Source organism: Pseudomonas sp. Marseille-Q5117 (assembly GCF_946901175.1).
Lineage (GTDB): Bacteria > Pseudomonadota > Gammaproteobacteria > Pseudomonadales > Pseudomonadaceae > Aquipseudomonas > Aquipseudomonas iranensis.
In genome coordinates this window covers 1-57,671 of record NZ_CAMPPP010000005.1, presented here as the reverse complement: position 1 = coordinate 57,671, position 57,671 = coordinate 1, and the positions used below count along the sequence as shown (strand labels likewise).

General features: G+C 61.4%; 38 protein-coding genes, 1 tRNA gene and 3 pseudogenes (1 of these 42 running past the window's edge). 13 read left to right on the top strand and 29 right to left on the bottom strand.

Features of this window, described 5'->3' with window-relative positions:
• Nucleotides 1–541, top strand: the 3' portion of a protein-coding gene (gene selB / locus OC605_RS10485; RefSeq protein WP_262137232.1) for a selenocysteine-specific translation elongation factor. The gene continues 1,376 nt to the left of window position 1, outside the view; the window shows 541 of its 1,917 coding nt (coding positions 1,377–1,917); the start codon falls outside the window, past its left edge; the stop codon is at nucleotides 539–541.
• Between the two features lie 5 nt (nucleotides 542–546).
• Nucleotides 547–642 (top strand) — tRNA-Sec (locus OC605_RS10480).
• Between the two features lie 99 nt (nucleotides 643–741).
• Here the strand turns inward: OC605_RS10480 and OC605_RS10475 are convergent.
• The 9 genes and pseudogenes from OC605_RS10475 to OC605_RS10435 all read right to left on the bottom strand — a co-directional run bounded on the left by OC605_RS10475 (nucleotide 742) and on the right by OC605_RS10435 (nucleotide 12,202).
• On the bottom strand, nucleotides 742–1,032 hold the full coding sequence (locus tag OC605_RS10475; protein WP_016770737.1) for a type II toxin-antitoxin system RelE/ParE family toxin: 291 nt from the start codon (nucleotides 1,030–1,032) through the stop codon (nucleotides 742–744).
• Nucleotides 1,025–1,270: a type II toxin-antitoxin system ParD family antitoxin gene (locus OC605_RS10470; RefSeq protein WP_016770738.1), complete on the bottom strand. Its 246-nt coding sequence runs from the start codon at nucleotides 1,268–1,270 to the stop codon at nucleotides 1,025–1,027. The genes OC605_RS10475 and OC605_RS10470 overlap by 8 nt, the downstream gene beginning before the upstream one ends.
• A 341-nt stretch (nucleotides 1,271–1,611) precedes the next feature.
• Nucleotides 1,612–1,970 (bottom strand): annotated as a pseudogene (locus OC605_RS10465) (DUF6124 family protein).
• Nucleotides 1,971–2,684: 714 nt separating this feature from the next.
• On the bottom strand, nucleotides 2,685–7,040 hold the full coding sequence (locus tag OC605_RS10460) for a hypothetical protein (RefSeq protein WP_262136936.1): 4,356 nt from the start codon (nucleotides 7,038–7,040) through the stop codon (nucleotides 2,685–2,687).
• 335 nt (nucleotides 7,041–7,375) lie between these two features.
• Complete coding sequence (locus tag OC605_RS10455) at nucleotides 7,376–7,642, bottom strand: short-chain dehydrogenase (protein WP_186569640.1); 267 nt, start codon at nucleotides 7,640–7,642, stop codon at nucleotides 7,376–7,378.
• Nucleotides 7,639–7,914 carry a DUF3077 domain-containing protein gene (locus tag OC605_RS10450; RefSeq protein ID WP_262136933.1) on the bottom strand — a complete coding sequence of 92 codons (276 nt, stop codon included), beginning with the start codon at nucleotides 7,912–7,914 and terminating at the stop codon, nucleotides 7,639–7,641. The genes OC605_RS10455 and OC605_RS10450 overlap by 4 nt, the downstream gene beginning before the upstream one ends.
• Before the next feature lie 260 nt (nucleotides 7,915–8,174).
• Nucleotides 8,175–8,597, bottom strand: coding sequence for a hypothetical protein (locus OC605_RS10445; RefSeq protein WP_262136932.1), 423 nt, complete (start codon nucleotides 8,595–8,597; stop codon nucleotides 8,175–8,177).
• Nucleotides 8,598–8,914: 317 nt separating this feature from the next.
• On the bottom strand, nucleotides 8,915–10,210 hold the full coding sequence (locus OC605_RS10440) for an OprD family porin (protein WP_262136930.1): 1,296 nt from the start codon (nucleotides 10,208–10,210) through the stop codon (nucleotides 8,915–8,917).
• A 288-nt stretch (nucleotides 10,211–10,498) separates the two neighbouring features.
• Complete coding sequence (locus OC605_RS10435) at nucleotides 10,499–12,202, bottom strand: amidase (RefSeq protein ID WP_262136929.1); 1,704 nt, start codon at nucleotides 12,200–12,202, stop codon at nucleotides 10,499–10,501.
• A 444-nt stretch (nucleotides 12,203–12,646) separates the two neighbouring features.
• Here OC605_RS10435 and OC605_RS10430 point away from each other — a divergent pair, with 444 nt between their 5' ends.
• Nucleotides 12,647–13,762 (top strand): AI-2E family transporter, encoded by a 1,116-nt coding sequence (locus OC605_RS10430; RefSeq protein ID WP_262136927.1) that lies wholly within the window; start codon nucleotides 12,647–12,649, stop codon nucleotides 13,760–13,762.
• A gap of 10 nt (nucleotides 13,763–13,772) precedes the next feature.
• Complete coding sequence (locus OC605_RS10425; protein ID WP_262136925.1) at nucleotides 13,773–15,386, top strand: mechanosensitive ion channel family protein; 1,614 nt, start codon at nucleotides 13,773–13,775, stop codon at nucleotides 15,384–15,386.
• 3 nt (nucleotides 15,387–15,389) lie between these two features.
• Here OC605_RS10425 and OC605_RS10420 read toward each other — a convergent pair whose 3' ends face one another.
• The 6 genes from OC605_RS10420 to OC605_RS10395 all read right to left on the bottom strand — a co-directional run bounded on the left by OC605_RS10420 (nucleotide 15,390) and on the right by OC605_RS10395 (nucleotide 24,612).
• Nucleotides 15,390–16,667 carry an OmpP1/FadL family transporter gene (locus OC605_RS10420; RefSeq protein ID WP_410055987.1) on the bottom strand — a complete coding sequence of 426 codons (1,278 nt, stop codon included), beginning with the start codon at nucleotides 16,665–16,667 and terminating at the stop codon, nucleotides 15,390–15,392.
• A gap of 86 nt (nucleotides 16,668–16,753) precedes the next feature.
• Nucleotides 16,754–18,256, bottom strand: coding sequence for a glycine betaine/L-proline transporter ProP (gene proP, locus OC605_RS10415; RefSeq protein ID WP_024013032.1), 1,503 nt, complete (start codon nucleotides 18,254–18,256; stop codon nucleotides 16,754–16,756).
• A 332-nt stretch (nucleotides 18,257–18,588) separates the two neighbouring features.
• Nucleotides 18,589–19,887, bottom strand: a complete 1,299-nt coding sequence (locus tag OC605_RS10410) for a carbohydrate porin (RefSeq protein WP_262136923.1) — start codon at nucleotides 19,885–19,887, stop codon at nucleotides 18,589–18,591.
• Nucleotides 19,888–19,984: 97 nt separating this feature from the next.
• Nucleotides 19,985–22,390 (bottom strand): glucose/quinate/shikimate family membrane-bound PQQ-dependent dehydrogenase, encoded by a 2,406-nt coding sequence (locus tag OC605_RS10405; RefSeq protein ID WP_262136921.1) that lies wholly within the window; start codon nucleotides 22,388–22,390, stop codon nucleotides 19,985–19,987.
• Between the two features lie 361 nt (nucleotides 22,391–22,751).
• Complete coding sequence (locus OC605_RS10400; RefSeq protein WP_262136919.1) at nucleotides 22,752–23,768, bottom strand: NADP-dependent oxidoreductase; 1,017 nt, start codon at nucleotides 23,766–23,768, stop codon at nucleotides 22,752–22,754.
• A 55-nt stretch (nucleotides 23,769–23,823) separates the two neighbouring features.
• Nucleotides 23,824–24,612, bottom strand: coding sequence for an SDR family NAD(P)-dependent oxidoreductase (locus OC605_RS10395; RefSeq protein WP_262136918.1), 789 nt, complete (start codon nucleotides 24,610–24,612; stop codon nucleotides 23,824–23,826).
• A gap of 139 nt (nucleotides 24,613–24,751) precedes the next feature.
• On the opposite strand from OC605_RS10395, the gene OC605_RS10390 reads away from it, so the two are divergent.
• Nucleotides 24,752–25,354: a TetR/AcrR family transcriptional regulator gene (locus OC605_RS10390; protein WP_262136917.1), complete on the top strand. Its 603-nt coding sequence runs from the start codon at nucleotides 24,752–24,754 to the stop codon at nucleotides 25,352–25,354.
• Nucleotides 25,355–25,359: 5 nt separating this feature from the next.
• Here the strand turns inward: OC605_RS10390 and OC605_RS10385 are convergent, their stop codons facing one another.
• Nucleotides 25,360–25,761 carry a response regulator transcription factor gene (locus OC605_RS10385; protein ID WP_262136916.1) on the bottom strand — a complete coding sequence of 134 codons (402 nt, stop codon included), beginning with the start codon at nucleotides 25,759–25,761 and terminating at the stop codon, nucleotides 25,360–25,362.
• Nucleotides 25,758–26,747, bottom strand: coding sequence for a response regulator (locus tag OC605_RS10380; protein ID WP_160769473.1), 990 nt, complete (start codon nucleotides 26,745–26,747; stop codon nucleotides 25,758–25,760). Before OC605_RS10380 ends, OC605_RS10385 begins: the two co-directional genes overlap by 4 nt.
• Before the next feature lie 313 nt (nucleotides 26,748–27,060).
• Between OC605_RS10380 and OC605_RS10375 the strand changes: the two genes are divergently transcribed.
• The gene (locus OC605_RS10375) at nucleotides 27,061–32,259 is read left to right on the top strand and encodes an AAA family ATPase (RefSeq protein WP_410055991.1); all 5,199 of its coding nucleotides are present in this window, start codon (nucleotides 27,061–27,063) and stop codon (nucleotides 32,257–32,259) included.
• 257 nt (nucleotides 32,260–32,516) lie between these two features.
• Here the strand turns inward: OC605_RS10375 and OC605_RS10370 are convergent, their stop codons facing one another.
• From OC605_RS10370 to OC605_RS10350, 5 genes are all read right to left on the bottom strand, one after another.
• Nucleotides 32,517–32,993, bottom strand: coding sequence for a helix-turn-helix domain-containing protein (locus tag OC605_RS10370; protein WP_262136911.1), 477 nt, complete (start codon nucleotides 32,991–32,993; stop codon nucleotides 32,517–32,519).
• A gap of 88 nt (nucleotides 32,994–33,081) precedes the next feature.
• A complete protein-coding gene (locus tag OC605_RS10365; RefSeq protein WP_262136909.1) occupies nucleotides 33,082–34,194 on the bottom strand; it encodes an alkene reductase in 1,113 nt (370 codons plus the stop codon).
• Between the two features lie 171 nt (nucleotides 34,195–34,365).
• On the bottom strand, nucleotides 34,366–36,600 hold the full coding sequence (locus tag OC605_RS10360; RefSeq protein ID WP_262136907.1) for a xanthine dehydrogenase family protein molybdopterin-binding subunit: 2,235 nt from the start codon (nucleotides 36,598–36,600) through the stop codon (nucleotides 34,366–34,368).
• Nucleotides 36,597–37,070 carry a (2Fe-2S)-binding protein gene (locus OC605_RS10355; protein WP_206422136.1) on the bottom strand — a complete coding sequence of 158 codons (474 nt, stop codon included), beginning with the start codon at nucleotides 37,068–37,070 and terminating at the stop codon, nucleotides 36,597–36,599. Before OC605_RS10355 ends, OC605_RS10360 begins: the two co-directional genes overlap by 4 nt.
• Entirely contained in the window at nucleotides 37,067–38,620 is a 1,554-nt protein-coding gene (locus OC605_RS10350; protein ID WP_410055986.1) for a c-type cytochrome, read from the bottom strand. The genes OC605_RS10355 and OC605_RS10350 overlap by 4 nt, the downstream gene beginning before the upstream one ends.
• A 12-nt stretch (nucleotides 38,621–38,632) precedes the next feature.
• On the opposite strand from OC605_RS10350, the gene OC605_RS10345 reads away from it, so the two are divergent.
• The 3 genes from OC605_RS10345 (at nucleotide 38,633) to OC605_RS10335 (ending at nucleotide 42,465) form a co-directional block, all read left to right on the top strand.
• Entirely contained in the window at nucleotides 38,633–39,832 is a 1,200-nt protein-coding gene (locus OC605_RS10345; protein WP_076562840.1) for an MFS transporter, read from the top strand.
• Nucleotides 39,833–39,926: 94 nt separating this feature from the next.
• Nucleotides 39,927–40,832 (top strand): LysR family transcriptional regulator, encoded by a 906-nt coding sequence (locus OC605_RS10340; RefSeq protein WP_262136903.1) that lies wholly within the window; start codon nucleotides 39,927–39,929, stop codon nucleotides 40,830–40,832.
• Nucleotides 40,833–40,962: 130 nt separating this feature from the next.
• Complete coding sequence (locus OC605_RS10335) at nucleotides 40,963–42,465, top strand: sensor domain-containing diguanylate cyclase (RefSeq protein WP_262136902.1); 1,503 nt, start codon at nucleotides 40,963–40,965, stop codon at nucleotides 42,463–42,465.
• A 6-nt stretch (nucleotides 42,466–42,471) separates the two neighbouring features.
• Here the strand turns inward: OC605_RS10335 and OC605_RS10330 are convergent.
• The 3 genes and pseudogenes from OC605_RS10330 to OC605_RS10320 form a co-directional block, all read right to left on the bottom strand.
• Nucleotides 42,472–43,918 (bottom strand): annotated as a pseudogene (locus OC605_RS10330) (cryptochrome/photolyase family protein).
• A 195-nt stretch (nucleotides 43,919–44,113) separates the two neighbouring features.
• Nucleotides 44,114–45,235 carry an alkene reductase gene (locus OC605_RS10325; RefSeq protein ID WP_262136900.1) on the bottom strand — a complete coding sequence of 374 codons (1,122 nt, stop codon included), beginning with the start codon at nucleotides 45,233–45,235 and terminating at the stop codon, nucleotides 44,114–44,116.
• Nucleotides 45,236–45,337: 102 nt separating this feature from the next.
• Nucleotides 45,338–46,015 carry a type 1 glutamine amidotransferase domain-containing protein gene (locus tag OC605_RS10320; protein WP_071172499.1) on the bottom strand — a complete coding sequence of 226 codons (678 nt, stop codon included), beginning with the start codon at nucleotides 46,013–46,015 and terminating at the stop codon, nucleotides 45,338–45,340.
• A gap of 212 nt (nucleotides 46,016–46,227) precedes the next feature.
• On the opposite strand from OC605_RS10320, the gene OC605_RS10315 reads away from it, so the two are divergent.
• On the top strand, nucleotides 46,228–46,812 hold the full coding sequence (locus OC605_RS10315) for a TetR/AcrR family transcriptional regulator (protein ID WP_256809839.1): 585 nt from the start codon (nucleotides 46,228–46,230) through the stop codon (nucleotides 46,810–46,812).
• Between the two features lie 560 nt (nucleotides 46,813–47,372).
• Here the strand turns inward: OC605_RS10315 and OC605_RS10310 are convergent.
• Both OC605_RS10310 and paoC read right to left on the bottom strand, forming a co-directional pair.
• Nucleotides 47,373–47,705 carry a hypothetical protein gene (locus tag OC605_RS10310; protein ID WP_262136896.1) on the bottom strand — a complete coding sequence of 111 codons (333 nt, stop codon included), beginning with the start codon at nucleotides 47,703–47,705 and terminating at the stop codon, nucleotides 47,373–47,375.
• Nucleotides 47,706–47,730: 25 nt separating this feature from the next.
• Nucleotides 47,731–49,939, bottom strand: a pseudogene (gene paoC / locus OC605_RS10305) (aldehyde oxidoreductase molybdenum-binding subunit PaoC).
• A gap of 266 nt (nucleotides 49,940–50,205) precedes the next feature.
• Here paoC and OC605_RS10300 point away from each other — a divergent pair.
• A complete protein-coding gene (locus tag OC605_RS10300; RefSeq protein ID WP_262136895.1) occupies nucleotides 50,206–52,332 on the top strand; it encodes a TonB-dependent siderophore receptor in 2,127 nt (708 codons plus the stop codon).
• A 235-nt stretch (nucleotides 52,333–52,567) separates the two neighbouring features.
• A complete protein-coding gene (gene gabP, locus OC605_RS10295) occupies nucleotides 52,568–53,974 on the top strand; it encodes a GABA permease (protein ID WP_071172494.1) in 1,407 nt (468 codons plus the stop codon).
• On the opposite strand, the gene OC605_RS10290 is transcribed toward gabP, so the two are convergent.
• On the bottom strand, nucleotides 53,971–54,183 hold the full coding sequence (locus OC605_RS10290; protein ID WP_130902660.1) for a hypothetical protein: 213 nt from the start codon (nucleotides 54,181–54,183) through the stop codon (nucleotides 53,971–53,973). The two genes, gabP and OC605_RS10290, sit on opposite strands and share 4 nt — an antisense overlap.
• An 18-nt stretch (nucleotides 54,184–54,201) precedes the next feature.
• Nucleotides 54,202–56,253, bottom strand: a complete 2,052-nt coding sequence (locus tag OC605_RS10285) for a pyridoxamine 5'-phosphate oxidase family protein (protein ID WP_262136892.1) — start codon at nucleotides 56,251–56,253, stop codon at nucleotides 54,202–54,204.
• Nucleotides 56,254–56,538: 285 nt separating this feature from the next.
• On the opposite strand from OC605_RS10285, the gene OC605_RS10280 reads away from it, so the two are divergent.
• Nucleotides 56,539–57,168 (top strand): glutathione S-transferase family protein, encoded by a 630-nt coding sequence (locus OC605_RS10280; RefSeq protein WP_262136890.1) that lies wholly within the window; start codon nucleotides 56,539–56,541, stop codon nucleotides 57,166–57,168.
• Nucleotides 57,169–57,671 lie beyond the last annotated feature (503 nt).

The window sequence follows — 57,671 nt, the reverse complement described above, 5'->3', positions numbered from 1 at the left end:
CCGCGATCGCCTGCGACGCTTCAGCGCTCTGGCACTGGAACGCTCGACCTTCATCAGCCTGCTCGACGAACTGCTCGGCGCCGGCTCGATCCTCGCCAGCGGCCCATGGCTGCACCTGCCCGATCATCAAGTGCGCCTGAGTGCCGACGACGAAATCCTCTGGCAGCAATTACAGCCCTTATTCGAACAGGCCGGTTTCGACCCGCCTTGGGTACGTGATGCCGCGAAGAAGCTTGGCGAAGAAGACGCCAGCGTCCGCCTGCTACTGCGCAAACTCGCGCGACTAGGCCTGATGCACCAAGTGGTGCGCGACCTGTTCATCAGCGACATCGCCCTGCGGCAAATGGCGGCGCTGCTGCTGAAACTCGCCGGAGAAAATCCGGCGATCGAAGTGACAACCTTCCGCGATGCGCTAGGCTTGGGACGCAAACGCTGTATTCAGTATCTGGAATATTTCGACCGACTCGGCCTGACCCGCCGCCTCGGCGAATCCCGCCAGATCCGCCCCGACAACGCGTTGGCCAACGCCGACGCAACCTGAGTTCAGGAAGACAATCGCGCCCGGTGGCGCGGCCGGGCTTCAAACCCGGTTGGGGACGGCATCCGTTCCCGGGCAGGTTCGACTCCGGCTGTCTTCCGCCAGTCTCCCAAAAGCAAAGATCGCAGCCTTCGGCAGGTTCTACATCGATTTGTGGAGCTGCCGAAAGCTGCGATCTTTTGATTTTCGGTGATACGAGAAGGTTAGAGATTACGCTGCGCTTCCATCCGGTCATGCAAGATTCTGATTATCGCGATCCCATAGGCGGTGATTCGAAAATAAATCACGTGACTCTCCACGCTGCAGCGTCGGTATCCGGGGCGGATCGCGTCGCATGCGGGTGCTGTTTTGGGACGATCAGCCAACTGCTCGAAAGACGCAGTCAGGATGTCGATGTAGCGATTGGCCTGATCCAAACCCCATTGTTGAGCTGTATAGGTCCAGATAGCCTCAAGATCCGCTTCGGCGGCGGGGGTAAGTCGGTATTCAGCCATGCGCCCTCAACATTCTCTTTTTGAAAGCATCAGCATCGAATGGCCGGGGGGCACCACTGGATTCTCCTTCTCGAAGGGCTGCGCGGACGGTTTCCAGTTCAGCGTTTCGCTCTTGCTCTCGACGGATCAAATCGCGGATATATTCGCTGTCGTTGGTGTAATGTCCCGCTTCTATTTGAGCTTTGATCCAATGGTCTTGCTGGTCAGTCACGGTTATGGTTTTTCGTACGGTAGCCATGGTCGGGCCTTTTGCGGGTGGGGAACTTTGCGCAAATTATCATACTAATGGTGCGCTAGCGAGTATGAGCCTAGCCGTTACAAGAACGAATCACAGCCTTCGGCAGCTCATGCGTATATCACTCGAACTGCCGCAGGCTGCATTTTCAGACCCGCAACCGAATCTGCTGCCCGAGCACATCCATCGGGTTAAATAATCCGTCCCCTTTGTGATCGCGAGCAGGGTCGCTACCACAGGTTCCTTCAGTGGTCGCAAAGTTTGCGTCCGACCAGGATCAATGTGGGAGCGAGCCTGCTCGCGAAGAGGCCGGCACGGGCATCGCATAACTCAGCCGGCCCGCATTACCCCGGCAACTCCAGATTATCCAGCACCCGATTCACCGCCAATTCTCCGAGCATGATCAACTGCGCAATCCCCATAAGCGTCCGCCGCTGCGATGGCTTTACCAGCCCGGCGAATTCCTGGGCGATGGTTTTGGCGGACGCGAGGGTTTCGCAGGCGTTGGCCAGCAGATCCTCGTTTTTGGTGTCGGCGGTGACGGCGTACATGGCGCGGGGACTGAACGGCGGTGGGGTCGAGCCGGGTGGGCAGAGGTAGTGGTCGAGAGCGCGGTCGGCGGCTTCGTGGAGTTTTTTTGAATCGAGGGATTCGTAGGGGAGGTGGGGTCGGTTTCGGGTGGGTTGGGTGTGGGTTTGATCATGGTAAAGCTCCTTGAGAAGTGGAGCCGTCAGCCTTCGCTGCTAAACGAAGAGGGTGGCGGCTTTACGCGGGTTAGCAGACCAGGCTCAAGGATCCCGGCGCACCGAAGTGCCCCACGCAAGCCGCCATAAAAGAGAGGCGGAGCCAGCGTGCCTTGAAAATTTGTCGGGCTGCTAAACCCGGTCACTGAACATTCAGCGACCGCACCACAATAGAACCCGCCCCCAAGGCGCACAAGCCGGCGGATTCTGGCTTGGCTGTAGGCAATGGCGCAAGGATTTGTAGTCTTGAGACCGTGTCAGCAGGTGTCTTTTAAACAGCTTCGTTTAACTCGAAGGATCGTGCTTCCTGATGGCCTCCTCGCGAGCAGGCTCCCACATTTGACCGCATTCCAAATGTAGTACCGAGCTTGCTAAGAGGATGGTCAATGTGAACAGCGAATAGCTACGACTCTCTGCATCACCGCGGCAAATCCAGATTATCCAGAGCCTGATTTGCTGCTCAGATAAATAAATGCATCCATTTTTCTCAGCGACTGAACCAACAGATGAGAGCGCAAAGTTCACGATTCAACAACCAGAGTGTCATTCAACAACATTTCGGGCTACCGTATATCATGGCGTTCATTGTGCGACATGAAAACGACTTCGATAGGTCTGAGCCTTACCACTTTATAATTAACGGATAAAGTGCGGTCATAATTCTCTCCGATTGTTTAATCAATCCCTGTTACAACCATAACTTGTCGATGCTGAGTTGATTCGGGTACGATAATTTTTATGAAATTATTGTTGCTAAATCGTGTTGCCCACGCTCCACCTGGAGGGAAGGCAATTGTTGGCCCCCACGAGTCGGTCATGGGTTGAGGTATATGTGTTCTGAGTAGATAATAAAGATGGTCTGTGTCAAACGTATATCTGTCTGGTATCGACCTCATCCACGCTTCCGCTGCATCAACATTATAAGCCCCGGCAGGAGAGACAATTAGTTGATAGACGCCGGAGCAAGTTACGTCATATGAGACTGTCGCACCAAGCTTATCGGTAGCCGTTATGGTGGTAGTTTTAACCCTCGTACAGTTCGATTTCGTAATTGGTCCATTGGTTGTGGCAACTCGGGTGTCTGAAGATGAATAAGTGTACGGGGGCATACCCCCTTGAGCTTCTCTTTTGGCGAAACTACCTTGGGCGTCAACGCCATTTTTTGCCCAGCCCGCGTATCTGATATCAAGTCCATTTAGAATCATGGTTTTTTGATCGATCGATAACTCTTGGTTCACTGTAAAAATAAATGGAGGATCTGATACTGGACTGCTGCCATACAGTGCCTTGGCAGTAAAGCTGTGCGCCGCAACACTTAACGCAGAAACGAGCAAGGTCCAGATGCCTGTTACCGGGTCGGCGGTCGGTTGACCTTTTGAAGTAGTGCCATCCAGCACATCGACTTTCTGACCTTTGGCGGCAACACCGCTCAGCGTCACGGCGGTCTCGACGGTGGTGCTGCCGTTGGGAATGTCGGCGCCACTGGGTGAGCCTTTTGCCGAAGTGATAGTGGGCGCAGTGGCAGCCGTCACGGTCAACTTCCAGACCACAGAGGTTTGTCCCGAACCATACAAAGCTTTGGCGGTGAAATTGTGCTCGGCAGCCGTCAGTGCAGAAATGAGCAATGTCCAGATGCCCGTTATCGGGTCGGCGGTCGGCTGACCTTTTGACGTGGTGCCGTCCAGCACATCGACTTTCTGCCCTTTGGCAGCGACACCGCTGAGCGTTATTTCAGTTTCGACGGTGGTGCCGCCGTTGGGAATGTCGGCGCCACTGGGTGAGCCTTTTGCCGAAGCGATCGTGGGTGCAGTAGCAGCCGTCACGGTCAACTTCCAGGCCGTAGAGGTTTGTCCTTGGCCATACAAGGCTTTGGCGGTAAAACTGTGCTCGGCAGCCGTCAGCGCAGATACGCGCAAGGTCCAGATGCCTGTTACCGGGTCGGCGGTCGGTTGACCTTTTGAAGTAGTGCCGTCCAGCACATCGCCTTTCTGCCATTGGGCAGCGACACCGCTGAGCGTTATTTCAGTTTCGACGGTGGTGCCGCCGTTGGGAATGTCGGCGCCACTGGGTGAGCCTTTTGCCGAAGCGATCGTGGGTGCAGTAGCAGCCGTCACGGTCAGCTTCCATGTGGCAGAGTCATGTGCTTGGACGTACCAAGCTTTGGCGGTGAAATTGTGCTCGGCAGCCGTCAGTGCAGAAACGAGCAATGTCCAGATGCCCGTTATCGGGTCGGCGGTCGGCTGACCTTTTGACGTGGTGCCGTCCAGCACATCGACTTTCTGCCCTTTGGCAGCGACACCGCTGAGCGTTACGTCAGTTTCGACGGTGGTGCTGCCGTTGGGAATGTCGGCGCCACTGGGTGAGCCTTTTGCCGAAGCGATCGTGGGTGCAGTAGCAGCCGTCACGGTCAACTTCCAGGCCGTAGAGGTTTGTCCTTGGCCATACAAGGCTTTGGCGGTAAAACTGTGCTCGGCAGCCGTCAGCGCAGATACGCGCAAGGTCCAGATGCCTGTTACCGGGTCGGCGGTCGGTTGACCTTTTGAAGTAGTGCCATCCAGCACATCGACTTTCTGTCCTTTGGCAGCGACACCGCTGAGCTTTATTTCAGTTTCGACGGTGGTGCTGCCGTTGGGAATGTCGGCGCCACTGGGTGAGCCATTCGCCGAAGTGATAGTGGGCGCAGTAGCAGCCGCCACGGTCAACTTCCATGTTGCAGAGGTTTGTCCTTGGCCATACAAAGCTTTGGCGGTGAAATTGTGCTCGGCAGCCGTCAGCGCAGAAACGAGCAATGTCCAGATGCCCGTTACCGGGTCGGCTGTCGGTTGACCTTTTGAAGTGGTGCCGTCCAGCACATCGACTTTCTGCCCTTTGGCAGCGACACCGCTGAGCGTTACGTCAGTTTCGACGGTGGTGCTGCCGTTGGGAATGTCGGCGCCACTGGGTGAGCCTTTTGCCGAAGCGATCGTGGGTGCAGTAGCAGCCGTCACGGTCAACTTCCAGGCCGTAGAGGTTTGTCCTTGGCCATACAAGGCTTTGGCGGTAAAACTGTGCTCGGCAGCCGTCAGCGCAGATACGCGCAAGGTCCAGATGCCTGTTACCGGGTCGGCGGTCGGTTGACCTTTTGAAGTAGTGCCATCCAGCACATCGACTTTCTGTCCTTTGGCAGCGACACCGCTGAGCTTTATTTCAGTTTCGACGGTGGTGCTGCCGTTGGGAATGTCGGCGCCACTGGGTGAGCCTTTCGCGTAAGTGATAGTGGGCGCAGTAGCAGCCGCCACGGTCAACTTCCATGTTGCAGAGGTTTGTCCTTGGCCATACAAAGCTTTGGCGGTGAAATTGTGCTCGGCAGCCGTCAGTGCAGAAATGAGCAATGTCCAGATGCCCGTTATCGGGTCGGCGGTCGGCTGACCTTTTGACGTGGTGCCGTCCAGCACATCGACTTTCTGCCCTTTGGCAGCGACACCGCTGAGCGTTACGTCAGTTTCGACGGTGGTGCTGCCGTTGGGAATGTCGGCGCCACTGGGTGAGCCTTTTGCCGAAGCGATCGTGGGTGCAGTAGCAGCCGTCACGGTCAACTTCCAGGCCGTAGAGGTTTGTCCTTGGCCATACAAGGCTTTGGCGGTAAAACTGTGCTCGGCAGCCGTCAGCGCAGATACGCGCAAGGTCCAGATGCCTGTTACCGGGTCGGCGGTCGGTTGACCTTTTGAAGTAGTGCCATCCAGCACATCGACTTTCTGTCCTTTGGCAGCGATACCGGTGATCGTTACTTCAGTTTCGACGGTGATGCCGCCGTTGGAAATATCGTCGCCACTGGGTGAGCCGGTAATTTTTGAGATGACGGGCTTGTCATCTGCGACGTTCCCGACGACCGTGGCAGAGGCGGCTCTCGATTGTCCAATGACCTCCTCATCCCTAATGAGCACAAAGGAAACTTGCAATCGGCTCCCCGATACAACTCGTGAATTAGGAACCTCGACAATACAAGGGAACAAAGTATTGAACCGCTCCTCAATCGTACCCTCATACTCTTCCTCTGCATCAGGATTAGTAGAGCGATAAGTTACTTTCACTTTATCGCCCTTCTGATAAACAGGGGCGTGCGGGATGATTACTACGAAAAGCGGCCCGCCGTTAAGCTTGTCGCGGTCAACGATTGTAGGATCATCCGTGTCTTCGTCTTGATCTTCGCGCAAGATCGGCATTTCCAGAAACACCCGCTCAAGATCAATATTCGCGTAAATAACCTTCGACCAACGATGGTTATGGGTGAAGTTACCAAGTTGATCGCGAACCCTGTATCTGAACGGGCAGTTGTCCAGGCTGCCGACCCACTCGAACATGGTCCGGTCAATCAGTGCGGAGAATGATGCGCCGACATCGTCGGGGTCTAACTTGACAGTGAATTGCTCGCCGTTGATGTCCAGGGTGATCGTGTCGTAGGCCTTCATGTGCGAATAGGTGTAAGTGGCAAGGACACCGGCCTCGACCTCGTCTTTGCCGATCAGTGCCGGATTACCCAGTTCGGTCGGCAGGCTCAACTGTAGCCCAGGGTGCGCACCGGTGCCCGGCACGTCATTGCCGCCGGGCAGCGTTTTGCTGCACAGGACCCATAGCGCGGTTGACGGCGTCTCGTTGCCACCGGGACGACGGGTTTTGTAGAGAATTTCGTTGGTGACGGTGTCCAGCAGGTCGTCCAGGAATACGTTGAAGAACCACACGTCGTCGCGGTTGGCGGGATTGATTGCCACGCCTTCCATTCGGTTGCCATTGAGCCACCAGGAAACTTCGTCTATGTCATTAGGATGATCGGCATCGGCGGGTATCGAATCGATACGCAGGGTGACCGCGCCAGCGAGCACGCCCTGCCTGTTGGTCACAGGTTTGAAAAGGCTGAGAGGTATGCCTTGCACCGGTACTTCTGGTGGCTTTGGGACCTTCTCGCTGATCACATTTGCGGTTGCCGCGGCGATGCGAGGGGGATAGAACGCACGCGTGCTTTTGGATGGGCGTGGCTTGCGCTGTTTTGCCATGGGACACCTTCCTGATGGGCCGGCCAAGAGGGTGCTGACCGCGTGGAGATATCAGATACCCAGCGAGAGGAACTGCCTACTGTCAGATCTGACAGTTGACGGTGGTTTTACGACGAACGGTAGGGCGCAGTGGGTGACAACTCCAGCGGAGAGCTGCTCGCGACTGCAATCAAGTCGACATCTCGGTGACTGACCCACCGCTTTCGCGAGCAGGCTCGCTCCCACAAGTGTTGTGTTTTTTCTGGCAACTCAAACCAAAAGATCGCAGCCTTCGGCAGCTCCTACAAATCGGGGTAGGAGCTGCGGGAGGCTGCGATCTTTTGATCTTGTGCGCCTCAGACCCGCAAACGAATCTGCCGTCCGAGCACATCCATCACGTCACAACCATCGCGCAGCAGCATCGCGGCGGCGTGGGCCAGTTGTTGTACGTCGGCGCCTTTGGCTGAGGCGATGTCCAGGCTGGCGAGGCTTTCCATCATTTGCGTGACGGCGAGGAAGCGGCTGGCGGCGCTGCTGTGCAGGACGTCCAGTGGCGCTTCGGTGGAGACCAGCATGACGGGGATACTGTGTTCGTTGTGGGTCATGGAAATGTGCGAATTCATGCGTCACCCCTCGCGTTAACGACATGCTGACCGGCGATGGCTGCGTGGATCAGGGCGCGGGCGTTGGCGAGCATTTGCTGGCTGGCCCAGCGCAGTGAGCTGCTGTGTTCCGGGCGGATCGCTGTGGGGGCTTGATGGGCGAGGGACTCGGCGCAGTTGAGGTACACGGCCGCGTGTTCGAGGGCGTCGAGGAGCGGGATGTCGGGGCGGACGGTGAAAGGGTGGTGAGGGGTTTGGTCGGGGGGATTGGGCTTTGTGGTTGGATCGGTCATGACGCAGCTCCTTAGACATTTGAAAAAACAATGCACACCTTGGAGGATTGCCGAGCCGTCAAACCCGGTCACGAATGAGTCGTGACAGGGCGCGAGGATAGGGAGTGAGCGTAGGGCAGTCAACCGCTGCGGTTTAGCCGAGTTTGCCGAGATTTCCTGTAGGTGTTTGCCTGCTTGGGATGGCGATCCGGCAGACTGAATTTCGTTGCCCGGATCAATGCTTTCGCGAGCAGGCTCGCTCCCACAGGGGGCACGACTGGCTAGACGCTGTCGTATACCAGTCTGAGCGCCATTGTGGGCTGCTCGGTCTCTCCTAGGTCGCGGTGCAGTTCATAGCTGATTTCGTACTCGGTGTTTATCTCCAGCAGGTTCTGCGAGATGTAAAACAGGAACTGCTTGTTGCGGTTAGCCTTGGTGATTTTGGTGGAGTCTATTTCCTTGCCATCGATTATCAAGGCGACTTGAACGTAATCGTCGCTGTCTTGCACGATGGGGGGATCGACGCAATAAATGATGGCGATTACCTCGATACCGTCTGCGTTGGTCACCTTTTTGAAATGGCTTGGTAAAACCTTTTGCGTCGCCGGTGCGCTCGGCGACCACAACGGGTCTTTAGGGGTGACGTCGATTGCGCCTTCGATTTTGCCGGGGTAATGCTGCGATGGTGCGATTTTACTGGGCATGGAACACCTTCCTGGTGGGATGGCCAGTGAGGGCTGGCCGGGTAAGGAAGATCAGACACCGGTTGTGGGAGTCTGGCTACTGTCAAACCTGACAGGTCTGGGCAGGTTTGCGACGGACGGTAATGGTTTGTTGTGGAGATTGCCCCGAATCCCTGTGGGAGCTGGCTTGCCAGCGATAAGGTCGGCACATCCACAATCTGCGTTGGCTGACCCGGCGCTATCGCTGGCAAGCCAGCTCCCACAGGGTTATCTGCCGAACCAAAGTGTTTCGGGCCAAGAAACCCATGTGGGAGTGCATCTTTGTTGGCGTGGGTGGTTCAGAAACCCAGCGGGTACTGGATGACCACGTAAATCCGGTCAATATCATCGCCAGCCTGTGCTTCGTTGGCGCGGTGGGTGACGTGCGACAGTTGCACCGACAGATCCTTCGCGGCGCCGGACTGGACGACATATTTCAGGTCGATATCGCGTTCCCAGTGTTTGCCGCCGCTGCCCTGTTGCGGTTGATAGTCGCCGCTGTCGGCGTCGAACGGGTTGTAGGCGCCGCCCCTCGGCGCGTGCGTGCCGTCGATGTGGTTGCCGCTGACGTAGCGGGTCATGAAGTTCAGGCCGGGGATGCCGAAGGCGCCGAGGTCGAGGTCGTAGCGGGCTTGCCAGGAGCGTTCGTTGGCGCCGTTGAAATCGGCGTATTTGATCGAGTTGGCGAGGTAGATCGAGTCGCCGCCGACGAAATCGAACGGTGTGTCGCCATTGATCCGTTGCCAGCCGAGCATCACCGCGTGCGCGCCGAAGTTGTATTTGCCGGACAGGCTGAAGGCGCTGTTGTCAATCTCGCCGGCCAGTGCGCGGCCGGTGTCGCGGGTGTGGTAGAGGTTGGCGTCGAGCAGCACGCCGGACTGTTTGAAGTGCAGGTTGCCGTAGTACTGGTGCCAGGTGTCGCTCAGGTCCGAGGCGTAGAGTGCGCCGCCGATGGGGCTTGAGCTGAACAGGTCGGCACCGACGAAGCTGATGCCACCCGCTTCGGTGTTGGCGCCGTAACCGTAGAAATCGCCTTGGCCGGAGGAGCTGTCCTGGTTCTTGAATGCAGTGAAATGCCCGGCGAGCAGATTGACGTTGTCGAGCTCGGCGCTGTTGAGCAAAAAGTCTGTAGCGTATTCCGGTTGCAGGCGTTTGTCGGAGGTGTCGAAGACCGGGGTTTCTACGGTCATTTCTCCGAAGGCGAGGGTGGTTCGCGAGACCTTGAGCTTGAACGCACCGCCAGCGCTGGAATAGTTGTTTTCACTGCGACCATCGCTGTCGACCGGTAACAGACCGGTGCCGGAATGGCCCTTGCCGCCGTCGAGTTTCAGGCCGGCGAAAGCGTGCGCGTCGATGCCGAAACCGACTGTGCCCTCGGTGAAACCGGATGAGAAGTTGCCGATAAAGCCTTGTGCCCACTCCTGTTTGTAGTTTTTCCCGGAGGGCGTGGGCGAGCGGTAGTCGTTGCTGAGGTAGAAGTTGCGCAGCAAGACATCGCTTTTGGCGTCGTCGAAAAAGCCGCTGGCGTGGGCGGTGCCGGTCAGACCGCAGAGCATGGCGAGCAGGGTGAGGCGGGAGGGGGCGCGGTTGATCATGGTCAGGGCCGGTGGTCATCAGGATGGCGCTGATGATCGGCGGATTGGCCTGGCAAGGATTGGGCCGGTGTGCTGAGTTGGCAGCCTTCACACCAAACCCTGTGGGAGCGAGCCTGCTCGCGAATGCGGAGTGTCAGTTAACAAAAATGCTGACTGACACAGCGCTTTCGCGAGCAGGCTCGCTCCCACAGTTTGAGTCGGGGTAGTCAGGTAGAACTGTGGCGGCTGTCAGGCCGCCATCGCTGGCAAGCCAGCTCCCACAGGGTTTGTGGGAGCTGACACAGTGCATTAAGCCAGCGGCGGTGTACGCGGTGGGATCTGGCGTTTGCTGCCGGTGGATTCGAAGGCGGCGGCGAAGCGCAGCAGGTTCGAGTCGTCGTACGCGCGGCCGGCGAAGGTCAGGCCGACGGGCATGCCGATGTCGGCCATCACGCCCATCGGCACGGTGACGGTTGGCACGCCGAGGTGGCGGATCGCGAGGTTGCCGTTGGCCACCCAGACGCCGTTGCTCCAGGCGATGTCGGCCGAAGCTGGATTGACATCGGCATCCGCCGGGCCGACGTCGGCGACGGTGGGGAACAGCACGGCGTCGAGGCCGAGGCTGTCCATCCAGTCTTCAAGGTCGATGCGTCGGGTCTGCTCCAGACCACGCAAGCCATCAGGCACGGTTGGGATTTCATTCCACGGCGTGATGCCGCGTTCGGCCATGCGCACGTATTCGTCCATGCCGGCGGCCAGATCGCCTTCTCGGTTAGGCAGCGTGCCGGGGTCGTGCGGGAAGATCTTCGGCCCGTCGACGTCAACCAGACGATTAAGCTTCGGATCGCCGTTGGCTTGCAGGAAGTCGTCGAGCGCCCAGGCTGTCAGATCCCACAATTCATGGTGGAGAAATTCTTTCGACACCAGGCCACGGGTGAATACGGTTGGCGCGCCAGGGCGGTCGCCCTCGCAGTTGGAGACCAGCGGGAAATCGGTTTCGACGACTTCAGCGCCAGCGGCTTCCAGGGCCTGACGCGCTTGTTTCCACAAATCGATCACGGACGCGCGGGTGTTGATGCGCTGACCGGTCGGGCCGCCAATGCCGGGAGCTTCGCTGGTGCCGGCGTCAGGGTCGGCGTTGATGTACATGCGCGGGATGGCGAAGCGTCTGCCGGCCAGGGCTTTGGCGTCGGCGGCCAGTTCGCTGTACGCAGCCGGGCGCACTTCGCTGACACGCGGGATCGGCACCCAAGGTTGCAGGCGCCAGAGGTCGCCACGGGTATCGGTATCTTCGGCGACGACCACATCGAGCACTTCGAGCAGGTCGGCCATGGTCCGCGCGAACGGCACGACGACGTCCATGGTCGGGGTCAACGGCCAGTTGCCGCGCACCGAGATTACGCCGCGCGACGGGGTGTAGGCGCACAGGCCGTTGTTCGACGCAGGGCCGCGACCGCTCGACCAGGTTTCCTCGGCCAGGCCGAACGCAGCGAAACTCGCAGCGGTCGCGGTGCCGGCGCCGTTGGACGAGCCGGAGGCGAACGGTGCGGTGAGGTAAGCGGCGTTGTACGGGCTTTCAGCGCGGCCATAGACGCCGCGTTGCATGCCACCATTGGCCATCGGCGGCATGTTGGTCTTGCCCAGGCAGATCGCCCCGGCAGCGCGCAGGCGTTCGATGGTGAAGGCGTCGCGATGGGCGACCAGATCGGCGAACGCCGGACTGCCGGAAGCGGCGGTCAGGCCCTTGACCAGATAGCTGTCCTTGGCGGTGTAGGGGATGCCATCGAGCGGGCCGAGGGTTTCACCGTTGGCGCGGCGGGCATCGGAGGCGCGGGCTTCGTTCAGCGCTTCGGGGTTGCGCACGACGACGGCGTTGAGTGCCGTCGGGGTGTCGGCGCCATCGTAGGCATCAATGCGCGCCAGATAGGCCTGCACCAGTTCCACGGCAGTGGTCTGGCCGGATTCGAGGGCGGCGCGCAGTTGGGCGATGGAGACTTCGGTGACTTCGATCATCGGGTCACCTGTTGAGCGTGGATGTTCTGGGCAGGGGTTTTCATAGCGGTTCTCGTGGCACGGCTTGAAGCGACAAGGTCGGGACTGGCGCCTATTTAACACCATGCGGCGGGCGGAGTAATCGGTGGGGTGATGGTTTTGTTGGTAGATGGCCTGAGCATCCGTGCTGCCTGACCTTGCGCTTTCGCGAGCAGGCTCGCTCCCACACTGGATTTGTGGGCGGGTTGAGATTGAGGATTAACGCAAAGCCCGGTGGGAGCGAGCCTGCTCGCGAAGGCGCCGGCAGATTCAAAAGGGTCTTGGCCCTGAAATACTGCTTTCGCGAGCAGGCTCGCTCCCACAGTGTGTTGTGTAAACCGATAATCCCGCGCCCCACAGGAAGACCGGCGCAACATGTTCTAGGCTCAGCGCATCCCGAATGCTGCACCGCTCAGGAATGTTGCCATGGAAGATAAGCCGCTGATTGCCTTCAACAGTTCCAAAGCCTTGCTAGACGTACTGATCCGCGCCGGGTTGATCGCGACCCTGGTGCTGTTCTGCTACGACATTTTCCATCCGTTTCTCAATGTGATGCTGTGGGCGCTGATCCTCGCGGTCACGCTGTATCCGCTGAACCAGAAACTCGGCGCCAAACTCGGCAACCGCTACGGTTGGGCGGCGATTGTGCTGGTATTGCTGGGGCTGGTGATCCTGATGGTGCCGCTGAGTCTGCTCGGCGCATCCGTGGCCGATTCGGTGAAGGTGGGCATGCAAACCGTGGAAGCGGGGCAGTTCGAGATTCCGCCGCCACCCGCCAATGTCGCCGACTGGCCGCTGATCGGCGCGCCGTTGTATGGCATCTGGATGCACGCTTCGCAGGACCTGAGCTGGGTGTTCAAGGAACTGGCGCCGCACCTGACCAGTTGGGGCCGGGTGCTGTTGCATCAGGCCGCCGGCGTTGGCGCAGGCATCGTGGTGTTTGTCGCCGCGCTGATCGTCGCCGGACTGATCATGACCCACGGCGAACGCGGCCATCGCACAGCGGTGGCGATCACCACGCGGATTTCCGGCCCGGTGCGTGGCCCGCAGATCGCGCAACTGTGCACCTCGACCATTCGCGCGGTGGCGCAGGGCGTGGTCGGTATCGCTTTTATCCAGATGATCTTGATCGGTGTGGCACTGGTAATCATGGGCGTGCCCGCTGCCGGTGTGCTGGCGTTGATGGTGTTGCTGCTGGGCATCATGCAACTGCCGGTGCTGCTGGTTACCGTGCCGGTGGTGGTGTTCGTCTTTGCCCATGATGGCGTCGGCCCCGGCACGATCATTTTCGCCGTGTGGATGGTGATCGCCGGGCTTTCCGACAACGTGCTCAAACCGATGTTGCTCGGCCGTGGCGTGGCCGTGCCGATGCCGGTGGTGCTGATCGGCGCGCTGGGCGGCATGGTCACCAGCGGCATCATCGGCCTGTTCACCGGGCCGGTGATCCTGGCGGTCGGTTATGAATTGTTCATCGGCTGGGTCTATCAGCCGGCCGACGTCAGCGAAGTGCTGGACGAAACCTCTCACAACAATCAGCCATAAGGAACGGCGCATGCGTAACAGGCTGATGGTGCTGGCGATGCTGCTGGCTGCAACACTGTGGTCCGGGCTCGGCCAGGCACTGGAAGACACCACGACAGCAACGGACGAAGCGGTAGAACTGAAAGTGGCCAACCGCAGCATCATGCTGTTTCGCGCAACCATTCTTGGCGAGGCGCCGGCGTCACGGGTCAAGCGGGCGAAGCGGGTGATCAGTGAAGCGCTGGAGGAAGACCCGGAGCTGAAAATCAGCACTGATTCGATCCAGAACAGTTACATGGTGCTGATCGGCAATACCCGTGCGTTTATCGTTGCGCCCAAGGATGTCGACAGCCTGGCGTATTCCTCGGTGCAGGAAGCCGCCGAGGGCGCAGCGGAAAAACTGCGCCAGGTGGTCAACGAGACCCGTGAGGCGCGCAACGTGCAGATGATTGTGCGTTCGCTGGCGCTGGCGGCGGTGGCCACGCTGATCTATCTGACACTGCTGTGGTGCCTGTCATGGCTGCGCCACAAGCTGTTGGCGAAACTGCCGGCGCTGATGGACCGGCACACCAAGGCGCTGAAGGTCGGGCGGGTGCAACTGATCGATTCGAATTTTCTCTACCCGTTGGTCAGCCGCTGTCTGTTGTTCCTGCGCTGGTTGCTGATCCTGCTGCTGACCTACGAATGGCTGGGCTTTGTCCTGTCACGCTTCCCGTATACGCGGCCGTGGGGCGAAAGCCTCAACAACTATCTGGTGGAACTGGCCGGTTATCTGTTGCAGAGCATCGTCGATGCGATACCGGGGCTGGGCGTGGCGCTGGCGATTTTCTTTATCGCCCGGGGCGTGACCGCATTTACCCGACGCATCCTGCGCCGGATGGCCGCGCCGGGGACGTTCAGCTGGCTCAACCATGAAACCCTGCAACCGACGCAACGCCTGACCGCACTGGCAGTCTGGCTGTTTGCGCTGGCGATGGCTTATCCCTATCTGCCGGGCGCCGGGACCGATGCGTTCAAAGGCTTGTCGGTGCTGATCGGCCTGATGATATCCCTCGGCGCCACCAGCGTCGTCGGGCAAGCGGCGGCCGGGTTGATCCTGACCTACACGCGGACTTTGCGCCCCGGCGAGTTTGTCAGGATCGGCGAGTACGAAGGCACCGTCACCGAGCTGGGCATGTTCACCACGCGGATTCGCACCGGCCTCGGTGAAGTGCTGACGCTGCCCAACTCGATGATCACCGGCACCGTGACCAAGAACTACTCGCGCACCGTGCAAGGCCCGGGCTACGTGGTCGACACGGTAGTGACCATCGGCTATGACACGCCGTGGCGCCAGGTCGAAGCGATGTTGCTGGAGGCGGCGAAACGCACGCCGGGCGTGCTCGAAGACCCGCCGGCGCAGGTGTTCCAGACCGCGCTGTCGGACTTCTATCCCGAGTATCGACTGGTGGCCCAGGCCATCCCCAGTCAGCCACGTCCGCGCGCGGTGTTGCTGAGCATGCTCCACGCCAATATTCAGGACGTATTCAACGAATACGGCGTGCAGATCATGTCGCCGCATTACCTGGGCGATCCGCAGCAGGAAAAGCGCGTGCCGCCGGAGCAGTGGTTCACCGCACCGGCGCAGGCGCCGAAGGATGAGTGATCCCTAGAATCGCCAGACCACGCCGCCGCCCAGCACATGCAGGGCGGCGTTTTTGTATTCGCCGGAAACCGAGCCGCCGGAGCGCGCTTTGGTCTGTTGCACGTCCATGTCGCCGAGGTAGATCAGTGTGTAGCTCATGTGCACATCGACATCGTCCTGCAATGCATAGCTGACCCCGGTCGCCAGGCGCCACGCTTCGTTCATCGGGTTGTCGACCGTGCGATCCTTGTCATCCACTGCCGAGGAGTCGTAACCGAGGCCGACGTTCCAGCGCAGTTTCGGGTTGATCTGGTGCTGCGCGCCGATCGAGGCATGCCAGGTGTCCTTGTATTGCCGCTGCGCAGTTCTGGAAGTCGAGCCCAGGTCGGTATCGACTTCCACGCCGACCTTGCCGAAATCGCTCCAGTCCTGCCAGCCGAGGCTGCCGAGCAGCGTCCACTGCGGATCGAGCTGGTAGGACACGCTGGTGGTGACGGTCTGCGGCACGTTCATGTCGACGTTCAGCTGATCGGCGTCAAGACGGTTGAGCGCCAGACGCAGCAGCGGATTGGTGATTTTCTTCAGCTCGGGTTTGTCTTCGAATTTGAGCTTGATCTTGCTGGTCCAGGCCAGCCCGAGTCTGGTCCGCTCGTTGAGGTTGTAGAGTACGCCGACGTTGGCGCCCGTGCCCCAGTCGGTGTCCTTGTAGCGCAACTGACCATCCTCGGCGTTGCCCAGACCGAGCACGTTATTGTTGACCGCCACTTCGGTGCGGAAGTAGCCAAGCATGAAGCGTGGGCCGAGGCCGACGGACAGGTCGTCGGTGATCTTGTAGGCATAGGTGGGCTGGAATGACACACCGATAATGGCCGACTCCTGAGCGAAATAGCGCCCGGCCCAGTCATCGTCGTAGTCCAGCGCCAGACCGAAATTGCCGTACATGCCGAAGCCGATCGAGGAGCGCTCATCGAGTTGATGGCTGATGAAGAAGCTGGAGCCGGGCAGGTACTTCAAGGCGTTGCCACCTTCGTTGCCGCCGAAGGTATTGGCGTTGTCGCGGGAGAAGCTGACGTCGCCGAGGATCAACTGCGCGTTGAAGTTGATCTGAGTGCCCGCCAGTTGGCTGATGCCCGCCGGGTTGGTCATCAGAATGCTCGGGTCGCTGGCCATGACCGCAGAGCCGGCGTTGGCCAGCCCGGTGCCTTCGTGGCCGGCCTCGTAAATCATGATGCCGCCGGCTTCGGCCTGGAGGCTGGCGAAGAGCAATCCGCCAGCGACCGAACTTTTCATCAGCTTGAACATGTGAACTCCTTGAATGGCATGCGATCCGGTTTCAAGGCTAGCTCAAGCTCGGCGCGGCGTCGGACCGATTGCCGACGCCGCACTGATCAGTCGATGCGCGGATGCTGGAGCGCCAGTTCCTTGCGCTTGGCTTCCAGCGCGGCGATTTCGGCATCGATGTCTTCGATTTTCTGCTCGATGTTGTCGTGGTGTTCCTGCAACAACTCTTTGGCCTCTTCGAGGTCGGAAGCCGCCGGGGCCGCGCCGCGCAAGGGCTTGTTGGCGGTTTCCTTCATCGTCACGCCAGTGACCAGACCGACCACGGCGATGACCATCAGGTAGTAGGCGGGCATGTACAGATCGTTGGTGCTTTCCACCAGCCAGGCCACGGCAGTCGGGGTCAGACCGGCGATCAGCACCGAGACGTTGAAGGCACTGGCCAGCGCGCTGTAGCGGATGTGCGTGGGAAACATCGCCGGCAGGGTCGAGGCCATCACGCCGATGAAGAAATTGAGCAGCACCGCGAGGATCAGCAGGCCGGAGAAGATCAGACCGATGCTGCCGCTGTTGATCAGCATGAATGCCGGAATGGCGAAAATGAACAGGCCAATGCTGCCGACGACGATGAAGGGCTTGCGGCCGATCTTGTCGCTGATGAAACCGATCAGCGGCTGCACGAAGAGCATGCCGACCATGATCGCGATGATGATCAGCACGCCGTGGTTTTCGCTGTAGTGCAGGTTGTGCGTCAGGTAACTCGGCATATAGGTGAGCAGCATGTAATAGGTGACGTTGGTCGCCGCCACCACGCCGATGCAGGTCATCAGGCTGCGCCAGTGTTTGGTCGCAACTTCCTTGAACGACACCTTCGGGCCACCGGCGAGTCCTTCGCGGTCGCCTTGTTCGAGTTTTTCCACGTGCTGCTGGAACGCCGGAGTCTCTTCCAGGGCGTGACGCAGATACAGGCCAATCATGCCCAGCGGCAGGGCGAGGAAGAATGGAATTCGCCAGCCCCATTCTTCGAAGCGCTGTTCACCGAGAATCGTCGAGATCAGCACCACTACACCGGCGCCGAAGACAAACCCGGCGATCGAGCCGAAATCCAGCCAACTGCCGAGGAAGCCGCGCTTACGGTCGGGCGCGTATTCAGCGACGAAGATCGAGGCGCCGGTGTATTCGCCACCGACCGAGAAACCCTGGGCCATTTTCGCCAGCAACAGCAGGATCGGCGCCCAGATGCCGATCGAGGCATAAGACGGAATCAGGCCGATGGCAAAGGTGCTCAGGGACATTATGACGATGGTCGCGGCGAGGACTTTCTGCCGTCCGTATTTATCGCCGAGCGCACCGAAGAACAAACCGCCAAGCGGACGGATGAGGAAGGGCACGGAGAAGGTCGCCAGCGCGGCGATCATTTGCACGCCGGGATCGGCGCCGGGGAAGAAGACCTTGCCGAGCACATAAGCGACAAAGCCGTAGACGCCAAAGTCGAACCATTCCATGGCGTTGCCCAGTGCGGCGGCGGTGATCGCCTTGCGCATCTTGGCGTCGTCGACAATGGTGATGTCTTTCAAACCGATCGGTTTGACGGTGTTCTTGCGTGATTTCATTGCGCTGTTCCCGCTTGCTGATCCAGATTACCGCTGCGATGCCATCTCCATGATGGCGCCGGCTCTTCTGGCTCAGATACATGCGGACACGAAATAATTCACCGATGGCAGAATTAATTTCCCGCCCGCCGCAAATCCTCCGTACCCCCCGTGGGAGCGAGCCTGCTCGCGAAGGCGGCGCTACATTCAACATCGCAGTCGCCTGACCCGACGCTTTCGCGAGCAAGCTCGCTCCCACAGTGGATCTGTGTTGTGCCGGGATTTTTTGCACGCCGCCGAATCTTGTGGGAGTGAGCTTGCTCGCGAAGAGGGCATTACATTCACCGCGAGGCTTAAAGCGCAGCCTTCACCTGCAAACCCACCACCAGCGCATTATCGATGTCCTGCCCGGAAAACGCCCCCGGTTCGATGATGTATTGCAGGTTCGGGCGCAGGGTCAGCCATGGGGTGGCCTGATAGCCATAGCCCAACTCAATCAACTGTTCGGCACTGTCGAGATTCGGCAACGCAGCACCATTGGCCAGCGCGGCATCCTGCTGCACATCACGGCTGCGCGGGTTCGGCACGGCGCGGCCGTAGCCCAGCGCCAAGGTGTCACGCGGGCGGCCTTCGAACGGTTTGTACAACACCACGCCGGTGCCGTACCACTTGCTGAACGGCGAGGCGGCTTCACTGGCCGCCGAATACTGACCGAAAGCATGCAGGCTGCGGCCCTCGGAGGTCGGCGAACGCCATACGGCCTGATCGATCAGCAAATAATGCCCGCCACGCCCGGACACTTCGTCGTCGCTGCCAATGCGTTTGACGTCGGAGCTGTCGTAGTAATAGCCGAGCTTGTACTCACCCGGCAGCTCGCCGGCGTGCTTGTACACCAGCTCGATCGGCACGACGGTGCCGGTGGTGTGCTTAGGCCCCAGATGCCAGGCTCGGCTGGAATTGCCGTTGCTTTCTGGATCGACGTTGAACGCCGCCACACGCAGCTGCCAGGACGGCGACAGGTCGTATTTGACCCGCACGCCCAGACGCGCGTTGGGGTAGTTGGTCCAGCCGCTGCCGCCGGACATGTTCAGCGGATGGCCGCAGAAACCGGCGTTCATGAAGTTGCACAGAATGCCGCTGTCGAGACCGCCGAGGTCGTTGCCCATGGCCATGTAGCCGAGCTTCACGTTCAGCGCCGGGGTGAACAGGCTGCGCTCGTAACTCAGTTCAGTCAGGCGCGTGTACAGGCCGCCGTAGTTTTCCTGAATCGGCAGGCGGTTGCCGACCAGCTCTTCCGACGCGCTGTTACCGCGCCGGTCGTTGATGGTCAGTTGCACTTTGCCGGCGTTGTCGACGCCGTAGAGTTTGCTCAGATCAAACTGCACGCCGAGTTTGATGTTCTGCGAGTAGCGCGCCGAGCGGTGCAGGCCGCCGTCGGCGTTGTAAGCGGTTTCGCCGCTGTAATCGCCAGTGAATTTGATGCCGTCTTCATCGAGTTGATGACGCAAGCCGCCCCAGTCACCGGTCAAGGTGCTGCGGGTCAGCAGATCGGAATCGCTGGCGGCCAGCGCGGGGAGGGCAGTGGCGCAGCTCAGACCCAGCAACAGGCCAGTGGAAAGCTTGGTACGAGAAAAGCGAACAGCCGATGACATGTGAATCCTTCCTGCTGAAATCTTTAACGCAATAAAACGGCGACGCGGTGCTTTGGGGCACCGCGCGCTTGGAGGAGGTTGGTGGTGCGGCAGCGAGTTACGGCAGGGCGTAAGCCATCACGTAATCGCCACGATCGGTCGACTGGCGTGCGCCGCCAGCGGTGACGACGATGTACTGCTTGCCGGTCTTCGGCGAAACGTAGGTCATCGGGCCGCCCTGGCTGCCGACCGGCAGACGGGCTTTCCAGACTTCTTCGCCGTTGCCGCTGTTGAAGGCGCGCAGGTAGAAGTCCTGGGTGCCGGCAATGAAGATCAGGCCGCCCTGGGTCGACAGGGTGCCGCCGAGGGTTGGCAGACCGATCTTGATCGGCAGGTGCATGCGGATGCCCAGGGGACCGGTGTCTTCAACGGTGCCGACCGGAACCTGCCATGCGACTTTCTGGGTCTTCATGTCGATCGCGGTCAAGGTGCCGAACGGCGGCGCCTGGCACGGAATGCCGGCCACCGACAGGAAGCGGTTCTTGTTCACCGCGTACGGCGTACCTTTGAGCGGAACAGCGCCCATGCCGGTGTTCAGCGCTTCGCCACCGCCAGCGGCCTGGCCTTTGTTCTGCGACGGGATCATCTGGATCCACAGACCCAGGCGCATGTCGTTGACGAAGATGAAACCGTGCACCGGGTCAGTGGAGATGCTGCCCCAGTTCATGCCGCCCAGCGAACCCGGGAAACTCAGCGATTTGTCGGTACCCGGTGCGGTGTACAGGCCGTCGTAGCGCATGCTCTTGAAGTCGATGCGGCAGAGCAACTGGTCGTACGGCGTGGCGCCCCACATGTCCGATTCGGTCAGGTGCTGCGCGCCGATCTGCGGCATGCCCACGGATTTCGGCTGAGTCGGCGAGTACGGCTCGTTGGGGATATTCGCGGCTTTCACCGGTACTTCCTTGACTTCGGTCAACGGCTTGCCAGTGGCGCGGTCGAGCACATAGATCTGCCCGGCCTTGGTACCGATGACCAGCGCCGGAACGCTTTGACCGTCCTTGTCGAAGTCGATCAGGCTCGGCTGCATCGGCAGGTCGAAGTCCCACAGATCGTTGTGCACGGTCTGGAACACCCAGCGTTCTTCACCGGTGCTGGCGTCCAGCGCGAGGATCGAGGCGCCGTACTTGTGGTCCAGTTCGCTGCGCTCGACACCATAAATGTCGGTGGACGAGCTGCCCATCGGCAGGAACACCGTGTTGGTCGCCGCGTCGTAGGACATCGGCGCCCAGCTGTTCGGCGTGCTGCGCACGTAGGTTTTGCCGTCGGCCGGTGCGTTGCGATCCTGCGGGTTGCCCGGGTCGAACGCCCAGCGCATGGTGCCGGTGATCACGTCAAAACCACGGATCACACCGCCCGGCATGTCGCTTTGCACGTTGTCGGCAACACGACCGCCAACCACCACGGTGGTACCTGCCATCAACGGCGCGGACGACAACTGATAGTAGCTGTCCGGCACATCACCCAGGCCGGCCTTCAGATCGACCTGGCCGTTGTTGCCGAAACCCTGGCAGAACTCGCCGGTGTCAGCATCGACCGCGATGAGGCGGGCATCGATGGTGTTGGTCAGCAGACGACGCTGGCAGTTGGCAGCCGGCGCCGGTTTGGCTTCGATGATCGAAGAGTTGCTCGGCTGAGCGATGGTGGCGGTGGCGTCGAAATAGGCCATGCCACGGCAGCGCTGCCAGACTTTCGACTGGGCGTTGATCTGGTTTTTCCAGATCTCCTTGCCGGTGTCGGCATCGAGGGCGATCAGGTTGTTGTGCGGGGTGCAGCTGAACACCTTGTTGCCGACCTGCAGCGGGGTGAGCTGGTCTTCGGCACCGTTGCCATCGCTCTCGGCGACGTCACCGGTGTGGTAGGTCCACGCGACTTTCAATTTGTCGACGTTGTTGCGGTTGATCTGATCGAGCGCGGCGAAGCGGCTGCCACCTTCGGTGTTGCCGTAGTGCGCCCAGTCTTTCTGCGCCTTGGCCGGCTCGACCGGAGTCAGGCCAGGGCCAGTGCCAGTGGCGGCAACGGTTGGATGAGCGACAAACATGTTGCCGGCGGCAACCGCGACACCGACCGCGAGCACAGCGGCCACGGCATACGCGCCACGACCGGCGACGCGGCCATTAGCGCGCGCCAGCAGCGGGTAGACCAGAGCGACGACCATGCCGATGGCGCTGAACATGAACAGCCGTGAGAACACCGGCCAGAACACCAGCCCGGCGTCAGCCACGGCCCAGATCGCGGTGGCCACGAGAAATGCGGCGAACAGCCAGGCGCCTGCAGTTTTCTTCAGTGCGATCAGCACGCCGGAAACGGTCATCGCCAGACCGCCGACCAGGAAGTACCAGGAACCGCCCAGGCTGACCAGCTTCACACCGCCGACCGCGAGCGCCAGACCGAGCAGGGCGATGATCACGCCAAGGCCGACCAGAATGAACGTTGAAACGCCTGAGACGCGTTGACTGTGGTTCACATTGAAAGTCCCGTTTGAATGAAGCGCGGGATTATAGCGGTAACTAACCATTCAGTTAACCGCAGTTTTGCCATGAAAACGTGCACTTCTGTGAATCAAGCGTGGTGCAGGTTGGGGAAAACGCAAGGCGAGAGGTTTTTTCAATGTGTCAGCAGGAGGGGCAACTTGGGCTTGCTATTGCAATGCACATGGCCAAATACCGCGGTGAATTCACCCCTCATCGGAACGCCGCCCGCCCAGCCCTCTCCCGGGGAGAGGGAGCCGATTGGTGGCTTTTCAGAACTTGTGTTCACCTCGGTATTGCAGGTTGGAATCACTCCATCAAACAACTCGGTCAGTTCCTTCTCCCTCCGGGAGAGGGCTAGGGTGAGGGGCTTTTGAGGTTGGCCGCGATGGCAACCTTGCCCTTGGCCCGACCTTGTTCAACGTAGTGCAAGGCGTCGCCTGTCTGATCGAACGGAAAAATACGATCAACCACCGGTTTGATCACTCCTGCCTCAATCAACGCAGTGATTTTTTGCAACTGAACGCCATCGGCACGCATAAACAGAAACGAATAATCCACCCCACGCTTGCGCGCCTTGCGCCGAATACTACTGCTGAGCAGACGCATCACCAGCCCGAGCAGCCACGACAAACCCTGCTCCCGAGCGAACTGCGCAGTCGGCGGCCCTGACAGGGAAATCAGCTGCCCCCCAGGTTTCAACACCTGCAACGATTTTTCCAGGACATCGCCGCCGAGGCTGTTGAGCACTACGTCGTAGTCGCGCAGCTCAATAGCGAAATCCTGTTGCTTGTAATCGATCACCACATCAGCGCCCAACGCCTTGACCCAATCGACATTCGCCGTGCTGGTAGTGGTCGCAACGAAAACGCCGAGGTGTTTGGCCAGTTGAATGGCGACCGTGCCAACGCCACCGGAGCCAGCGTGAATCAGCACCTTCTGGCCTTTTTGCACGTTGACGACTTCGACCAGTGCCTGCCACGCCGTCAACGCCACCAGCGGCATGCAAGCCGCCTCGGTCATGGCGAGATTGGCGGGTTTTAACGCGATCGCTTGTTCGTCGACAGCGATGCGTTCGGCAAACGTGCCAATCCTGTTTTCAGGCGCACGCGCATAAACCTCATCGCCCGGCTTGAAACGCTTGACCGCCGCACCGGTGCTGAGCACCACGCCGGCGACATCGTTGCCCAATATCAAAGGCATTTGATAGGGCAGGATCATCTTGAATTCGCCGCTGCGAATCTTCAGGTCCAGCGGGTTGACGCTGCTGGCGCGCACTTCGATCAGCACGTCGTGGGCGCCAACCAGCGGTTCGGGCAGGTCGCCAATCCGGCTGTTCTGCTTGCCGTAGCGCTCGATGAAAAATGCCTTCATTGCAGATGCTCTTGTCGATAGAAACCCGCCGACATAGCGGCGGGTCTGGATGAGGTCAGGCCTGAGTCAGATAACGTTGCGCAACAGCCGACTGGCGAATCTGCCCCAACAGGCCTTGCCGCGCGGCTTGCAGGGCATCCCAGCGCTCGCCTTCGTGCAGCGGCGGGATGGTCACGACTTCGCGACGGTCGAAACCGACCAGCGCGGCGTCGACCATGTCGCCGACTTCCATGATGTCGGTGAGGGTGTTGATGTCGATACCGGCGCGGTCCCAGATTTCCGTGCGAGTGGCCGCAGGCAGCACGGCTTGCACGTACACGCCCTGTGGCGACAGTTCCAGGCTCAGGCCTTGGGAGAGGAACAGCACGAACGCCTTGGTCGCGCCATACACCGACATGCCGAACTCCGGCGCCAGGCCCACCACCGAGCCGATGTTGATGATCGCGCCGTCGCCGGCCTTGGCCAGGCGCGGGGCGATGGCACTGGCCAAACGTACCAGCGCCGTGGTGTTCAGCGCGACCAGTTGCGCCACGCTGTCGGTGCTCTGCTCGATGAAGGTACCGGACTGCGCCGCGCCGGCATTGTTGACGAGGATGCCGATGCGCGCGTCGTCACGCAGACGCGCCTCGACGGTTTGCAGGTCGCTCAGTTGCGTCAGGTCGGCCTGTAGCACTTCGACATTGACGTTGTGTTCAGCGCGCAAACCGGCAGCAAGGCTGTCCAGGCGCGACTGGTCACGGGCGACCAGCACCAGATCGTGCCCGCGTTGGGCGAAACGTGCGGCGTAAACCGCGCCGATGCCGGAGGAGGCGCCAGTGATCAGAACAGTAGGGCGAGCAGTCATGGTGTGGGCTCTTTTTCAGAAAAAGTTTGTTTGCGGGCCTTTAAGATGATGATCAAACTCTAAACTGTCAATGGTTTTGATTATGGCCAACATCTATGTATCATCGGCGCATGATTTTTCAGCGCTGGAGGTATTCAACATGCGCGTATCCAAAGCTCAGGCTCAGGCCAATCGCGAGCACATTGTCGAAACCGCTTCAGTGATGTTCCGCGAACGCGGTTATGACGGGGTCGGCGTGGCGGACCTGATGGCGGCCGCCGGTTTTACTCACGGCGGTTTCTACAAGCACTTCGGCTCCAAAGCCGACCTGATGGCCGAAGCCTCGGCCAACAGCCTGGCGCAGTCCACGGCCGCCGCCGAAAGCATGAGCGTGCAGGATTTCATTGATGTGTACGTGTCGCGCGACCATCGCGATGGCCGTTCCACCGGTTGCACCATGGCAGCGCTGTGCGGCGATGCGGCGCGGCAGTCCGGGGACGTGAAAGCGGCGTTCGCTGAAGGCATTGAGCGCACGTTGCAGACGCTCGGCGAGAAATACCCGACGGCAGCGGATGCACCGCAAGGTGAGGGCCGAACCCGGATGATCGACCTGCTGGCCCGCGCCGTCGGGGCGATCATGCTGTCGCGGGCCTGCCCGGATGATTCGGCGCTGGCCGATGAGATTCTGGCGGTGTGTCACGCTTCGATGACTGCGTCGCTGGCCGCGATCGAAACTGCGGAAGAAGCCACGCAGGACAGCTGAAGCGATCAGTGCTGGCGGTGCAGGGCCTTGTCGAGTGCCGCCAGCAAAACCTCTTCTTCGAAGGGTTTGCACAGGCATTCAAACGCCTGGTAATGCCCGGACTCAGCCAGCGCCGCCTCGTCCCAATGGGCGGACATGCAGATCACCGGAAACTGTCGCGGCAGTTGGCGCATCACGTCGACGCCGGACAGGCCGGGCATGCGCAGATCCAGCAGCAGGCAGGCGATTTCGGCGAAGTCGGCTTCGGCGAGAAACGCTTCGCCACTGGCATAAACCTGCGCGCGATACCCGACCGAACGCAGCAGATTCGACAGGCTTTTACGCACCGACGCGTCGTCATCGACGATGCAGACAATCGTCGGTCGGGTGTTCTCGATTGCCGTCGGGCGACCCGCCGGGGCGCTCACGACAGGCTCGATGGGCCAGGCGAAGGCGCAGCGCTGATCAGTCCGTAGAGTTCGACGAGGTTGACCAGCGAGCGGGTCTGCATCTTCGCCATGATGTGTTTGCGATGAACCTTGGCGGTCACTTCACTGGTGCCCAACTGGTTGGCGATCTGTTTGTTCGACAGACCGCCGACGATCAGCGGCAGCACCTCGCGCTCACGCGGTGTCAGCTGCGCCGCCAATTGCCGCACGTGCTGAACCCGTTGCCATTGATTGAACGCCGTCGCGGCGTGTTGACGGGTGCTGCGCAGAATGCCGAGCAGTTCATCGTCATCGAATGGTTTGGTCAGGAACTCCACCGCGCCGGCCTTCATCGCCTGCACCGACATCGGAATCGTGCCGTGGCCGGTCATGAAGATCACCGGCCACGGCAAGCCGCGCTCGTTCAGCGCTGCCTGCAATTGCAGGCCTGTGGTTTCGGGCAGGCTGACGTCGAGCAGCAGGCACGCCGGGCCATTGGCGATGTCGGCCTCGAGCAGTTCTTCGGCGGACTGGAAAATCCGGTGCTCGATGCCTTCGGCGCGCAACAAGCGGCTCAATGCACTGCGCACGCAGGCCTCATCGTCAACGATGAACACCGGCACCGATTGCGTATCGACCAACGGCGGCTGCGCCACCATCGGCGCCGAGGCCAGGGCGTTGAACACGGGCAGTTTGGGTTCGCGGTCTTTCAATAATCGGTAACCTCGACGGGCAACCGTCTGGATGATTTCTTTTTCCCCGAGCAGTTTACGCAGCGAGGAAATCTGCACTTGCAGATTGTTCTCTTCGACGACGATGTCCGGCCACACCTGATTGATCAGCTCGTCCTTGCTGACGATGCGCCCATCGGCCTGCATCAGTACCGAAAGTATTTCGAACGCCCGCCCGCCCATGCGCAAGGGCCGGCCATCGAGAAAGGCTTCGCGCCGTTCCAAAGAAATCGTGGCTTGGCCGAGTCGGATCATGCGGGCCTCTGCGTTGCGGTGAGAAGGACAGGGCGCGGGCGCCGGGTTATCAGGTTCGTACGCTAGGGGACGGCCTGGCATAAAGCAATTATCCCGAGGGATAAGACGTGCGCTTCTATAGCGCAAGAAACAGCGGCGCAAGGCTCTGGACGGCCATCTTGAGGCTGCAGACGGACATCAGCGCAGCGGCTGGCCCTCTGGCAAAAAAACGCTGGGTATACTTCGCCACCAGCCTGAATCCCATTTCCAGCGGTGAATGCGTATGCCCGGCCAGCCATCTTCATCTGCAATTTCCCGCGCGGCCGATGCGCCGATGCTCGATGAAGCATGGCTGGAGAACTGTCGGTTCAGTCTGCTGCGCCGTGACCATGAACTGACCTGGTTCAGCCTTCAAGACGGCCGCTCGGGCCAGAGCTGGTTCGCTGTGCGTGCGCCGATCCAGCGTCCGGCGCTGTGCCAGCGGCTGGAGCGCGATTTCCATTTGCAGTTGCCTTCGCAGTGGGCGCTCAACCCGCTGGCGCTGATTCGCTCGGCGGACGGGCCGGTGTTGGTCTACCCGCAATGGGGCGCGCCGCTGACTGGACTGATCGACGCCGCCGGCTTACCACTCGGACGGCGGACGGGTGCTGAATATCGCCGTCGCCGCTGCCAGGTCCACTCTCGCCATCCGGAAACAGCGCAAAACCCTGTGGGAGCGAGCCTGCTCGCGAAAGCGTCATTCCAGCCGACATCACCCCTGACTGACCCACCGCTTTCGCGAGCAGGCTCGCTCCCACAGGGTTCTTTATTGCCTTGGCATCTGCTGGTCGATGCGGACGACAGCGTCAGGCTGATGGGCTTTCACACCCACGCGCAGGAAACGCCGGCGACCGAACTGCCGAGCCTGGAACACTGGCCTTATCTGGCGCCGGAACAGCTGCAGCGCGACGGCGTCGATTCCGATGAGCGCAGCGACGTCTATGCGCTGTCGGCAATCATCTACGAGGCGCTGACCGGGCGCCCGCCGCTGATCGCTCGCGACGCCTCGCAATGGTTGCATGTGCACGCCGCCGTCCAGCCATTGTCGCCAGCGCAATATCAACCCGACCTGCCGCAAGGCATTTGCCATGTGCTGCTCAAGGGCCTGGCCAAGGAGCCGGACGCGCGCTATCAATGCATCGAATCGCTGGCCGCCGATCTGATCTGGTGCCTGCGGCAATGGCAGAAAAAAGGCCAGATCGAAGCGTTTCGCCTCGGTGCTTTCGATGCTCGCGCAACGGCCACGCGCGGCGATGTGCTGTTTGGTCGTGATGACGAACGTCAGCAGCTGCTTGAACAGATCCGGCGCGTGCGCAGCGACGGCATCGCTCGCGTGCTGCTGGTTGCCGGCGCACCGGGAGCGGGGAAGTCGACGCTGATCCAGCAAGTCCTGCGTAGCCAGGCACCCGGTTATTGGGCCAGCGGCAAGATCGAACTGCTGAACAATGACCGCCCCTTCGCGCCGCTGGCGCAGATTTTTCAGTCTCTGATCAGCCAAGTGTTGACCAAGCCCACGCTGGCCTTGCAGGCCTTGGCCGAGCAACTGCGCGAAACCCTCAAAGGCCGTGGCCGCTTGCTGCTGGACCTGGCGCCGGAAGCCGAACTGCTGATTGGCGCCACCGCCGAACTGCCGAACATGCCGGCGCGCCACGCCCTGGATCGAGTCAATCGGGCGCTGCTCGATGTGCTCGAAGTCTTTGCGCAACCGGGGCATCCGCTGCTGCTGTTTATCGACGACTTGCAGTGGGCTGACGACTCGACGCAGGCGTTTCTCAAAGCCTTTATCGCCCGACCGACGCGGCATCTGCTGCTGGTTCTGGCGTATCGCGAGGGCGAGTTGACGGAGCATCTGGGCGGCTGGCTCGATGAGATGCGCAGAGCACCCGCGCTGCCAGTCAGTGACCTTCGACTAGGGCCGCTGTCGGTGCAGGCCGTTGCGCAACTGATGGCGGTCGAACTCGATGCTGACGTCGACAACCTCGAGGCGCTGGCCCGCGTCGTGCACTTCAAAACCGCCGGCAATCCGTTGTTCGTCAGCCAGGTGGCGCGCGCGCTGGTGGACGAGCGTCTGCTGCGTTTCGACGCGACGACGCGGCGCTGGGTGTGGAATCAGGCCGAAGTGAACGGCTATCGCTACGCCGACAACGTGGCCGAATTGATGGTGCAACGCTTGCAGCGTCTGCCGGCCAGTGCCCGTGAAGTGTTGCGCACCGCGGGTTATGTCGGTGGCCGCTGTGACGAAACGCTGTTGGGCGATTTGCTGGGCGACGATCCGGCGCAATTGCTGCGTGACGTGGATTATCTGGTCAGCGCCGGATTTCTTCTGCGCGAGCCAAGCCAACTGGTGTTTCCCCACGATCGGGTGTTGGAAGCCGCCGCTGCGCTGACCGCACCGGCCGGGCGTTCGGCTGAGCATGCGCGCATCGCGGCCGCCATGCTCGATCAATGCGGCGAGCAGCGGCAGGCGCGCGTCTTCGACATCGCCAGTCAGATTCAGCGCAGCGCCGGCAATGCGCTGCAAGCGCCTCGACGCGCTGAATTCATCCAGTTATTGCTCGAAGCTGCCGAGCGCGCCCGCGATAGTGCCGCTGTCGAGCAGGCCGTGGATTATCTGCGCAGCGCCGAGGTGTTACTCGGCGACAACGGCTGGACGCAGCTCTACCCGCAAGCCTTCGCGGCGCGCTGGCTGGCAGCCGACTGCGCGATGTTGCTGGCGGATCTGCCCGGCGCGCAACAGCGTCTTGACGATTGCCTGGAACACGCTGCCACCGTGCTGGACCGGGCGAAAACCTACCGCCTGCGCGCCAGCCTGCTCACCTTGCATTCCGATTACCACGGCGCGATCGGCGAAGCTCTGGCCGGTCTTGCGTTGCTCGACATCGACCTGCAGCGACAACCCTCGAAGGCGCAACTGGGCGAAGCGTTCGAACGGGTTCGGCAATTGGTCGGTGCGCGACGGATCGCTGAGTTGACGGCGTTGCCCAAAGCCAATGAGCCGCGAATCGAAATGGCCATGGAACTGCTGAGCACGCTGATCGCCTCGTTCTTCGTGCAGGACGACATTGCTTTTCTGCACTTGGCGAAGATGGTCGAACTGACTTTGCTCCATGGCACCACGCCGAGCAGCGGCTACGGTTTCGCCTGGTACGGCGTGATGATCGCCGACCGTTATGGCGAATATCTGGATGGTGTTGCTTTCGCCGAACTGGCGCTGGAACTGACTGATCTGCACGGCTATGAGGCGGGGCGCACCGGCACGCTGGTGGCGCTGGATCAGGTCAGCGCGTGGACCCGGCCGATGGCCTACGCGCGGCAGAAGGCTTTCGCCGCGTTTGAGTGCGGTCAGGCCGGCGGCGATCTGGGCATGTCGTGTTACGCCTGCAACCACATCGGCTCCGATCTGCTGTTCATGGGCGAACCGCTGCCAAACGTGTTGAACGAGCTGGACGTCGGCCTGAGTTGGGTACGGCAGTTTCACTACATCGACATCGAGCGCATTCTGCTGGCGCAACAGGCGTTTGCCAGCGATTTGCGCAATGGGCCTGAGCCTCGTTCGATCGCAATGCTGGAGGCTTTGGAACATGACCGTTTCGGCCCGCTGCATCGCGACCGCGTTTCACAGCCGACGCTGTTGTGGATGTGGTTGTATTCGGGCATGTCGGCGTTCTATTTCGGTGAAGTGCGTTACGCGTTGCGCCGTTTCGAAGACGCCGAGGCGTTGACCTGGTCGCTGCCGGCGCACATTGATCTGGCGCATTACTACCTGTTCTACAGCTTGGCACTGGCCAGTCCCGAGGCGCTGGGCTCTGTTGCCGAAAAACTGCAGAAGCTGGAGCAGCAACGGCAGCGTTTTCTGCCGTGGGTCGAGCTCAATCCTTCGACCTTCAGCAACAAACTGCTGCTGATCGAAGGCGCGATGGCCCGTGTGCGCGGGGAAGGGCTGGCCGCCATTCGCTGCTTCGACCAAGCGCAAATCGCGGCGGCCGCTGCCGGATTTATCCATGAGCAAGCACTGGCACATGAACAACTGGCCGAGGTCTGCCTGGCCAACGGCCTAGTCTCCGGCACGCATCATCACCTGCGTGTTGCGCGCGACTGCTATGTGCTGTGGGGCGCTGAAGCCAAGGCGCGCCAGCTCGAAGCCCAGCATCCGTTTCTCGCCCACGAGCATTCCCTGGAAGCGGGAACACCGGTGACGCGGGTGCGCCTTGATCTGGAAGTCGGCATTGAAGCGGCACGCGCGGTCTCGCAAGAGGTGTTGCTTGATCGGCTGGTGGAGACCTTGATGAATCACTTGATGATTCAGGCCGGTGCCGATCGCGGCGCGCTGCTGTTGGTCGCCGAGGGTGAGTTGCAATTGGCCGCTGCCGCGCATGTCGAGGCGGGCAACGTGCGGGTCAGTCAGGACGACGATCGCACGCTGGAGCAGATTGCGCCGGTTTCAGTACTCAATTCGACCATGCGCACGCGCACGCCGCTGGTGCTCGACGATGCCCGCGTCGACTGCCCGCAAGCCTACAGCGCTGATCTGCAGCAACGGCAGACGCGCTCGCTGATGTGCCTGCCGTTGCTCAAGCAGGGCGCGCTGATCGGTCTGGTGTATCTGGAAAACAGCCTGGTACCGAAGCTGTTCAGCGCCGAACGCCTGACCATGCTGGAAATCCTCGCCTCGCAGGCAGCGGTGTCGCTGCAGACCGCGCGGCTCTACGCGCAACTGGTCGAAGACAACCGCTTGCGCGCGCAGATGGAAGCCGATTTGCGCAGCTCGCGGGCGGAACTGGCGCGCAACTCGCACCTGAAAATGATGGGCGAACTGTCGGCCTCGATCGCCCACGAAATCAGCCAGCCGCTGCTGGGCATTTCATCGAACGCCTCGGCCACTCTGCGCTGGCTCAAGCGCGACACGCCTGATCTCGACGAGGCTATTCAGGGACTGGAAGACATCCGCTCCGACAGCGCCCGTGCCACCGAGATCGTCCAGGCCTTGCGCGCATTGGCCAGGCAGGCGCCGTTGCAACGATTGCCGGTGTCGATTGACGCGTTGATCGGTGAGGTCGTGCAACTGACGGCGAGCGATTTGCACAATCGCGGGGTGAGCTTGCACACGCAACTCAACGCTGCTGACCCGGTGCTGGGGGATCGGGTGCAGATCCAGCAGGTGATCTACAACCTGATCGTCAACGCGCTGGAAGCGATGGCTGGGCAGGGCGTGACTGAAGGGCGCCTGGTGATTGAGTCGACGCTGTCCGATGAGCAGGTCTGCGTGGCTTTTCAAGACAACGGGCCGGGGATCGCCGAGCATCAGCGTGAAGAAATTTTCGATGCGTTCTTCACCACCAAGGGCAGCGGCATGGGCATGGGCCTGGCGATTTGCCGAACGGTGATAGGCGCCCATGGCGGGACGTTGCGCGTGGAAGACAGCGAAGAGGGCGCGCGGATCTGTTTCAGACTGCCGCTTGCGCCGGACGCGAGGATGAAAAGCCCCTCACCCTAACCCTCTCCCGGAGGGAGAGGGGACTGACCGGGGTGTTTGGGGGAGATACGCCGACGTGAAAGTCCGAGTTGAACTCAGGATTGGAAAAGCACACAAATCGGCTCCCTCTCCTCGGGGAGAGGGCTGGGCGGGCGGCGTTCCGATGAGGGGTGAATTCACCGCCACTCCAAAGCCGAACGCCGGTGCACCGTTCAAAAAAAAGCCGCGAAAAATCGCGGCCAAAAGGGAGGAGTGAACAAAACCCTTTGAAATCCGACTCAGGGCCGCAGTTCCGTCAAGCGCTGGCCCATCGTCGAATTCAGCAACCCATCGCTGAGCCGCCAGACATCCGCATCCACCAGCGTCACCCGCGCTCCGCACATCAGTTGGCGCCAGACCTTCGGCGGCATGCCCACCATGCGCCCGAAGGTGCGGGTGAAGTGCGAGTGATCGGAAAATCCGCATTCATAAACAATCTCGGTAATCGCCATCGAGGTCAGCAACAGCCCTTTGGCTTTGTCGATCTTCATCTTCAGCATCCATTCCTGAGGCGAGCAGCCGGTGACGATCTTGAACGCCCGGGAAAAGTGGCTGCGTGAAAGATTGCAATGTTCGGCAATCTCGCTGACGCGCAGGCTGCGGCTCAGATCGTGCAGCATGTAGGCCTTGGCGCGGCGTTCCTGCCAGCCGGACAGTGCGCCCAGTGGGCGAGCCAGGTGGCAGGAAGGGTCTGACTTCACCGATTGCGGGTTCATGGCGGCTCTCCTGATCGATGGGCAAAGTCTGGCCGCAGGCATTATTTAAAGTCCTTAAACAAACCTTAAAAGTTATGAAGCCCAAGCCTCAGGCGTGAAACGGATAATCGACGTAACCACGCTGATCGCCGCCAAAGAAACTGCTCGGATCCGGCGTGTTCAGTTCAAGCCCGTCGTGCAGCCGACGCGGCAGATCCGGGTTGGCCAAAAATGGCCGGCCAAAGGCAATGATGTCGGCGCGATCGGCGTTCAGCGCCTGTTCAGCGGACTCGGCGTCGTAACCGCCAGCGAGGATCAGCACGCCGTTCCAGGTCTGGCGCAACTGGGCGATGATCGCGTCCCAGCGCGGGTCGAAGTTTTCGTCCTTGACCGTGCCGACCATGGCCGGCTCGACCAGGTGCAGGTAGGCCAGATTCCACTGGTTGAGCGCCTCGACCAGATAACCGAAGGTCGCTTCAGGCGTGTCATCGCCCATGCCCATGAAGCGGCCCATCGGCGTCAGACGCACGCCGACGCGCTCGGCGCCGACTTCATCAGCGACGGCGGCGACCACTTCGAGCAGAAACCGCGCACGGTTTTCCACACTGCCGCCATAGGCGTCATCACGCTGGTTGCTGTTGCTGTTGAGGAACTGATCGAGCAGATAACCGTTGCCGGCATGGATCTCCACGCCGTCCATGCCAGCGTTCAACGCGTTGCGCGCAGCGCGGCGATAGTCTTCGACGATGTCGGCGATCTCCGCCGTTTCGAGGGCGCGCGGCACTGGCACATCACCCCATACGCCGTTGCCTTGTTCATCGACGATAAAAGTCTTGCCCGGCACAGGCAGGGCGCTCGGCGCCACCGGCAAACCGGCGTCCGGCTGAAAGCTTGGATGCGAGACCCGGCCGACGTGCCACAGCTGCATGAAGATCAGACCGTCGGCCGCGTGCACCGCGGTGCTGACTTCGCGCCAGGCCTGCACTTGCGCATCGGTGTAGATCCCCGGCGTCCACGCATAGCCCTGGCCCTGTTGGGAGATCTGCGTGGCCTCGGTGATGATCAGCGCGGCACTGGCGCGTTGGCGGTAGTACTCGGCGTTCATCGTGGTCGGAACGTCGCCCGGCTGGCCAGCGCGCGAGCGGGTCAGGGGCGCCATCGCCACGCGATGGGCAAGGGTGTAAGGGCCGAGTGCGATGGGTTGAAACAGGCGACGGGTCATGGGTAGCTCCGGATTTTGATGAGTAGGGTTCAAGTGCGGCAGTCAGGTGCCGCGCGCTGTGCAGGTAACTTAACCGGGGGTGGCGGGGCTGATAATCCGTGGCCGGCGCTACGCAGTTTTGCGCGCAACGCAACGGCACCCGCGCTCATCGCTGATGAACGCGGGCGTGGTTCAGGCGGGTTGGCTCGAGCGAGTCAGCGGCAGATTCAGCCAGCGCCGGCCGGTGGCATTGCTGACCGCGTTGCCGAGGGCGGCTGCCATTGGCCCTTGGACGATTTCGGCAGCACCGAGGAAGGGTTCGCCCGGTTGATCAAGCAAATGCACGTCGACTTTTTTTGGCAATTGCGTAAAGCGCAGAATCGGGTAGCCGCTCCAGTCGTAGCTGCGAATGCCGCCGGCGTCGTAGGCGACTTTTTCGTAGAGCGTCCAGCTGGCCGACTGGACGATGCCGCCCTCGACCTGATTGCGCAGGCCATCGGGGCTGACGATCTGGCCAACGTCGACCGCCGTGACCACATGATCGACACGGATCTCGCCAGTCTGCGGATGCACCCGCAGTTTCACCGCGAGGGCGCAGTAACCCATGATGTTTTTGTAGCGGGCGAAGGCAAAACCGATCCCTGCGCCGGGTTCGCTGCTCTTGTGGGGCCAGCCGATTTCGTCACGCACGCGCTCAATCACAGCCCGGGCACGTGGGTCGCTCAGATGCGCCAGGCGTAACGCCAGCGGATCGAGCCCGGCCCTGATCGCCAGCTCATCAATACCTGCCTCGATGGCGAAGATGTTGATGTGCGCACCCAGCGAGCGCATGGCCGAAGTGCGGAACGGCATGGTGGTGACGAAGTTCATGTTGATCCGCGTCGCGCCCAGCTCGTACAGCGGCACCGCGTTGCGATCGCCATCACCTTCGGGCTGAGCGATCGGCACCGACGGCGCCGAGGCGAAGGGTTTCGCCAACAGGCGTGCCGGCAGCAGGCGCCCGGCATTGACGATGCGTTCGTTGTGCGGGGTGGTCCACAGCTCGTAGTTCCAGTTCTGCAAACGGCCCTGACTGAGGCCGGCATCGATTTCGGTGACCATCGCCGAACTGTACGGCTCCCAGAGATTTTCCTGCTCGCGCATCCATTGCACCCTGACCGGCGAGCCCGGCAGGCGCATGGCGATCAGCGCGGCATCGGCGGCGGCATCATCGGCGCCGTTGTGGCCGTAGCAACCCGAGCCTTCGGTATGAATGCAGCGCACACGCTCCGGCGGCAGACGCAGCATTTCGGCGATGCCTGCACGCAGCGGATAGACGCCCTGAGTGTGGGTCCACACCGTGAGCAAGCCGTCGTTGAACCAGGCCACCGCACAGGACGGGCCGATCGAGCCGTGCATCAAATATTGCTTGGTCACCCGCGCCTTGAAGCGCGTTTCGGTCGCGCCGCCGGGATTGCCGTTGTTGCTGATTGGATAGCGCTTGGAGGGCAATTGCTTGAGCAAATCGTGAATCCCGGCGGCTTCGGGAATCGCCTCGCCACCACTCCACTTGGCACTTTCCATGCCGGCGCGCATGGCCTTGATCGCTTGCCACTCATCACCGGCGACCACGGCCAGATAGTTGCCGTCGCGAATCACTTTGACCACGCCGTTCAACGCCTCGATGGACGCGGCATCGAACGCCTGAAGCGTGCAGCCGGGACGCGGCGGGCGGATGACACGCGCATGCAGCATGCCCGGCAAGCGCATGTCCTGCACAAATGCCGCGCCACCGCTGACCTTGGCCGGAATGTCCAGGCGCGGGAGGTTGTGGCCGATCAGTTTGAAGTCGGCCGCCGCCATCGCCGGTGATTGCGCCTTCGCGTACTGGTGCACGTCGACATGCTTGACCGCGTCGGCATATGCCATGCGCTGACCATTCGGCCCTTCGATGATGCCGTCGCGAGTGCTCAGTTGCGCAGCATCGACTTGCCAACTGCGCGCGGCGGCATCGACGAGCATTTCCCGGACTTGCGCGGCAGCGTTGTACAGCGCGGTGCCGCTGTCGAAAATACTGTGGCTGCCGGCGGTGTAGCCTTCGTTGGGCGTTAGCGCGGTGTCGGCGGTGAGCAAGTTGATTGCGCTGGCCGGCACCTGCAAACGCTCGGCGGCAATTTGCAGCAACGCGGTTTTCACCCCGGTGCCCAGTTCGACCTTGCCGGTGTACACGGTGATGCCGTCGGCGCCGATGCGAATCCACGCGTCCAGGTAAGGGTTGGTGCGCAGGCTGCCGGGCAGGTCGGGGGCCAGCACCACGGTGCCGAGAGTATCGACTTCGGTGTCGGCCAAGGCACGCCGCGCTACCGGCATCAGCGTAAAAGCCATCAGTAGTGCGCCGCCACGCAGGAAGGCCCGGCGGCTGGGGTTCAAGCCGTTTGCTTCGCTCATGTCAGGCTCCCGTTGTGCCCAGCCACCTGTTTGATCGCCTCGATAATGCGCAAGTGCGTGCCGCAACGGCACAGATTGCCGGCCATGTGTTCGCGGATGGTTTGTTCGTCCGGGTGCGGATCGCGTTCGAGCAACGCCTGCGCGCGCATCAGCATGCCGGCGATGCAGTAACCGCATTGCGCGGCCTGCTTGTCGATGAATGCCGCTTGCAACGGGCCGGGTTTGTCTGCGCTGCCGAGGCTTTCCACGGTGCGGATTTTTTTCCCTTCAAGGCCTGCGCACGGCGTGAGGCAGGCGAACACCGGTTGGTCGTCGACAATCACCGTGCACGCGCCGCACTGGCCCAGGCCACAGCCGTACTTGGCGCCGTTGAGGTTCAAGTGATTGCGCAGCGCATACAGCAGCGGCATGTCCGGTTCCAGATTAAGCGCTTGGGCGGCTCCATTGACGGTGAGAGTAATCTGGCTCATTTCGTCTCCTGACGTAACGCTTCAATAGTGGAAGAAAGGTCGGTCCATGGCTGCTCGGGGCGGGCTTGCTCGCGCAGATACGCGGCGAGGGCGCCCAGCTGGGCGTTGTCGAGGCTGGCGGCGAACGGCGGCATCACCGGGCCGGGGGCGCCAGGAATGGCGGGCACGCCTTCGAGCACAGTCTTGAGAAAGTTGCGCGAGCTGGCCGCTTGCAGCGCCGAAGTGCTTTGCAGGCCGGGGCGGCCGTCGATTTCGCGCATTGGCGCGGCGGGTGCGTGACATCCGGCGCAGGCGCTGCTGAAGAGCAGGGCGCCGATGCTGTGATCCGCTGGACTGCTAGGCGGCCTTTGCGCGGTGATTTCGCTCACCGCGTGCGGGTTTTGCAGGCTCAGCAGGTAGTCGGCAATCGCCTCGGCTTCACTGGCCGGCAAGCGCGCCAGACTCAGGCTGACCGGGCGCATCGGGCCGGCGGGTGTGCCGGGGCCATCGACCACGTCGGCGCGCAAGTAGCCGACCAATTGCTCGCGATTCCACGGATTGGCGCGTTGGCCGAGGCCGACCAGGGCCGGCGCTTCCCAGCCATCGACGCTGCCGCCCTGAAGGTATTGCGAGGATTTCTCCGCGCCGATCAGGTTCAGCGGCGAATGGCAGCCGGCGCAGTGGCCCGGGCCGTCGACCAGATAGCGTCCGCGATTCCATGCCGCGCTGTGTTCGGCCAGCGGCGTCAGTGGCTCGCCATGCAGAAACAGCAGGTTCCAGAACGACACCAGCGGGCGGATGTTCATCGGGAAATTCATCTGGTTCTGCCGCGCAGGGGCGTGTACGGCGGGGCCGCTCATCAAGTAGGCATAGGCGTCGGCGATGTCTTCGGAGCTCATGCGCCGGTAGTGCACGTAAGGAAACGCCGGGTAGAGAAAGTGGCCGTCGCGGGCAATGCCTTCGCGCATCGCCCGCTCGAAGGCCGGCAGTGACCATTCGCCGATGCCGGTCTGCGCATCCGGGGTGATGTTGGTGCTGTACAGCGTGCCGAACGGCGTCACCAGCGGCAGCCCGCCGGCCAGGTATTCGCCGCCGGGGCGGGTATGGCACACCGCGCAGTCGCCGGCCTCGACCACCCGTGCGCCGCGTTGCAACTGCGCAGTATCGAATGACGTCGGCCGTTTGATTGGTGCGATCGCCGGGCGCCACATCAGCGCGACGGCGACGATCAGACCGAGCACCGCGAGCACGGCGACGCTGATCCACAGGGTTCTGGATTTGAGCAAATGGCTGTTCATGGTCGGCAGAAAAACGCGGCGGACAGTGGCAGGACGAGTGCAGTGCGGGTCATGGAAACGCTCCTTGTAGCAGCCGGAGAAGGGCGCCGATGCGGACGTCAGCGCCAGGGCCAAAGCGTAGAGAAGACCCTTGCAGCGGAGAATCACCGGCCCGCGCAACAGCGCGTTGCGCCACAAGCAACGTTGCGCGCCACGCATCAGTGCGTTGCCAGTGGCACGGATTCTCGCCCCCGCCGGCTGACCGTAGCCTTGGCACAACTTTCCCGAACTCAACGAGGTGTCACCATGCTTACGGGCAACCCTGCCGTTGCGGCCCCGGCCGAACAGCCTGCTTCACTCTCCGGCCTGATGGTCGCGTTTCTGGCCTTCTGCTGCGGCGCGGTCGTCGCCAACCTGTATTACGCGCAGCCCATCGTCGAACTGATCGCGCCGCAGATCGGCCTGTCCAGCGCCAATGCCAGCCTGATCGTCTCGCTGACGCAGTTCGGTTACGCGCTGGGTTTGTTGCTGCTGGTGCCGCTGGCTGACCTGATGGAGAACCGTCGTCTGGTGGTCGGCTTCACCCTCGCTGCGAGTGTCACGCTGCTGTGCGCTGGCCTGACTCATTCGCCGTCGCTGTTCCTGCTGCTCTCTTTGCTGATCGGCCTGACCTCGGTAGCGGTGCAGATCCTCGTGCCACTGGCCGCGCATTTGGCGCCGGAAGCCAGCCGGGGGCGCGTGGTCGGCAATATCATGAGCGGCCTGCTCTTGGGGATTTTGCTGTCGCGGCCGCTGTCGAGTCTGTTGGTTGAAGTGTTCGGCTGGCGCGGGGTGTTTTACAGCGCGGCGGCACTGATGGCGGTGATCGCGTTGATTACCGCTGTGGCATTGCCGCGCCGGGTGCCGACGCACAAAGCCACTTATGTCGCGTTGATCGGTTCGGTGTTTGCCCTGGCCCGGCGCTTTCCTGTGTTGCGCCAGCGTTCGCTGTATCAGGGTTTGCTGTTCGCCAGTTTCAGCCTGTTCTGGACCCTCGCGCCAATTGAGCTGATGCGTCACCATGGTTTCAGCCAGGCGCAGGTGGCGATCTTTGCCCTGGTCGGCGCGGTGGGTGCGATTGCCGCGCCGATTGCCGGGCGTCTGGCCGATGCCGGGCACGGTCGTCGCGGTACCTTGGTGGCGTTGCTGCTGGCGCCGCTGTCACTGTTGATCGCCGCGCTGCCGGGCAGTGGTTACGTATGGCTGGTGGTGTGTGCGGTGCTGCTGGACTTTGCCGTGCAATTGAACATGGTCCTCGGCCAGCGTGAGGTCTACGCCCTCGACCCGCACAGCCGCGCACGCCTGAATGCGGTGTACATGACCAGCATCTTCGTCGGTGGCGCCCTCGGCTCACTGGTCGCCAGCCCGCTGTACGAACACTTCGGCTGGAACCTCTCGGCCGTCGCCGTGGCGGTGTTGCCGGCATTGGCGCTGGCATTGTTCCTGAGCCGCAAGGCTGATGGCTGAGGTCGCGATGAGGCCCGGCAAGCACGACGATACAAGACGTGTGGCGAGCGCTGATGCACAATCAGCGGCGTTCCCTCACCACCGGACCCCGCTTATGGACAAGTTGCTGGCCTTGAAGATGTTTGTTGAAACCGTGCGCTGCGGGGGCTATTCCTCAGCGGCGCGCAAGCTTGGGATTTCGACGTCTTCGGTGACACGGCAAGTGGCGGGGCTGGAAAACGAGTTGGGCGCCAGCCTGCTCAATCGCACCACCCGCAACACCAGCGTGACCGTCGCCGGCCAGACCTATTTCGAGAAGGCCGTGGCGATTCTCGATGCCATCGACGAAGCCGACGCGGTGGTCGCCGATCGTGGCAGTGATGCCCAGGGCCGCTTGCGCATCAGCGTGCCGGTGGAGTTTGGCCGGCGACTGATTGCGCCGCACCTGAGCCGCTTGCTTGAACGCCATCCCGGGCTGGAGATCAGTCTGTCGCTGAGCGATCAGGTCAGCGATTTGCTCAGCGAGCAGATCGACGTTTCAGTGCGGCTCGGCTCGACGGTCGTCAGTGAGGACATCGTCAGCAAACGCGTCGGCCACTTTCAGCGTTGGATTGTCGCCAGCCCGGATTATCTGGCGCGCAGCGGCGTGCTGGAGCATCCGCGGGATCTGCTCGAGCACCAGTGCCTGCGCTTCGACTACGGCGGCAGCCATCACCACTGGACCTTTCAGGGCGACGAAGAGCCGATTCAGCTCAACGTTGCGGGTCGCCTGCAAAGCAACAACGCCGACATCCTGCGCGAAGCGGCGATTGGCGGTGGCGGTGTGGCGCTGCTCGCCGACTGGCTGGTGCGTGACGACGTCACCGCCGGGCGCCTGACGCGCTTGCTTGAGCACTACGAGGTCAATCCTGGCAGCGCCAGCAGTTGCATCAACGCGTTGTACCTGCCCAACCACCGTGGTTCGAGCCGGATCAACGTGTTCATCGATTTTCTCGTGGAAATCCTCAAACCCGCTGCTTAGCACTGCACACTCTGTTGCTGCAGCCGCTGCACACTGCTTGTATGCTTGCGCCCCGGAACACGTGGCCGCCGTGAGTGCCGACGTTCGAATGATGGCTGGAATGGATACCGGACTTCCTTAAGGTACTGACGTGAAGCGTGATACTCGCCTTGTAATGCTCCTGCTGCTGGTGATCGGTTGTTCCCTGACTTCGCTGACGATCTGGAAAGTCTGGTCTTCGCGCGAGCGTGCGCTGGCGGAAGTCGACGTGCATGGCCTGAACCTGACCCAGGCGCTCAACACCTACACCGAAGGCATCGTCCGGCAAAGCTCGCTGCTCTTGCTCGGGCTGGTCGAACGTCTGGAAACCGAGGGCAACGGCCCGGCGCAGATTCAGCGCATCCAGAGCCTGATCGACCGCCAGCAGGCGTTGATGCCCCAGCTCAGCGGCATCATCATCTATGACCGGAACGGGCATTGGCTGATGTCCTCCAACCGGCCGATTCCGGAGGGCGCCAACAGTAGCGACCGCGCCTATTTCATTCACCACCGTGACAGCCCGAGCCGCGAGCCGTTCATTGGCCCGCCGATCCAGAGCCGTGCCAATCACGAATGGGTGGTGACTATCAGTCGGCGCTTCAACGACGACGGCGGGCAGTTCGCTGGCGTGGTAGCGGTGACGCTGGGGGTGGAAAACTTCCTGCGCGTGTTCGGCAAACTCGACGTTGGCCAGGACGGCGCGATCGGTCTGTCTTACACCGATGGCACGCTGCTGGTGCGCTACCCGTTCCGCGAGCAGGACATGGGCCGCAACTTCTCCAAATCGCCGATCTACGCCAAATACCTCGTCGACCGTTCTGTCGGCACTGCCTCCTACACCTCCAGCCTCGACGGCGTCGAGCGGCTGTACGCGTTCCGCAAAAGCGAAACGCTGCCGCTGATCACCACCGTGGCCCTGGGCAAGGATGAAGCGCTGGCGGCGTGGCGCATCGAAGCGGCGTTGTCGGCGGTGGTGGTGATCGGACTGTTGGGGCTGACCGGATTGATCGGCTGGTTCCTGATTCTCGATATCCGCCGCCGCACCGAGGCCGAAGAAGCCTTGCGCGATGCCCAGCAGCAGTTGCTTGCGTCCAATCGGCAGCTGGAATTGCTGGCGCTGAAGGACGCGCTGACCGGCCTGGCCAACCGCCGCTGTTTCGATGAAACGCTGACGGTGGAAGCGCGGCGCGCGCAGCGTGACGGCACCTCGCTGGCCTTGCTGATGATCGATATCGACCACTTCAAATTGTTCAACGATGCCTTGGGCCACGTCGCCGGCGATACCTGCCTGCAAGCGGTCAGCAAGATTCTTGAAGGCTGCGTGCGACGCCCCTCGGATCTGGTCGCGCGCTACGGTGGCGAGGAAATGGCGGTGATCATGCCGGCCACCGACAGCGCCGGTGCGACCGTGGTGGCGCAACTGATGCTCGAGCGTTTGCAGCAAGCGGACATCGCCCACCCGGGCAGTCCGTTTGCTCGGATTACGGTGAGTATCGGTATGGCGGTGGGGACGGGCGCGCAGCTGGATTCGCTGCCGGCGTTGATCCAGACCGCCGATCAGGCGCTGTACCGGGCGAAAGCGGCGGGGCGCAACGGGATGGCCGGGCAGGCCTGAGGCGCACTAGAAAGCTTCGCCGTTATCCAGTTTCGCCAACAGCATTTGTCCGCGTTGCCACAGTGCATCCTGCTTGGCCAGCGGCATGCGGTCGAGGTTCTTGTACATCATGCCCATGCGCTGATTGCCGCGCAGGATATCGCCGTGGCGCATGAGGAAATGCCAGTACAGCGCGTTGAACGGGCAGGCATCGTCCGCGCTGCTTTCCTTGACCTTGTAGGCGCAGTCGCCGCAGTAATCCGACATCCGATTGATGTACTGGCCGCTGGCGCAGTAAGGCTTGGAGCCGAGATAACCGCCATCGGCGTGCATGACCATGCCGAGGGTATTGGGCAGTTCGACCCAGTCGAAGGCGTCCATGTAGATCGCCAGATACCACTCACAGATTTCCTTCGGCGCAATCCCGGCGAGCAAGGCAAAGTTACCGGTGACCATCAGCCGCTGAATGTGGTGGGCGTAGGCATGTTGCAGGCTTTGGCCGATGGCCTGGCGCATGCAGTTCATCTGTGTCTGCCCGGTCCAGTAGAACTCCGGCAGCGGACGCGAGTTGCCAAACACGTTGCCCTCGGCGTAGTCCGGCATCTTCAGCCAGTACACACCGCGCACGTATTCACGCCAGCCGATCAGCTGCCGAATGAAGCCTTCGGCAGCGTTGAGGCCGATGCTCCCCGACCAGTACGCCGCCTCGACATCGCTGCACAGCTGGCGCAAATCGAGCAGGCCGATGTTCAGCGCGGCACTGATCCGCGCGTGAAACAGGAACGGTCACCGGGTAATTGAAGTCATCCAGCGTGCCGTAATGGCTGGCGAAGCGCTCGCCGACCAATACCAGCACCTCTTGGGTGATTGCGTCATTGGCGAAACGCGCCGGGTAGGGCGGTTTGGCGTGTTTGGGCAGCGCCTTGCGATTCTCCGCATCGAAATTCCACGCACCGCCGACCGGCGTGCCGTCGCCATTGAGCAGCAGCCGACTCTTGCGCCGCATCTCGCGGTAGAAAAACTCCATGCGCAGCTGCTTCTTGCCGCTGGCCCAATTGGAGAACTCTTCGCGGGAGCAGAGGAAACGGCGGTCTGAGTGCCAATGCACGGGCAAGCCCGAATCTTTGATTGACTGCTCAAGACGCCAGTCGCCGCATTCGGTGATATGAATCTCTTCGGCGCCGGTGAGGGTTTGCCAGCGCTGTAGTTCGCCGGGAATTGAGCCGCTGTTGTCCGGGTCATCGAGGGTGACGTACTGGACGCGGTAGCCTTTATCGCGCAACGCCTCGGCAAAGTGGCGCATGGCGCTGAAGATCAGGGCGATCTTTTGCGGATGATGGGCGACGTGAGTCGCTTCCTCCATGACCTCGACCATCAGCAGCAGGTCGTGCTGGGGATCGAGTGGCTGCAGGGAGGCCAGGTCGAAAGACAGCTGGTCGCCGAGGATCAGGAGCAAGCGGTGGGCAGGGGGCATGGAGCGAAATCCGGTCAGCGATTCGAACTCCAATAGTTATACAGATTGTTTGTTATGTATAGGTTTTGGCAGCAACTGACATCCTATTGTGGGAGCGAGCCTGCTCGCGAAAGCGTCCTGTCAGTCAATACAAGTGCTGACTGACACACCGCCTTCGCGAGCAGGCTCGCTCCCACAGGGATTTGGGTGGGGTTCTTAAGCGGGGTAGGTCGGATAGTCGATATAACCCTCGGCACCGCCGCCATACACCGTCGCCGGATTCAATTGGTTCAACGGCCAGTCATTGGCAATCCGCGCCGGCAGGTCCGGGTTGGCCATGAACGGTCGGCCAAACGCGACGAGATCGGCCAGCCCCGACTCAAGCAATTGCGCGCCGGTTTTGGCGGTGTAGCGGCCGGCATAAATGATCGCGCCGCTGAAGGTTTCACGTACGGCCTGGCGAAAGGTCTGCGGCATCGCTGGCGCGTTGTCCCAGTCGGCTTCGGCGATCGACAGGTAGGCGATGCCCACGTCTTCAAGAATCTTGATCGCCGCAATGTAAGTTGTGTGCGGATCTTCCTCGACCAGGCCCAGGTATGTCCGCGCTTCATCGGTGGTAGTGAACAACGGCGCGAAACGCACACCGACCTTGTCCTTGCCAATGCATTCGGCGACGCCGGCCACCACTTCGCGCAAGAAGCGCAAGCGATTGTCCTGCGAGCCGCCGTACTGGTCGGTGCGCAGGTTGCTGTGGGCGGAGATGAACTGGTTGACCAGATAACCGTTGGCGCAATGCAGTTCGATGCCGTCGAAACCCGCCTCCATCGCGTTGCGCGCGGCCTGGATGTACAGCTGAATCAGTTCCTGCACTTCATCGGTGCTCAGCGCGCGCGGCGCGGACGGCGGCACCAGTTCACCGACACCGGGCGCGGTTTCGATGAACACGCTGACGCGATCCGTGGCGACCGCAGAGGCCGACACCGGCGCATCACCATTGGGCTGCAACGCCGTGTGCGAGACCCGACCGACATGCCAGAGCTGGGCGAAGATCACGCCATCCACGGCGTGCACCGCCTCGGTGACTTTGCGCCAACCGGCGATCTGCTCCGGCGTGTGAATGCCCGGCGTCCACGCATAACCTTGGCCGCGCGGTTCGATCTGCGTGCCTTCGGTGACCAGCAAACCGGCACCGGCGCGCTGCTGGTAATACTCGGCCATCAACTCGTTGGCGACATTGCCCGGCTGCGTGCTGCGCTGGCGGGTGAGAGGCGGCAGGACGATGCGGTTTTTCAGGGTGTGGTTGCCCAATTTAGCGGGCGTGAAAAAAGCGTTATTCATGGAGTAAGCCTTGAATCTGATTAGACCAGTCGACTAGTGACTGGGCAAAAAAACAACGCCGGGCTGTACGCACGCGGCGTTGATCGGGTTGGAGCGCTGGATTCAGCCGAGCATCTTCAACAGCTTTTCGGCAACGGCGGCGGAGCTGGCCGGGTTCTGGCCGGTGACCAGTTGACCGTCACCCACCACGTGAACCTGCCAGTCGGCGACTTTCGAGTAACGCCCGCCGAGACGCTGGAACTCGTCTTCGATGAGGAACGGCACCACGTCAGTCAGGCCGACCGCCGCTTCTTCGGCATTGGTGAAGCCGGTGACATCACGGCCCTTGACGATTGGCTGGCCGTCAGCGCGCACCACATGACGCAACACGCCGGGTGCGTGGCAGACAAAACCGTGGGGCTTGTTGGCGCGGTCGAAGGCTTCGATCAGCGCGATCGAGGCCTTGTCTTCGGCCAGATCCCACAGCGGGCCGTGGCCACCTGGGTAGAACACTGCGTGGAAATCTTCGGCCTTCACATCAGCCAGACGGCCAGTAGTGGCCAGTGCTTGTTGTGCGGCCGGATCGGCGCGGAAGCGGTCGGTTTCGGCAGTCTGCGCGCTTGGCTCATCGCTTTTCGGATCGAGCGGAGGCTGGCCGCCGGCAGGCGATACCAGGGTGACGTCGGCGCCGGCGTCCTTGAAGGCAAAGTAGGGCGCGGCGAACTCTTCCAGCCAGAAACCGGTTTTCTTGCCAGTGTTGCCGAGTTGATCGTGGGAAGTCAGAACCATCAAGATTTTCATAGAGCACCCTTGGGTTGGTCTGGCATCGGCAGAAGGCGAGGGATTCGCTTGTTGTCGGTGCCGCATGAATTTGTGTGTCGGGGCGCAGCATAGTTTCCAATTAGACCAGTCGTCTAGTAATTTTTTCAGAAAATGTTTTTGCCCGTCGGTTATGGCAAACTTCCAGTCCTGAAAACTATACGACTGGTCTATTGTCTGGAATTTTGCGCACCATGAAGCCGACCTTTGACGACACCCGCCAACACTTGCTCGACACCGGCCACCGGATGATGGCCGAGAAGGGCTTCACCAGCGTCGGCCTCAACGAGATCCTGCAGACCGCCGGCGTGCCCAAGGGCTCGTTCTATCACTACTTCAAATCCAAGGAGTTGTATGGCCAGGCGCTGCTCGAGGATTACTTCGTCGACTACCTCGCCGACATGGAGCGCCGCTTGACGCTGCCGGGGCTGACTGCCTTCGAGCGTTTGATGGATTACTGGCAGGGCTGGCAGAACCGCTGCACCCTCGAAGGCCACGGCGATGAATGCCTGGTGGTGAAACTCAGCGCCGAAGTCGCCGACCTGTCCGAATCAATGCGCCTGACCTTGCGCGACGGCGCCGAACGCATCGTCGCGCGGATCACCGAATGCATCGAACAAGGCCAAAATGACAAAAGCCTGCCCGAGGGCGATGCGCGCAAGTTGGCAGAGACGCTGTATCAGCTCTGGCTCGGCGCGAGTCTGCTGAACAAACTGCAGCGCACCGGGCAGTCGCTGGAAACCTCGATGGCGATGACCCGGCAGTTGTTGCAAGTCTGAGCCTCGCCGCTGGTTCCTGTAGGAGTGAGCCTGCTCGCGAAGACGGCGGCACATCCAACATCTTCTTTAACTGACCCAATGCATTCGCGAGCAGGCTCGCTCCCACAGGTTTTAGCGGCGTGTGCCAAATCCCGGCGACACGCAAAATCCACTGTGGGAGCGAGCCTGCTCGCGAAGACGGCGGCACATTCAACATCTTCATTGCCTGACCCAATGCATTCGCGAGCAGGCTCGCTCCCACAGGTTTTAGCGGCGTGTGCCAAATCCCGGCGACATGCAAAACCCAGTGTGGGAGCGAGCCTGCTCGCGATGGCGTCGTATCAGTCAGCGAACTATTCAACTGACACGCCGCAATCGCGAGCAGGCTCACTCCTATACTGTTTTGGGCCGAACCATCGATCCTCATTCAATCCCCAATCCTGTGGGAGCGAGCCTGCTCGCGAAGACCGCGGCACATTCAACATCTTCATTGCCTGACCCAACGCCTTCGCGAGCAGGCTCGCTCCCACAGGAGATCTGTGTTGATTGGTGGGATTGGAGATCAGCAGGCCATTCGAAACTCAGGCAGGTCCGCCGTTCTTGTCCGGCAGTTGGGCAAACCACTGCGCATACGGTGTATTGCTCACTTTGAATCGGTTGTAATCCGGGCTGCCGTCATCCCACCACACCGGCCCGCGCTCACCCAAGGCGACTTTGGCCGCATCCACCCGAGCTCTGGCTGACTTCAACGCCTGTGCATCCTCCGCACGCTTCGCCTCTTTGACCGCACGTCGCGCTGACATGAGTTCGGCTACAAACGTCTCACGCTTGGCGGCTGGCAGTGATGGATTGCTGCAACGCCACAGCTGTTGCTTGACCACAAAATAGCGGCCATCGGGGGTGGTGGGGTACATGGGCGATATCCTGCGTGATCCAGTCTCAGACCGGGTAGGACAACTCGCCGATGAGTTTATCCAGCGTAATCGGATAATCGCGCACCCGTACGCCACAGGCGTTATAGATCGCGTTGGCGATGGCCGCCGCGGCGCCGCTGATACCCAGCTCGCCAACGCCTTTGGCCTTCAACGGGGTGGCATACGGGTCGACTTCATCGAGAAAGATCACTTCCTGATGGGGAATGTCGGCGTGCACCGGCACCTCGTATCCGGCCAGATCGTGATTGACGAAAAAGCCGATTCGATGATCCACCGCCAGCTCTTCCATCAATGCCGCACCAGCGCCCATGGTCATGCCGCCGATGATCTGGCTGCGCGCGGTTTTCGGGTTGAGGATGCGCCCGGCGGCGCACACGGCAAGTTGCCGGCGCGCATTTCGCCGAGGTCGCCGCATTGACCGCGACCTCGGCGAAATGCGCGCCGAAGGTCTGCTGGGCGAAGCGCTGGGCAAGGTCGCCGTATTCCATGCGGTCCCCCCCCGCCAGCTCGCCATTGGCTGCGGCCTGAGCCAAGCCAACCCGCTGCGAGCCTGCGCGAATTTGCCCGTCGACAAACTCGGCTTGCTGCGGGTCAAACCCGACGGCGTGAGCGGCGGCTTCACGCAGTTTCACGCACGCGGCATATACGCCGGCAGTGGAGGAGGCGGCGCCCCACTGGCCGCCGGAGCCCGACGATTCCGGAAACCGCGAATCGCCCAAGTGCACGACGACACGGTCCAGCGGCACGCCCATCATTTCGGCAGCGGTCTGGGCGATGATGGTGTAACTGCCGGTGCCGATGTCGGTCATGTCGGTTTCCACGGTGATGACGCCTTGACGATCGAGACGCACCCGCGCCGCCGAAGCGGTCGTCGGTGCGCCGCGAATCGCCGAGGCCAGCCCGATGCCGACCCGCCAACCGCCCCCACGGCGCTGACCGGGTTGAGGGTTGCGCTGACGCCAGCCAAAGCGTTCGGCCCCAGTGTTCAGGCATTCCACCAACTGCCGTTTGGAGAACGGCCGCGACGGTTGCTCCGGATCGACCTGCGAATCGTTGAGGATGCGCAACTGCAGCGGATCCATCTGCAGCTTTTCCGCCAGTTCATCCATGGCGATTTCCAGCGCCATCATCCCCGGTGCCTCGCCCGGCGCGCGCATCGCCGAACCCTCGGCGAGATCGAGCACGGCGAGATTCAAACGGGTCATGCGATTGGCCCCGGCGTAAAGCAAGCGGGTTGACGCGGTAGCCGCTTCGGCGCGTCCGCCGCGCAGATTGCCCGACCAGCTCTCGTGGCCGATCGCCGTGATCACGCCGTCACGGTTGGCACCGATGCGCAGGCGCTGAAGCGTCGCCGGACGATGGGTCAGGTTGTTGAACATCAGCGGCCGCGGCAGCGCGACTTTCACCGGTCGCCCGGCATGTCGAGCGGCCAGGGATGCCAACACTGCGTCGCAAAGAATCGTGCCCTTACCGCCGAAACCCCCGCCGATATACGGCGAGATCAGGCGCACATCTTCCTTGGCGATGCCGAGGGTTTTCGCCAGATCGCGCACGCCCCAGTTGATCTGTTGGATCGATGTCCACAAGGTCAACTGCGTGCCACTCCAGCGGGCAATGGTTGCGTGCGGTTCCATCATCGCGTGGGCCTGGTCAGGCGTGCTGTAGTGCTGATCGATTTGCACGGGCGCAGCGTTGAAGGCGCCTTCGAAGTCACCGACGCTGGTCTGCGGCGGCGGGCCGAAGCCGGCCGGTGGCGGTGGGGTAGCGGAGTCTTTCGCCGCCGCCAGATCGAAGGAACCTGGTTCGGCCACGTAGCGGATGTCGAGCAAGCCGGCGGCCGCGCGGGCCTGTTCAAAGGTGTCCGCGACGACAATCGCCACGGCCTGGTGATAGTGATCGACCTGCGGCCCGGCCAAGGCTCTGGCTACGTAAAACTCGCCTTTGGCCAATGGCCCGGCGTTTTCGTAAGTGACGATGGCAATCACCCCGGACGCCTCCCGCGCTTGCGTCGAATCGATCGAGGCAATGCGCCCCTTGCCGATCCCGGCGCCGACGATATAGCCATAGGCGGCGTCCGGCACCGCTGCGTTTTGCTCGTAGGCGTAGGGGGCGGTGCCGGTGGTTTTCAGCTTGCCGTCGATGCGGTCGGCAGGTTGGCCGATGACGTTCAGCTGGTCGATCGAATTGGAGCCGGCCGGGGTGTCGAATTTCATCTGCAAATTCCTTTCAGACAGGCTGGCGGCGCCCACGTAGCGCGGCGCAGCCATCGATTGACGTCGGATCTCTACGAGCCTAGGCCATCGACGCGCTGCTGATAATGCGCGGTTTCAGGATGGAGTGATGAATCCCGCTCACCAATCCTGATCAACATGACAAATAAGAATACGTTTCAATTACTAATGCGACCGTATACCATGCGCCGCGTTTTCATTGGCGGTTTTGCCCTTCGTTCTGGCCTATTCGTAAAGGTTTTCACCTCATGCGTCGAACTCTGCTTTCCATTTGTGTGCTGCAGGCGTTGTCTTCTTCCTCGTGGGCTGAGTCAGCCGAACCGACTTCTTCAACGCTTGAGCTGGAAGCCACCGATGTGGTCGGCACAGCGGATTACGAACGGGCAGACGGCCCGGTTCAAGGCTACCGCGCGACGCGTTCGGCCAGCGCCACGCGCACCGACACTTCGATTCATGAAACCCCGCAGTCGATCAGTGTGGTCACCAAGGATGCCGTCGAAGACCTCGGCGCCACGCGTTTGCAGGATGCGCTGGATTACGCTGGCGGCGTGGGTCGGGCGAACAATTTCGGTGGGCAGGGCCTGACCACGTTCACCGTGCGCGGCTTCACCACGGGTGAGTTCTACCGCAACGGTTTCCCGATCAACCGTGGCTACCCGAACATGCCCGACGCCAATACCATCGAGCGTCTGGAAGTGCTGCGCGGTCCGGCGACCATGCTCTATGGCCGTGGCGATCCCGGCGGTACCTTCAACGTGGTGTCGAAACAGCCGTTGCCCGAGCGCACCGTCACTCTGGGCAGCCAATTGAACGACCAAGGCATGAAGCGCGGCACCCTCGACGCTTCCGGGCCGCTGGATGAAGAAGGGCGTCTGGCCTATCGCTTGAATGTGGTGGGCGAGGGCGGCGACACCTTCCGCGATCATGTCGAGACCGAGCGCTACGGCATTACGCCGGTGCTGACCTGGCAGGCCACCGACGCGACCAAGCTGATTTTCGAAGGCGATTTCATGCGCAACAACGCGCCGCTCGATCGTGGCGTGACCCGCTACCCGGCGCAGATCGGCACCGCCTCGCGCGATACCTTCTTTGGCGAGAAGGACGTCGGCAAGCTGCACAACGACAACAACATGGCGCAACTGCGTTTCGAACACATGCTCAACGACGACTGGACCCTGGGCGGTGGTTTCCAGTGGCTAGACGGCTCGCTCCAGGGCAACGCGATCGAGGCCAACGGCATTGCCGCTGACGGCCGCACGCTGGGACGCAACTTCAACTACCGCAAGCTGGAATGGACCGACAAGGACACCCAGCTCAACCTCACCGGGCATTTCGACACTGGCGGTCTGCAGCACACCTTGCTCACCGGCATCGAGTACGAAGATTACGATTACAAGTCGATCATCCAGCGCTCCAGCGGCGCGGTCAGTGCCTACCCGATCGACATCTTCAATCCGGTTTACGGCCAGCCACGCCCGGCGCTGACCCGCACACCGACCCACGATAAAGAGAACCTCAAGACCTACGCCGCGTTCGTGCAGGATCAGGTCGCCCTGACCGACAAACTGAAAGTGCTGGCCGGCGCACGTTTCGAGCGCTTCGAGCACGATTACGAAACCTACGTGCCCGGCGGGAAGAGCTGGCAGGCCAGCGACAACGCGGTCACCCCGCGTATCGGCGTGACCTACGATTTGACCGAAACCCTGGCGGTGTACGCCAACACCGCGCGCTCGTTCAAGCCCAACACCGGCGCCAGCCGCGAAGGCGGCGGCTTCGCTCCGGAAAAAGGCAAGTCCTACGAGATGGGCGTGAAGTGGGAAGCGCTGGATCAGCAGTTGAGCGTCGACGCAGCGATCTACCAGATCGAAAAACGCAACGTGCTGACCACCGATCCTGTGGATTCGACCTTCAGCGTCGCCGCCGGTGAAGTACGCAGCCGTGGTTTCGACGTCAATGTCACCGGCAATCTCACCCCCGAGTGGCGAGTGGTCGGCGGTTACGCTTACGTTGACGCCGAGGTGACCAAGGACAACACGCTGCGCTCCGGCACGCGCCTGCTGAACATACCGAAGAACAGCTTCAGCCTGCTTAACATGTACGAGTTCCAGGACGGCACGCTCAAAGGCCTTGGCCTTGGCACCGGCCTGAAATACGTCGACGAGCGCGCCGGGCAGACGTCCAACACCGCGTTTTCCATGGGCAGTTACACCGTGGTCGACCTGCTGAGCTTCTACAAGATCAACGACAAGGTGCGGCTCAATCTCGATGTGAAAAACATCTTCGATCGCGACTACGAAGAAGGCGCCTTCGGCAACGTCTACGCCTACCCGGGCGCGCCGCGAACCGTGCAGGTGGGGATTTCCTACACGCTGTAAATCTCCGCAGCGGTTGCCGCCGACCCATGCTGGCCTGAGAGTGGCATGTCGAAATCAGACATCGGCATGCCGCACTCAGGCTAGTTGCGCGGCGGTCGGGCCACGTAAGGTGAAGCATCATTTCGTCGGCAAAGCGTCTGCGTCGCAGCTTTCGCCTGATGCCGACACCGGAAATGATGATCGCCTGACGCTCAGTCAGTGGCCCAAACGTCGATCATGAGAACAATAAGAACCCATGACTAGCCTGAACCCCAAGGACTCCAACGGTCAGTTGGCGCAAGGTTTCAAACCGCGTCACGTCACCATGCTTTCCATTGCCGGCATCATCGGCGCAGGACTTTTCGTTGGCTCAGGCCACGCCATCGCCGCCGCAGGACCTGCGGTGCTGCTCGCTTATCTGTTCTCCGGTCTGCTGGTCGTGCTGGTCATGCGCATGCTCGGCGAAATGGCCGTGGCGCATCCCGACACCGGCTCGTTTTCCACCTACGCCGATCAAGCCATTGGCCGCTGGGCCGGGTTCACCATCGGCTGGCTCTACTGGTGGTTCTGGGTGCTGGTAATTCCCATCGAAGCCTTGGCCGCCGGGCACGTGCTCAATCAGTGGTTTCCCCAGGTCGATGCGTGGTTGTTCGCCTTGCTGTCGATCGTCCTGCTGGTGATTACCAACCTGTTCAGCGTGTCGAAATACGGCGAGTTCGAATTCTGGTTCGCCATGGCCAAGGTCATCGCGATCATCGGTTTCATCGGCCTGGGTTTTGCGGTGCTGATGGGCTGGATTCCCGAGCGTGAAGCCAGTGGCTTGAGCACGCTGATGGCCGAGCACGGCGGCTTTGCGCCCAACGGCATGTCGGCGGTGGTCGGCGCGTTCATCACCATCATGTTCAGTTTCATCGGCACCGAAGCGGTGACTATCGCCGCTGCAGAATCGAACAATCCGGCGCAGAACATCGCCAAGGCCACGCGCTCGGTGATCTGGCGCATCGGCATTTTCTATCTGCTGTCGATCTTCGTGGTGATTTCCGTGGTGCCATGGAACGACCCGCAACTTGCCTCGGTCGGTTCCTACCAGCGCGCACTGGAACTGATGAACATCCCCAACGCCAAATTTCTCGTCGACGTTGTGGTGTTGATCGCGGTGGCCAGTTGCATGAACTCGTCGATCTACATTTCCTCGCGCATGCTCTATTCGCTGGGCCGACGCGGCGATGCGCCGCCGGCATTGAAGGTGACTTCGGCGGCTGGCGTGCCACGCGCGGCGGTCATTGCCAGCACGGTGATCGGCGCGGGTGTGACGTTACTCAGCTATTTCATGCCGGCCGGGCTGTTCCAGTTCCTGCTCGCCAGCTCCGGCGCAATTGCCTTGCTGGTGTATCTGGTGATCGCCATTTCGCAGTTGCGCATGCGCCGCCGACTGGAACGGGAAAAGGTCGAAATGACCTTGCGCATGTGGCTGTTTCCCTGGCTCACCTGGCTGGTTATCGCCTTTATCTGCGCGGCTTTGGCGGTGATGATGATCACCCCAGAACATCGCCTGGAAGTGACTTCGACCATTGGCCTGGCGCTGCTGATCTCGTTCATTGGCCTGGTCACCAGCCGCCAGCACCGGCCGGCGGGCAGGGTGGCGGCTGTTAGCAAAGCCTAAGCAAACAACGCCTTGAGCCCACGGGAAAACCAGCCGTTCGGGCTCGAAGGCAGATGCTCACGTTGATTGAATGAGCCCGTCAACGCGCAGGTTTCACCGGCGAGTGAACCCATCAGTTGCGGCAGTAAAAAACTGCGTTCGCATTCACTGGCGGACAGTCCGGTTTTCTCTTGCGGCCAAACCACGTTGGTTTCTGCATACGGCTTCATGGCGCACCTCCTCAACATTCAAACGTCCAGCACCAGGGTTTCGCTGCCCTGCGCCGGGGCGGCGCAGCAGATCAGCACTTCGTCGTCCGCCAGGCGCATGGCCGGCGGGGTGAGGTAATGCACCTGACCGCTGGTAAGGCGGGTTTTGCAGGTGCCGCACGAGCCGCCGCGACAGCTGAACTCCGGATTCAAGCCACGTGCCTCGGCCAGTTCCAGCAAGGTGCCGCTGCCCGGTTCCCAGCGTGCTTCCTTGCCGGACGTGGCAAACAACACCTTCACCGGCTCTTCCGCGACCGGCACTTGCGGCGGCGCCGGGGTACTGATTTCGACATCGCGGATCAGCGTCGACGGGCCGAAGGTTTCGGCGTGGATGCGATCATCGGGAATACGCATTTTGCGCAAGCCGTCGTACAGCGCCTGAGTGAAGCTGCCCGGGCCGCACAGGTAGAAATCGTAGTCATCCAGCGGCAGCTGGCTCTTCAGCAAGGCGATGTCGATGCGCCCGGCGTGATCGTAACCCTGCGCTGTTGCTTCCAGCGGCGGCTGGCTGACCACGCGCAGCACCTTGACCTTGTCACCGGCGCGCGCAGCCAAGGCATCGATTTCTTCGCGAAAGGCCAGATCCTCGACCGTGCGACTGCTTTGCACCACCCAGGTCGGGCGCATGCGGCTGATACGTTTGCCCTGATAGACCACCTCGCGCAGCATCGACAGCAACGGCGTCACCCCAACCCCTGCGGCCAACAGCACCAGTGGCCGGCGTTCGGTGGCGTCGACGGTGAAGTCGCCTTGCGGCGCGCGGGCTTCGATCAAGTCCAATGCCTGAACCCGATCATGCAGATGCGAGGATACCGAGCCATCGCGTTTGACGCTGATGCGCAGAAACTCGTCCGACGGCGCGCTGGACACGCTGTAGGTGCGGATCGACGCGGCATCCTGACCGTCGAGCAAGACCTTGATCGGCAAGTGCTGGCCCGGTTCGAAGCGCGGCAGGCCGAAGCCGTCGTTGGCTTGCAGGTAAAAGGAGCGGATCTGCGGACTCTCATCGACCACCCGCGTGACGTGCAGCGCGCGCCATTGATTGCGCAGCGCCTCGGCCTGCAAACGCTCGCGGGTCTGTTCCCAGCTGCCGGTCATTTGCGAATTGGGCGAATCGCCTTCCGGCTGCTCGGCCCAGCGCAGTGGCAGCGCGGCCTGACGGTAAACGATGCGCTGCGGCTTGAAGCGCCACAGGCGCTCGGCGCCCTGGAACGCGGCGATCTGCGGATCGTCGAGCAGCACTTCTGCGCTGCCGGTCATCTGCAACAGATCGCCGCTTTCGAAATCGATAAAGGTCAGCCCGGCGCGCGGGTTGAGCAGAATGTTGCCCAAGGTGTTGAAGAACAGATTGCCGGAGAAATCCGGGATGGTCAGGGTGCCGTCTTCGTCCATGTGCACGAAGCCGGATTTGCCGCCGCGATGGGACACATCGACTTGGCGCTCACCGTCGCGCACCACATAAGTGGCCACGTAGAACGAGTCGGCGGCGGTGATCATGTCGCGCACCAAGGGTTCGCTGACCGGCAAGTCGAGCGCGTTGTCGGTGGTCTCATCGACGAAGGCGTAATGGCGCAGGTTGATATAGCGCGGGCAGTTGCCGTAAGCCTGGGTCACGCTGATCTCGAGGCTGTCGTCCTTGCGGCGGCTGATATTGCCGTTCATGCGATTGCGCCGACGGGTGTGCAGCTCGATGCCGAGCATGCCGATCGCGTCGCCGGGCTGCAGGCCTTGATTGGCCGGGTCATTGGGCTGGGCGTCGAGTTTGATCTTCAGCACCTGCGGCGACGGCGAATCCATGAACCCCGGTTGACCGGTGCGCAGCGTTGCCCACGGGTCGCCCTGGCCATCGACAGCGCCGAGTACGACGAAGGGCAGTTGCGCATAGAACTCGCGGTGCTGGTCCGGCATCCAGTCGCGGGCCAGTTGCCGCTGACCGACACCGACCATCATCTCCACCGCGCCGACGGCACGTTGCAGGGTCAGCTCACCTTCGTGCCAGGGCGAGGGCTGCGGTTTCGACGCTGTGTCCATTTCGATTCTCCTCGGGTGCAAACGGGCCGGTGAGCCGCCAGGGGCTGAAGCTCAAGTGGGCTCATGTTCGCCCTCGGCCGGTTGCGAGGGAATGGTCAGAAACTGCAATCCACTGTTTCACTCGGTGAAATGATCCCTGCGCGCGCCTAAGGAGGCGGGTGATTATTTCACTGGCTGAAATGCTCGATTGTATTTGCTGAGGATTCCGCGATTTGCGGCAGGGGAGCAGGATGAGCCCCATCGACACGATCAGCGGGTCGACCTCAAATAATCCAGGAGCACGTCATGTCCCAGTCAGCCGTCAAACTGTACCGCCATCCGTTGTCCGGCCACTCGCATCGCGTCGAGTTGATGTTGTCCCTGCTGGATGTGCCGACCGAACTGGTGTTCGTCGACCTGATGAAGGGCGCACACAAAACCCCTGAATTCCTCGCCCTCAACCGTTTCGGTCAGGTGCCGGTGATTGATGACAACGGCACGGTGCTCGCGGATTCCAACGGCATTCTGGTTTATCTGGCGAGCAAATACGGCAACGGCCAGTGGCTGCCGAACGATCCGGTCGAGCAAGCCAAGGTGCAGCGCTGGTTATCGGTGGCCGCCGGGCAGATCAGCTCCGGCCCGGCCACGGCGCGCTTGATCACGGTGTTCGGCGCCGGTTACGACGCGGCTGATGCGATCAAGCGTTCCCACGCTTTATTGCAAGTGATGGAAGACGAGTTGGCCAACAGCGCATTCCTTGCCGGCGACAAGGCAACCGTTGCCGATGTGGCCGCCTACACTTACGTCGCCCACGCACCGGAAGGCAATGTCTCGCTGGAAGAATATCCAAATGTGCGGGCATGGCTTGCGCGGGTCGAGGCGCTGCCGAAATTCGTCGGCATGCAGCGTACAGCGGTGGGCCTGCAAAGCGCTTGATTCACAACGATGCACATCCCCTGTGGGAGCGAGCCTGCTTGCGAAAGCGGTGTGTCATGCAACGGTGATGTTGACTGACAGAAAGCCTTCGCGAGCAGGCTCGCTCCCACGGGTTTGGCGTCAGCTATGCCGTCCATGCATTGGAAGAAAATGTATCGCTGGAGGAATATCCGAATGTGCGGGCGTACTGGCGGGAGTTGAAGCATTGCCCAAATTTAACTGTGTACACCAACCCCTGTGGGAGCGAGCCTGCTCGCGAAAGCGGTGTGTCATTCAACGATGATGTTGACTGACAGAATGCCTTCGCGAGCAGGCTCGCTCCCACGGGTTTGGCGTCAGCCGTCCCATCCATGCAATGGAAGACACTGTCTCGCTCGAGGAATATCCGAATGTGCGGGCGTACTGGCGGGAGTTGAAGCATTGCCCAAATTTAACTGTGTACACCAACCCCTGTGGGAGCGAGCCTGCTCGCGAAAGCGGTGTGTCATTCAACGATGATGTTG

Excerpts from the sequence above, each read along its gene's own strand:
- OC605_RS10475 (WP_016770737.1), bottom strand. The coding sequence starts at position 1,032 with ATGGCTGAATACCGACTTACCCCCGCCGCCGAAGCGGATCTTGAGGCT.
- OC605_RS10470 (WP_016770738.1), bottom strand. The coding sequence starts at position 1,270 with ATGGCTACCGTACGAAAAACCATAACCGTGACTGACCAGCAAGACCAT.
- OC605_RS10460 (WP_262136936.1), bottom strand. The coding sequence starts at position 7,040 with ATGGCAAAACAGCGCAAGCCACGCCCATCCAAAAGCACGCGTGCGTTC.
- OC605_RS10455 (WP_186569640.1), bottom strand. The coding sequence starts at position 7,642 with ATGAATTCGCACATTTCCATGACCCACAACGAACACAGTATCCCCGTC.
- OC605_RS10450 (WP_262136933.1), bottom strand. The coding sequence starts at position 7,914 with ATGACCGATCCAACCACAAAGCCCAATCCCCCCGACCAAACCCCTCAC.
- OC605_RS10445 (WP_262136932.1), bottom strand. The coding sequence starts at position 8,597 with ATGCCCAGTAAAATCGCACCATCGCAGCATTACCCCGGCAAAATCGAA.
- OC605_RS10440 (WP_262136930.1), bottom strand. The coding sequence starts at position 10,210 with ATGATCAACCGCGCCCCCTCCCGCCTCACCCTGCTCGCCATGCTCTGC.
- OC605_RS10435 (WP_262136929.1), bottom strand. The coding sequence starts at position 12,202 with ATGATCGAAGTCACCGAAGTCTCCATCGCCCAACTGCGCGCCGCCCTC.
- OC605_RS10430 (WP_262136927.1), top strand. The coding sequence starts at position 12,647 with ATGGAAGATAAGCCGCTGATTGCCTTCAACAGTTCCAAAGCCTTGCTA.
- OC605_RS10425 (WP_262136925.1), top strand. The coding sequence starts at position 13,773 with ATGCGTAACAGGCTGATGGTGCTGGCGATGCTGCTGGCTGCAACACTG.
- OC605_RS10420 (WP_410055987.1), bottom strand. The coding sequence starts at position 16,667 with ATGTTCAAGCTGATGAAAAGTTCGGTCGCTGGCGGATTGCTCTTCGCC.
- proP (WP_024013032.1), bottom strand. The coding sequence starts at position 18,256 with ATGAAATCACGCAAGAACACCGTCAAACCGATCGGTTTGAAAGACATC.
- OC605_RS10410 (WP_262136923.1), bottom strand. The coding sequence starts at position 19,887 with ATGTCATCGGCTGTTCGCTTTTCTCGTACCAAGCTTTCCACTGGCCTG.
- OC605_RS10400 (WP_262136919.1), bottom strand. The coding sequence starts at position 23,768 with ATGAAGGCATTTTTCATCGAGCGCTACGGCAAGCAGAACAGCCGGATT.
- OC605_RS10395 (WP_262136918.1), bottom strand. The coding sequence starts at position 24,612 with ATGACTGCTCGCCCTACTGTTCTGATCACTGGCGCCTCCTCCGGCATC.
- OC605_RS10390 (WP_262136917.1), top strand. The coding sequence starts at position 24,752 with ATGCGCGTATCCAAAGCTCAGGCTCAGGCCAATCGCGAGCACATTGTC.
- OC605_RS10380 (WP_160769473.1), bottom strand. The coding sequence starts at position 26,747 with ATGATCCGACTCGGCCAAGCCACGATTTCTTTGGAACGGCGCGAAGCC.
- OC605_RS10375 (WP_410055991.1), top strand. The coding sequence starts at position 27,061 with ATGCTCGATGAAGCATGGCTGGAGAACTGTCGGTTCAGTCTGCTGCGC.
- OC605_RS10370 (WP_262136911.1), bottom strand. The coding sequence starts at position 32,993 with ATGAACCCGCAATCGGTGAAGTCAGACCCTTCCTGCCACCTGGCTCGC.
- OC605_RS10365 (WP_262136909.1), bottom strand. The coding sequence starts at position 34,194 with ATGACCCGTCGCCTGTTTCAACCCATCGCACTCGGCCCTTACACCCTT.
- OC605_RS10360 (WP_262136907.1), bottom strand. The coding sequence starts at position 36,600 with ATGAGCGAAGCAAACGGCTTGAACCCCAGCCGCCGGGCCTTCCTGCGT.
- OC605_RS10355 (WP_206422136.1), bottom strand. The coding sequence starts at position 37,070 with ATGAGCCAGATTACTCTCACCGTCAATGGAGCCGCCCAAGCGCTTAAT.
- OC605_RS10345 (WP_076562840.1), top strand. The coding sequence starts at position 38,633 with ATGCTTACGGGCAACCCTGCCGTTGCGGCCCCGGCCGAACAGCCTGCT.
- OC605_RS10340 (WP_262136903.1), top strand. The coding sequence starts at position 39,927 with ATGGACAAGTTGCTGGCCTTGAAGATGTTTGTTGAAACCGTGCGCTGC.
- OC605_RS10325 (WP_262136900.1), bottom strand. The coding sequence starts at position 45,235 with ATGAATAACGCTTTTTTCACGCCCGCTAAATTGGGCAACCACACCCTG.
- OC605_RS10320 (WP_071172499.1), bottom strand. The coding sequence starts at position 46,015 with ATGAAAATCTTGATGGTTCTGACTTCCCACGATCAACTCGGCAACACT.
- OC605_RS10315 (WP_256809839.1), top strand. The coding sequence starts at position 46,228 with ATGAAGCCGACCTTTGACGACACCCGCCAACACTTGCTCGACACCGGC.
- OC605_RS10310 (WP_262136896.1), bottom strand. The coding sequence starts at position 47,705 with ATGTACCCCACCACCCCCGATGGCCGCTATTTTGTGGTCAAGCAACAG.
- OC605_RS10300 (WP_262136895.1), top strand. The coding sequence starts at position 50,206 with ATGCGTCGAACTCTGCTTTCCATTTGTGTGCTGCAGGCGTTGTCTTCT.
- gabP (WP_071172494.1), top strand. The coding sequence starts at position 52,568 with ATGACTAGCCTGAACCCCAAGGACTCCAACGGTCAGTTGGCGCAAGGT.
- OC605_RS10290 (WP_130902660.1), bottom strand. The coding sequence starts at position 54,183 with ATGAAGCCGTATGCAGAAACCAACGTGGTTTGGCCGCAAGAGAAAACC.
- OC605_RS10285 (WP_262136892.1), bottom strand. The coding sequence starts at position 56,253 with ATGGACACAGCGTCGAAACCGCAGCCCTCGCCCTGGCACGAAGGTGAG.
- OC605_RS10280 (WP_262136890.1), top strand. The coding sequence starts at position 56,539 with ATGTCCCAGTCAGCCGTCAAACTGTACCGCCATCCGTTGTCCGGCCAC.